We start from the raw sequence: 57,671 nt of genomic DNA, 5'->3' as shown, positions 1-57,671 counted from the left end.
TGAAACTCCAATTGAAATTAATAAAAACTCTATTTTTGAAATAGCCTCTATCACTAAAATTTTGACTTCAAATTTAATCGCACAAGCTGTAATTGAAAATAAAATAAAATTGGAAGATTGTATCGATAAGTATCTTCCAAAAGGATATATTTTACATAAAAATCTAAAGAATAAAATAAAAATTTCCGATTTATGCTCGCATCAATCTGGTTTACCAGATATTGATTTTGGTAAACTAATAGAATTAGACTCTCAACAACCGGTAAATAGTGTAACTGAAAACACCTTAACCAGTTTGGTTAATAATTGTACCGAACTAACGGATTATGGTAAATTTCGTTATTCTACTATAGGATATACCTTACTTGGACAAATTTTAGAAAAAGTATATGATAAAACTTACGACGAAATTATTAGAAATAAAATAATAGAACCCTTACAATTGACAAATACATTTACTAAAGATTTTAATGTAAAGAACATAACCACAGGTCATAATCCGAATGGTGGCATTCAGGAATTTTTCAAATGGAATTGTACTGCATCGGCTGGATTAATTAAATCTAGTGCTTCAGATATGATTACCTATTTAAAAGCTGTTTTGAATACAAAAACCCAAATAGCTAAAGCAGCTATACTTACCGAAAAAATATTTTATAAAGATGAAAAAAGAGAAATAGGATTGGGTTTTAATATCTCTACAGATGAAAAAAACACGATTTATTTAAAATCAGGTGATTCTATGGGACAATGTTCTATTTTATGTTATAACAGAGATAAAAATTGGGGAATCATTATACTTTTAACGGAAAGAAACTCAAAAATGAGACAAGATTTATTGAATAAAATTTATGATGAAATTTTGAAATAAATAAAATTGTTAGATTCTTTAAAAGCATTTCCTAAATATTAAAAAATTCATAAGACTATAAAATTCGGGCATACTTTTTGATAATTTGGGTTCAAATTATTCATTCTAAAATTATAAAACTATGAAAAATAAAATCTTAACGCTCGTTATGCTTTCAAGTTTGTTTTTAATCTCTTGTAAAGAAAGTCAAAAACAAGAAACAATTGGTGAAACCACTGAAAAAGCAGAAAAAACTGCAGATAATGTAGTTACAAATACCACAACAGACAAAGAAGGAAATAAATTAGAAATGTCATTTAACAATACTAAAGATATTGCAACTCTATATTTTAAAGGCGATACAATTGAATTAGCGGGACAAAAACCAGCTTCAGGAATATGGTACAAAAACGACAAATATGAATTACGAGGAAAAGGAGAAAATGTAGCACTTACAAAAAACGGAAAAACACTTTTCAAAAATTAATAAGCTCTATTAAAACACAAAACGATAAACACCTTCTCAATTTAAAATGAGAAGGTGTTTTTTTTGTAGCAACTCTTCCTTTTAAGAATTGAAATTATAAACCTGTAGCATTTTAAAAATAAAATAAAATTGCTACAGGTTTCAAGGAAAGAAATTAATATATTTGAAAAACGCTATATAATATAAACTTGGATGAATATGAGATATAAAGTAGCGTGTATATACGAGTTGGTGGCAATATTACCTGAAAATCGCAGAATCGAAGCAAAATAAAACTAAACTTAAAAAAATATTTATGGAGTTACCAAAATTTGAATTTAGTCCAAACGCATACGAACTTGATGTTTTTGAAAAAGAAGACGGAATTTGTTCTTGTTGTAACGAAAATAGAAACTTAAAATATACCGGCTCATTTTACAGCGAAGAAGAACCTGATTATATCTGTGCTTGGTGTATAGAAAACGGAAAAGCGGCAGAAATGTTTGAAGGAGAATTTAACGATTATGCAGGAATTGAAAATTCTGAAAATATTGCTGAGGAATTATTACTAAAAATTAGCGAAAGAACTCCAAGTTATATAAGTTGGCAACAAGAAGTTTGGCTTTCACATTGTAATCAACCTTGTAAATTATTAAGTTATGCAGACGCTAAAACAATTGAACCGTTGTTAGACGAATTAAATGACGATATTGAAAACAATGGATACGAACCAGAAATAATAAAAGAGCACTTATCAAAAGAAGGAAGTTTAGTTGGTTATTTATTTCAGTGTGTGAATTGCGGACAACACAGATTACACGTTGATTGCGACTAATAAATACTGCCACCAACAGGCATTTGGCAAGATTGCGAATTTTGAAGTAAATTCACGTTTATTTCTCGCAAGAAATTTTATCTTTAACAGAAAATAATCGGTTACGAAGTTCGCAACCTCGCCAAGCGCCGGAACGTAGTGGCTATTTTAAAAGAGACCGTGAAAAATACAATTTACATACTAACAATTACAATTGGACTTTTAAGTTGTAATAATCATCCGAAACAGGTTGAGGAGTCACCTATTGCTAAAACAGAAATCATAAACTCAAAAGTTGACAATTCAAAATATTACACAAAAAAAGATACTATTTTAATTATAACTGAAATTGGCGACACTCTAAAATTTGCAAAAGCTGAATTCAATAACATTGTTGATAAACACACCGAATTTTTCAAAGAATATCCAGTCAATCCAGACCAAGCATATTTCAATGACAATGACAAAGAAGAATTTGGGAGTGAAGTTGGACAAGACAATTATTATGTTTTGTATGCTTACTTTCTCAAACAAAAAAATGGAGTTAAAGAATTTGCTCCACAACGACAAAAACTTATAGATATTTACTCAAACATCAATTCATTATTTGAGCACTTTGAATATGGCGGAACATACTTTGGACATCAAAGCAGTCGAATTTTAGGTTATGCAGAATATTCAATTTACTTGTTACCGAAAACCACTAATGAAGTTTCCAAAACGTACGACATTACAAAGCAAAAAGAACTATACATAAAATCATTGCGACAACTAATTGAAGACGAAAGTAAAATTGACTTCAATACATTAGGACAAGAAAAGATTGAACGAACAAAAAAACTAATTCAAATAGTTGACGAACTTGGCAATCTAATTATAGACAATTTTTATTTAAGACGAGCACAAGAATTTCAATATAGACACTACGAATATTATTAACAGAAGGAAAACAGCCACCTCAAGCCGTTTCTCGCAATTGCAATTTTTGTGGTAAATTAACGTTTATTTCTAGCAAGAAATTTTATGTTTTTTAGAAAATAATCAGTTCCGAAGATCACCAAGTCACAAACGTTAGGCTTTTAATTTCACGAACCATGTATTAACAGACATTCGTATTATAAAAGTCAAATAAAGGTTCTAAAAACGTTCCGACAAACTCTAAAAACGTCTCGACAAAGTCTAAAAACACTCCGACAACTTATAAAAACGTTCCGACAAAGTCTAAAAACACTCCGACAACTTCTAAAAACGTTCCGACAACATCTAAAAACACTCCGACAACTTCTAAAAACGTTCCGACAACATCTAAAAACGCATCGGGAAGTTCTAAAAACGTATCGGGAAGTTCTAAAAACGCATCGGGAAGTTCTAAAAACGTATCGGGAAGTTCTAAAAACGTATCGGGAACTTCTAAAAACGCATCGGGAACTTGATAATACGAATTAGAAAATAATCGTTTACCAAGCCACTACTGCACCAAAGCAGAACATTAATACAATTCAAAAAATGAATTATGACAACTTATCTGTTCAAGAAAAAACAACATAAAACAAAAAACACCATCTCATTTTAAAACGAGATGGTGTTTTTATATAACTAACTTTAAAATTTATCCAACAAAAATTAAAACAAGTAACGGAATAATTATTCCTGCTAATGCTAATTTCCAACCTCTACGAGCGAAAGTATTTTTACCATGTGTTATCATGATAACGCCAGTAAATGCAATTGCAATTAATGAAATTCCGAAAATATCTGAATAATAAATCCACCAGTTAGAAGTGCTTTTGTGCAACTTCATAGTCTGACTAATAATTGGCGTTTTGTTAAAGGCAACAATTTCACCTTTTCCCGTTTCCATATCGATTTCTACATCGTGTTTTTCAAAAGAGATTTTAAACGTTCCTTTCTTCACATTATGACGACGTATTTTATCATCAATACCCAATTCTTTACCAAGATTTTCCGCATATTCTTCCGTAATTTGACTTTCTTCAGGAAGTTTAACAGTTATGCTTTTCGTCTCCGTTGTATATTTTTCTGGATGCCAATGTTCTCTATGATTCATTAAAATTCCTGAAAAAGCAAATGAAATAATTAAACCTACATAAAAATAACCTAAATCCCTGTGAATGTTTCTTTTATTAAATTGCATAGGTAAATAATTAATGTTTTTGATTAAATAAAAGGAACATATAAATTAATTATGTTCCTTTTATTACTGAACTAATTGTATTAAACTAACTTTATTAAAACTTGTATGAAACAGAAGTTGAAATCATTCTTGGTGCAATTGGAGTAACTGTATTGTCATCGTAAACATAATAACTAGTTACGTTTCCTAAATTAGATAATTTTGCTCTAATAGATAATGATTTTATAGTGTAACCAACAGATGCATCAAATTGTAAAAACCCGTTAACCGGTATTGGTTTTCTATCTTTTTCTGCTTGCGTTACAGCATTATTTGGTCTTAATCTTCCACCATAAATTTTACCAAAGTAAGAAGAGATAATTCCTAATTCTAATCCTTTTAATTTTGTGTTTGCAAAAGTATAAAACACACTTGTATTAGCTGTGTTTTTTGGAGTAAAACGCAGTTGTGTACCTTTATTATAAATATTACTTCTTGTGTATTTCGTTTCGTTAAAACTGTAACCAGCCAATACTTTAAAATTATTTAAATTTGCTGTAATATCTAATTCTACACCTTTACTTGTATAGGCACCAGCTAGTTCTTTAATATTTGTATTTGTATTAGCATTAGAAAAATCAGTTTGCGCTAAATTACTATAATCGATAACGTAACCTGTAACATTAGCCGATAAATGACCTTTAAGCAATTCGTTTTTCACCCCTACTTCATACTGATTAATCGTTGAAGTTGGTAAAGCGTTTAAATACTTATCAGTACCTGTATTTAATACAAATGAATCAGAATAACTTGCGAAAATTGAGTTTGTTTTTGTTGGCTGAAACACAATTCCTAATTTAGATGAAATTACATTATCATTTGTTAAAGTTGGAACAGGTGCAACGGTTGAATATGAAAATGTGTTTGTTTCATTTTCTAAATAACTATAACGTAAACCTGCTAAAACTTTTAATTTACTTGTTAATTCTACTAAATCTTGTACATAAAAACCGGCACGTTTAATTTGAGCATCGGCAGTTGTGTTTTTTTCCATTTCTGGCACAATTGTATTTACATAAGGTGCTAATTTAGTTACTACGCTTGGGTTAAAAATATTAATTTTATCGTATTTTGTTATGTTTTTATAATTTAAAGTATTAGTACTACTTCTATCCGCATCTACACCTAAAAGTAAAGTATGCTTAATATTTCCTGTATTAAAATTACCGGTTAAATCAATTTCTGCCAAAGCATAATCCTGACTTGTTTGTACTTGTTGCACACCACGTGTCCAATCCCCATTTGCAGCAACTAAATTTGTACTGTTTGGTCGTAAACTCGATAATAAATGAGTATCATAACCTTGGTAAGATAAAATTCCTTTTACTTGCCAAGCACTATTTATTTGATGTGTTAATGTTGAAGTTACACTTTCTTGTTTACTATTAAATTTTGCCCAATCGAAATTTAAAAACGTATTTCGTGGTAAATTAACTATATTATAATCTATTGTAGTAATACCAAAATCTGGAGTTCTAGAGTCTTTTAAGTAATCACCTTCGACTAATAAAGTAGTTTTGTTTGATAAATGGAAAAGAAAAGACGGGTTAATATAAAAACGTTCACTATTCACAACATCTCTAAAACTATTTCCTTTTTCGTAACTTGTAATAACTCGGTAAGCTGCTGTGTTACTTTCATTCACACTTCCGTAAACATCAATTGTAGGTTTAAAAAAATCATATTCTGATACTCTAAAACTTACTTCACCACCTTGTTGAAACTTAGGTTTTTTAGTTAATAAATTTAAAATTCCTCCTGGCGATACATTTCCGAACAATAAGGCAGAACTCCCTTTTAAAATTTCAATACTTTCTAATGAAGCCGATTCTGGAAGTAAAGAACCATTAAATCTAACGCCATTTTTAAATGTATTACCACCTCCAAATGTAAATCCTCGTGAACCGAATTCTTCTTGATTGTTTCCAGAGGCTGTACTATTTCCAGAAACATAAATTCCATTTGCGTTTTTTATAGCATCAGACAAACGTAATACTTGTTGTTGATCTATTGTTGCTCTGTCGATAACTGCAGTTGCTTGTGGTAAATCTAAAGCTTTGATTGATGATTTTCCTACTTTAACGGCTTGTTTTTGTAATTTAGAAATAACTACAACTTCTTCAATAACCTGCCCTCTCTTTTTAACAGTATCATTTTCAATCTCTAATGCGACATCATTTTTTGAACTTTCAGTTTGTCCAAAAGAAAAACTTGCATTTGCTAACACGGCTAGTAAAACTATATATTTTTTCATTTTTATTTAGAATAATTTAAAATAACAGTGCAAATGTAAAAAGCAAAAATGAAAAAAACAAGTTTATTTAGAATAAATAAAAACAATATTAGTAAGTATCAGAGTATCAAATAAAAAAAACCGATTTAAAGAAATAAATCGGTTTTCATCACATTATTTTGAAGTTTTATTTCTCCTTCCCCACCAAATTAAAAAACCTGTTACAGGTAAAGATGCACAAACCAAACTAAGTAACATGGCAATAATTTTAGACCAAATTCCGAAAATAGAACCCACATGAATATCGTAATTTGCAGCAATCGCTTTTTCTCCTAAATTTTTATCTTTATGAGAATGTTGATGTAATAAATCACCTGAATTCTCATCAAAAATTAGACTATGATTTACATGATATGAATAAGAAAGATGCTTTACAAATACCTCATAATTTGGATGTTCATGATCATCTAAATGGGGATAACCAAAATCTAAACTATATTGAAAAGAATTGGGATATAATTCTTCTACTTTTTGACCAATTTTGTCTAAAGTATGATTATTTCTAACTTCAATTGGTGCTTTGGTTGAAATATGTGAAAAATCTGGATAGGTGGTACTTCCCCCAGAAAACACAAAATACAAAATGGCTTGAACAAAGAAAAAAGCATAAAATAATCCTGTAAACGCCACAACAAAAGCTAAAGATGAAGCATAAAATCCAAAAATATTATGTACGTCATAGTTTTTTCGTCTCCAACCTTTAACTTTTTTCCAATCGAATGTAAAACGTTGTCTTATTGCTTTTTTATTTTTGGGCCACCATAAAATAATTCCGGAAATGAGCATAAAAACAAAAATTAAGGTTGGAATTCCGCACACATAAGTACCCCATTCTGTATTAAGCATAAAACTAAAATGAATGGATTTTATGATATTAAAAAAATCAGTTGTTTCATCATAAACACCTCTTATTTCACCTGTAAATGGATTGACATAAACCGACTTATAAATGATATATTCTTCATAAAAATTCCACCCTTTTGGATTTCTTTCATAGTAATAAAAAACATAACTTCTACTTTTATCAATAGGTACATTTACCCAATGAATAGGATATTTCTCATTAGTAAAGGCATCAACTTTTTTTTCTAATACTTTTAAAGAAAGTGGTTTTAGCTCTTTACTAATTGGAGTTGTATGATATATCGCATCTTTTCGCAAATAATTCGTAATTTCTTCCTGAAACACATAAATTGATCCTGTAATTGAAATTATAAAAACGATTAAACCCGTTGATAATCCTAACCAAAGATGTACTTTTTTTATAGCTTTTTTAAATTTCATTTTTTTAATTTAAAATGATAAAAACTCCTCAACCAATGGTTAAGGAGTGTTTTTAATTTTTTGTATGATGACTAAAATTTATAGGTCAAACCAGCTGTTAAACTGCGTAATTTTTGTGGTGTTACAGTCGACCAACCTGAGTAATATTTCTCATTTAATACGTTGTTTACTTTTAAAGAGATATTAAATTTATCTGAATTATAAGATAAAGCAGAATTTAAAATAGTATAATCTGGCAGTGTGAAAGAACCTGTGGTTTTTCTGTGTAAAACATTAAATTCACTTGCATAATTTCCTCCAAATCCTAAACCAAATCCTTTTAAATCACCTTCAGAAAAACTGTAATTTGCCCAAAAATTAACTAAAGTATTTGGTCCTGCTTCCTCTGGTCTGTAACCTAAATAAGAATCATCTATAATATCCTTAGTTACTTCACTATCATTATAGCTATAACCAGCAATTATATTTAAACCTTTTATTGGGTTCGCTGTAAAGCTAATTTCAACCCCATTACTATTAACCTCACCACCTTGTATAGAACTAATATATGTAGTTGGATCCGTCATTACTTTATCTGTAACATCTATATTATAATAACTAATTGTTGTAGAAATAATGTCTTTATATAAATTTGTTTTTAAACCAAACTCATATTGATTGGCCTGTTCCGGTTTAAAACTTTTATAAGTAACATTATCACTTTGAATAGAAGGTGCCATGTTTGTAAAACCATTCATATAATTACCAAAAACAGATACTTTATTTGGTATGATTTGATAAACAGTACCAAATTTTGGAGATACTGCTATTTGATTAAAACTTTGAGTTTCGGTTTTGCTTATAAAATTATCTACTCTTACACTCGCCATTACAGATAATTTTTCAGTTACATTTAATACATCAGAAACATAAGCACTAATTACTTCATTTTCTGCCATTGTTTTTCCTGAATAGGATCCTGTTAAAATAGCATCTACAGCATTTTGGGTTAACTCAGTTGGATTTGAACCAATATTATCTGTTTGATCAACCATAGAAATAGTTCCGAAAGACCTCCAACCTGCATTTGCGTTTCTTTGGTTCATGCTTAAATAGTCAATACCAACAACCATTCTGTTTCTTAAATTTCCAATTTTAAAATCGCCTATAAAGTTTTGTTGGATATCAGTTCCTTCTGTTTGCGAATTGGCCTTTGAAATAAATCTAGCAAATTCATCACCATTAGAAGAATCAAATAAATAGTGATAATAACCATTTGTTTTAGCAGTACTTCTGGATAAAACAGTTTGTGAAGTCCAACTATCAGATAATTTATAAAACATTTGTGCTTGTAAATTAAAAGTTGGATTGTTCATCGTTAACTCGTTAGAAGTATACGATTTCTTATAATTTTGTTCGAAAAGATCCATAGAAAAGAAAGAAATTGGCAAACCTCTATTTAAAAAAACCATTGGAGCATTTGCCGATTCTCTTTCTGAAAATTCAGTATTAATTAAAAAGGAAAGTTTATCGCTTACTTTATAACTTAATGAAGGTGCGAAAAAAAATGATTTATTAAATCCTGCATCTTGAAAAGAATTTTCTTTTTGGTAGGCCGAATTCATTCTCAAAGAAACATCTTTATTTAAAGGAATGTTTACATCAGCCGTTAATCGATCCATTCCGTAAGTTCCAGAATTATAACCAATTTCGCCACCAAATTTAGAATAAGGCTTTTTAGTTACGATATTAATTAAACCACCATAAGAAATCAAACTACTTCCAAATAAAGTTCCAGAAGGTCCTTTTATCACTTCAATATTATCCACATTTATGGGATCAATACTTCCATTATTAATGCCTGGTAAACCGTTAATCATAGTCGGTTGGACAGAAAAACCACGCATCGAATAAAATTCAGCTCCATCACCTCCTCTTCCGGTTGATTCCCATAATCTAGTTACACCGGTTGCATTTTTTAAGGCATCATTAAAATTTGTAACAACTTGTTCTTTTAATAAATCATTAGTTATCGTGTTATATACTTGCGGATTTTCGATATCCTTCAGTGGCATTTTAGAGACAGTAGTGCTTTTTTCTCTTTTATATTTTTGCAAATTCGAGTTGATTTTTACTTCTTCAATAGCTTTAACAGAATCTTTTTTTAGTTCTTGTGCATAAAATAAGGTGGGTAAACTCAATAGTAACAAATAAGTTAATGGTTTTTTCATATTATTTTTATTTAGAATAAATTAATTTAAAGCGCAAATATAAAATTGAAATTTTAAATTCGCAAATTTTATTTAGAATAAATAAAAATAATATTTTAAGATATTTATGTTGAAAAAATAAGATTTTTAAACTATAAATTTTTAAACTATAAACTAAAATTGTAACTTTGCATCGAAATTTATAGATTATGATGTTAGACAGATTACAATATGTAAAACAACGTTTTGACGAAATATCAGATTTGATTATTCAACCTGATGTAATTGCCGATCAAAAGCGTTATGTACAATTAAATCAAGAATATAAAAGTTTAAACGCGTTAGTTCAAAAACGTGAAGAATATATAAACCTTGACTCCAATATTAAGGAAGCACAAGAAATTATTGCGGATGGTTCTGATGCCGAAATGGTAGAAATGGCAAAAATGCAATTAGATGAAGCTAAAGATCGTTTGCCAGAATTGGAAGAAGAAATCAAATTTATGTTGATTCCTAAAGATCCAGAAGATGCGAAAAACGTTATGGTGGAAATTCGTGCTGGAACTGGTGGAGATGAAGCTTCAATTTTTGCAGGTGATTTATACAGAATGTATACAAAATACTGTGAAGGTCGTGGTTGGAAATGTTCTGTTGTAGATATGAGTGATGGAACTTCTGGTGGATTCAAAGAGGTGATTTTTGAAGTTACTGGTGAAGATGTTTATGGTGCTTTAAAGTATGAAGCTGGAGTGCACCGTGTTCAACGTGTTCCTCAAACAGAAACGCAAGGTCGTGTGCACACATCTGCTGCAACGGTAATGGTTTTACCAGAAGCGGAAGAATTTGATGTACAAATTGATATGAACGATGTTCGTGTAGATTTCTTCTGTTCTTCAGGACCTGGTGGACAATCGGTAAATACTACAAAATCGGCAGTTCGTTTAACGCACATTCCTTCTGGATTAGTAGCACAATGTCAGGATCAAAAATCGCAACATAAAAATAAAGATAAAGCTTTAATTGTTTTACGTTCTCGTTTATACGAACAAGAATTAGCTAAAAAACAAGCTGAAGATGCTATAACACGTACTTCTCAAGTAAGCTCAGGTGACCGTTCTGCAAAAATTAGAACCTACAATTATCCTCAAGGTCGTGTAACGGATCACAGAATTGGAGTAGATGTTTTTGATATGGATGGTGTTATGTCAGGAAAAATTCATAAATTTATTGATGAACTACAGTTAGTTGCCAATACTGAAAAATTAAAAGAATCTGAAGTGTATTAAAATACACTTTCAGATTCTTTCCAATATATTTTAGAAACCCCAAAATCTAAAATTAATTAAATAAGCATAATTAGAATTTGATTGCATTTTAAAATGTTTATCAAATTCTATCAATTTTCCGAAATCTCGGAATCATTTCAATTTATTACATTATTTCGTCAAAAAACGAGATAAATCAATACATTAATATTTAAAGATTCACACAAAATTTAATATTAACACTATTTATACCGTTATTTTTTTACTAATTTAAATTCCTTCTATGAAAAACAAAATTCTAATCGCTATTACTTTCTTTAGCTTTTATTATGCTAATGCACAAAGTTACTTTGGTTACTTAAATGACAACTATGCTGGAGTTCATTCAGTAATTAATAATCCAGCTAACATTGCAAAACCGATATAAATTTAGCTTCATTTAGCGGATTACTTACAAACGATTATTACGGTGCAAAATTTGGCGACCTTTTAAAAAGTGATTATGATTTTGAAAGAGACGGAAAACAATATCCAACGGAAGCAAATAATTTTTTAATTAACGTTGACGTTCTTGGACCCTCTTTTATGTTCAATTTAAACAAATCAAGTTCATTAGCTTTATTTACAAGAGCAAGAAGTATTACACATTTAAGTAATATTAGCGGTAAAGCGTTAAATGATATTCAAGAAGATATTAATGAAAATTATGAAGTAAGAAATCAAAATTTTAGTATTGCAGCTAATGCTTGGGCAGAATTTGGTGTTTCTTATGCTAGAATTTTAATGGACAAAGGTCAACATTTCTTAAAAGGAGGTTTATCTGCAAAATATTTATATGGTGGGTTTACAGGTTATGCAAAAGGAAATAATTTCAATTTAAAATATGATTATTTCGGAAATGATGCTACCAACACAACTACAACTTCAGGAAATATAGAAACCGGAAACATTACTTCTCTTGATGATTTTGATGATCCAACAGAAAATACAGGAAGTGGTTTTGGTGCCGATTTAGGTTTTACATTCGAATATCGACCTGATCATCAAAAATACAAATACACCAATAAAGAAGGTGGAACAAGCTACCATAAAGAACAAAACAAATACAAATTTAAAATTGGTGTATCCATTACTGATATAGGTGCTATAAATTATAAAGATGCAGTTGTGAGCGTTTATAATGCTAATACAAGTTATACAGACGCAGAATACGATGCTGATCCAAGTTTTGACAATTTATATACTAAGATTTCAGAATCAAAATCTGTGAGATTTAAATTACCAACTGCTATTCATTTAAATGCAGATTGGAGAATGAATAAACGCTTTTATTTAAACTTAAATACTGATTTTAGCGCAGTTTCTGCCGAAGACAAAAACTCATCTTACATTAACAATAACGTGAGTTTAACACCTCGATATGAAGTAAAATGGTTAGGTTTATATGTTCCAATTAGTTATTTAGAATATTCAGGTTTACAAGCTGGTTTTGGATTTAGAGTTGGTCCATTATTTGTAGGTTCAGGTTCTATTGTAAGTGCCATGCTTTCAGAAACACAAGCTTTAGACGCTCATTTAGGATTAAAAATTCCAATTTACCAAAGCAGAATTAAAGATATTGATTTTGATGGAATCAATGATAAAGACGATAATTGTCCAGATGTAGCCGGACCAGTTGAAAACAAAGGTTGTCCTTGTGGAGATGCAGATAATGACGGATTAACTGATAACCTAGACAAATGTATTAATGAATTCGGACCATCAGAAAACAACGGTTGTCCTTGGACTGATAAAGATGGTGACAAAGTTTTAGATAAAGATGATACTTGTCCGGATGTTGTTGGACCTGTTGAAAATAAAGGTTGTCCTTGGGGAGATGAAGACAAAGATGGTGTAACAGATAATTTAGATAAATGCCCAACTGTAATTGGTGAAAAAGACAATGAGGGTTGTCCTTACACAGATAAAGATGGCGACAAAGTTTTAGATAAAGACGACAAATGTCCAGATGTGGTTGGAACTATTGAAAACTACGGTTGTCCAGTTATTGACACGAAAGTGATTAAAAAACTAAACGACTATTCAAAATCTGTATTATTCGATTCTGGAAAAGCAACTGTTAAAGCCGATTCTTATGTAACTTTAGATGCTATGGCTGAAATTATGAAAGAATACGAAGCGAATAACTTTAGCATTGAAGGTTATACAGATAATGTAGGAAAACCAGAAAGTAACATAGAGCTTTCAGCGGAAAGAGCTTTAGCAATTAAAACCTATTTAATTTCTAAAGGAATTAACGAAAACAGATTGAATTCACAAGGATTTGGAGCAGCAAAACCAATTGCATCAAACAAAACTAAAGCTGGAAAATCGGCTAACAGAAGAGTAGAAATCAAAGTTGTTCAATAAGCTTATAATCAATATTTTAATTAAAACTCTTTCTTAACGGAAAGAGTTTTTTTTTATAAACTTTTCTTAAACAATAGTTTTTTACAATCAAAATATTTACTTTTATCACAAATATTGATATAATGACAATTACCCAATTATACTACGTTTTAGCTGTTGCCGAAAACAAAAATTTTACTCTTGCTGCCGAAAAATGCTTCGTGACACAACCCACTTTAAGTATGCAAATTCAGAAATTGGAAGAGGAATTAGGTATTCAAATTTTTGACAGAACTAAAAAACCAATCGGATTAACTGATGTTGGAAGTAAAATTGTAACGCAAGCGAAAAACATCGTTAACGAAGCCAACAGAATCAAAGATATAGTTGACCAACAAAAAGGGTTTATTGGTGGCGATTTCCGTATTGGAATTATCCCTACAATTATGCCAACATTATTACCGATGTTTTTGAATACTTTCATTAAAAAGTATCCGAAAGTCAACTTAATTGTAGAAGAATTAAATACTGTAGATATTATTGCAAAACTAAAAAATGGTCACTTAGATTGTGCCATTGCAGCTACACCATTAGATGAAGAAAAACTGAAAGAAATCGTATTGTACTATGAACCTTTCGTCGCTTACATTCCTGATAACAGTCAAAATAACAGTAAAAAAGAAATTGAAGTTTCTGATTTAGATGTCGAAAAAATATTGCTTTTACAAGACGGACATTGTTTTAGAAATAGCGTTTTGAATCTTTGTAAGACGAATAATTTCATTGGTGAAAACCATTTCCAATTAGAAAGTGGAAGTTTCGAAACCTTAATTAAATTATCTGATGAAGGTTTAGGAACGACGCTTCTTCCCTATTTACATACTTTAGATTTAAACGATAAAAACAAAGCAAAACTAAAACAATTTGCCAATCCAAAACCATCTAGAGAAGTGAGTTTAATTTTCTCTAAAAACGAATTAAAAATCCATATTATTGATGCGTTAAAAACGACTATACAAGGTGTAGTTCGTGGTGCGATTGCTTTTAGTGATGTGGAAATTGTAAGTCCAAGATAATTTACGATTTGGGATTTGGGATTTGGAATTTATTTAGATTTTTAAATCACATTCACATCACCTTTACCTTCTCTCACAATAATTGGTTCGTGACCGGTTAAGTCGATAATGGTTGACGCTATGTTTTCTCCATAACCGCCATCAATAACTAGATCAACTTGGTTTTGCCATTTTTCGAAAATTAATTCTGGATCGGTAGAATATTCAATTACCTCATCTTCATCATGAATAGATGTGGAAACAATTGGATTACCTAACATTTCCACAATTTGAATCGCAATCCTATTATCAGGAACTCTAATTCCGACTGTTTTTTTCTTACGGAAGTCTTTTGGCAAATCGTTATTTCCTGGTAAAATAAACGTATAAGCACCTGGTAAAGCGCGTTTTAAAATCTTAAATGTTGCGGTGTCAATTTGTTTTACGTAATCGGAAATATTACTTAAACTGCTACAAACAAAAGAAAAATTGGCTTTTTCCAACTTCACGCCTTTAATTTTCGCTAACTTTTCTAAGGCACGAGAATTGGTAATATCACAACCTAAACCATAAACCGTATCGGTTGGATAAATGACTAAACCGCCATTTTTAAGTACCTCAACCACTTTTTTAATGGCAGCTTCGCTAGGTTTGTCTTCGTAAATTTTTAGAAATTCAGCCATGATATTTTAGTGTTTAGATTATAGAGTAAAGATAAATGAAAATTATAGGAAAAAACATGATTTTCTCATTATAAAATTTCAAAAGATTCGTAAACATAATAGCTCCAAATCCCTTTTCTAACTTCAAGTTTTAATCTATAATTTTTTGGATTTTTTTCTGAGTATGACTTTATAAATTCATTACTAACGGGTATACTTTCGGGTTGATTTTTAAAGCGAAAACAAATTTTATCTCTATCTCTTCTTCCATATCCTTCATGGAATTCATCAACAGGTAGATTATAAACTTCTATTTTATTAGTTATGGATTCAATTTTATTAACACCATCCCAAATTATATTGGAAGGCATCCAAAACATAATAACAGAATACATAAAAGTCATAGCAACTAAAAATAACGGATAAAATATTTTCATTACAAAATACTTTTCTTTTTTAAGATCAATTAAGAGACTTCTCCAATACTCTGCTATAAAAGAGTACTTCACGGAAAAAATAAAACCTAAAATTGTTGGCAACCAAAAAACGTATAAAGTATATCTGTAATCTTCACCAAAACTTAAACTTTCAAAAAAAAGATAATAAATCACTCCGAGAACTAAAATTCCAATAAAAATCTTCTCTTCAATTTTAGCTCTCTTCTTTACTCTTGTTTTAAAAGCTGTTTTTGTTTCGAACTTTTTTCTTTTTTGAATCATAAATTTTTATACTCTTAAAACTTCTGAACTTTTAACTTCTGTCTTTTGCCTTTTTACTTATCCCTTTTTACTTTTTACTTGGCTCTTCCCTACCCAATCACATTTAACTTCGCGAACCTCAACAATAACTTCTTCAATCCACCAACATCGAAACGAATTTCTGCTTTTTTGTCGGCGCCAACGCCTTCTAGTCCTACAATTTCACCTTTTCCAAAGCGTTCGTGCATGACGATGTTTCCTACAGTTAAATTAGAGTCAAATAAATTCGCTTTATCCGAAGAACTTGCACCACTACTTACCGGTTTTAATCTTCTAATATTTACAGACGAAATTGGTTCGTTTTTAGAAATATATTCTGGAGGTGTTCCTGCTGTTGGTTTCGCTAAACGTAATTTCGATTTATCCACATCACCAAAAATATCAATATCCATAGTAGGTTTATATCGGTAACCTGAATCTATTGGATTCATATATTCTAAATACTCGCCATTAATTTCTTCAATAAAACGAGAAGGTTCACTATCTACTAATTTCCCCCAACGGTAACGCGATTGCGCATACGTCAAATACGCTTGATGTTCGGCACGAGTTAAAGCTACATAAAACAAACGGCGTTCTTCTTCCAACTCGCTTCGTGTGTTCATACTCATCGCACTTGGGAATAAATCTTCTTCCATTCCCACCACAAAAACGTGTGGAAATTCTAATCCTTTCGCCAAGTGAATCGTCATTAACGCAACTCTGTCATCATCACCTGTATCTTTATCTAAATCTGTCGCCAAAGCCACATCTTCCATAAATTCTGCCAAAGCACCACGAGCGCCATCAATTTCTTTTTGCCCTTCAGTAAAATCTTTAATACCGTTAAGTAATTCTTCTATGTTTTCAATACGAGCAATTCCTTCAGGCGTTCCGTCTTTTTTCAATTCTTGAACTAAACCTGTTTTCTTTGTTACGTGATCCGTTAACGTAAACGCATCTTGTTGTTCATTGATCACTTGGAAACTTTTAATCATCGTTACAAAATCTTGCAACTTAGTTTTCGTTCCTGAGTTTAATTTTAAATCGATTTTATCAATGTGCTCCATTACTTCAAAAATGGAACGTTTATAATGATTGGCTGCAACAGTCAACTTTTCTACAGTTGTATCACCAATTCCTCTTGCAGGATAATTTATTACTCGAATTAAAGCTTCTTCATCTTTTGGATTGATTACCAATCGTAAATAAGATAAGACATCTTTAATTTCTTTACGTTGATAAAACGATAAACCACCATAAATTCTATACGGAATATCTCTTTTTCGCAACGCATCTTCCATAGCACGAGATTGCGCATTGGTACGATACAAAATAGCAAAATGCGAATTAGGTAATTGGTTTTGCATTTTTTGTTCGAAGATAGTTCCGGCTACAAAACGCCCTTCTTCTCCATCCGTAACACTTCTATGTACTTTGATTTTCGGACCATCGCTATTGGCTGTCCAAACAATTTTATCTAATTTGGTTTTATTCTTATCGATAACATTATTCGCCGCTTCTACAATATTTTTCGAAGAACGATAATTTTGTTCTAATCGGTACATTTTAACGCCTTCGTAATCTTTTTGAAAGTTTAAAATATTATTGATATTCGCACCACGGAACGCATAAATACTTTGGGCATCATCACCAACGACACAAATGTTCTGAAATCTGTCTGAAAGTGCTTTAACAATCAAATATTGTGAGTGATTTGTATCTTGGTACTCATCTACTAAAATGTATCTGAAACGATCTTGGTATTTCGCTAAAACATCAGGGAAACGGTTTAATAATTCGTTGGTTTTCAACAACAAATCGTCAAAATCCATCGCACCCGATTTGAAACAACGCTCTACGTAATTATTGTAAATTTCACCCATTCGAGGCTTTTTGCTCATCGCATCTGCTTCTTGTAATTCGGGATTATTAAAATACGCTCGAACTGTAATTAAGGAGTTTTTATATTGGGAAATTCTTCCTAAAATTTGCTTCGGTTTATAAACATCTTTATCCAATTGCATTTCTTTGATGATACTTCCTAAACAACGTAAAGAATCTTGAGAATCGTAAATCGTAAAGTTGGAAGGATAACCTAATTTATCGGCTTCACTTCGTAAAATTTTAGCAAAAACCGAGTGAAACGTTCCCATCCAAAGATTTTTAGCTTCACTTGCCCCAACAATTTCACCAATACGCTTTTTCATTTCACGTGCTGCTTTATTGGTAAAGGTTAAGGATAAAATATTAAAAGCATCAACGCCTTGATACATCAAATTGGCAATTCGAACCGTAAGTACACGTGTTTTACCTGAACCTGCACCTGCAATAACAATCATGGCACCATCTTTTTGTAGAACTGGCGCACGTTGAGCTTCATTTAATTGATCTATGTATTGTTGCATTTTAAAAAGGATATTTATCAAAGCAAAAATACAGATTATGAAGCGATTTCAACTATTATTCGTCGTCATTTAGTTGTAAATTATCAACAATTTTTTTCTCTTCTGAAGTCAATAATAAACCAGAATTGGATTCCCAATAATCCGTAATTATTGAGTTTTTCTTGTTGATTAGGGATTTTTCTTTAAAAACATCTTCTTTATCATAAGGCACTAATTTTCTGCTATGACGTGTAGTCATTAAATAATTGGCAATTTCAATTTTATTTTCTTCGTTTTTTTTATCTTTTACCATCACACCAATTTCTTCTTTGGTGCTCGCTAAAAAATAATCTTCACCATCTAAAATATACAAGGCTCGGAAAGTAGAATTGAAAACTTTTCCTTTAATCACTTTTAAATTAGAAACGTCTGAAAACTCAAAACGACTAGGTTCTACGAAGTATTCTAATTCTAAAATGACATTTTTCTTAAAATTATAAATGATAGTAACTGTTGGTAAAAATTCTTCAATTTCAGGTTTTGGAGCAATTACCATTTGATAAAAATCTTCTTTTCCTTTAACTGTTTTGATTTCAAAATCGAACTTCTTTTTGGCTTTCGATTCTGCTAATTTTGTGATGTATTTAAAATCGTAATAATTCTGAATAATATCGTACATATTATAACTTAATGTTTTCTTTTCAATCTTTTCGTTATTGATTAAATTGTACGTTCGGTTTTGTTCGACTAAAATGTCTGCAGCGAATTTATCTGGCTTTTCTTTCAAACAAAAATTGACTAAACCATCCGAATACGAAGTATATTCATTGTTATATTTAAAAAATTCTCGAGTATATATTTTTAAATTAATTGGAGCCGTTAATTGCTTCATCGACTTGTCAATCAACGATTTCAATATACTGAACGATTGTTTATTTGTGATTACGACATCTTCAATCTCTTGAGAAATACTTTCTAAATTTAAGGTAATTACAGCTTCTTTTAAAGTCGCAGAATTGATATTAATCTGTTTGTATTCGAAGTGTGAAATCAGAATTCGAGAAGGCTTTGGAAGTTTGAATTTGATACTTCCTTCTTTATTACTTTGGAAGTTTTCATCGGTTCGAAGAATAGTCACCAAAACATTTTCAATAACATTCCCCGTTGCTTTATCTTTAAAGATTAAAACAATCTCCTTCGTCTGTGAAAAAGACAAAATGGGGAGGAAAATAAAATAGAAAAAAAGTAATTTTTTCATCATATCGCATTGAAAAACATACAAATATAAGAAATTTAACATTAAGTACATTTTTAAAAAAAATATTTTAGATTTGTAAAAAAAACTAAATATGACAATCGAAGATAAATTACTTGAAATTGCGACATACACTTTACCAGCGATTATAACTGGTGGTGTGGCTTTTATAATGCTACATAAATTCTTTAGAAATGAAGAAAACAAACGCAAATTTGAATTATTACGCGAAAACCAACAACAAGCTTTGCCAATAAGATTACAAGCTTATGAACGTGTAGTTTTGTATTTAGAGCGTATTAATCCAATCAATTTAATGATGCGTGTGGAACCAAGCAATTTAGATGCTCCAAATTATGCTACGTTTTTAATACACAATATTCAAACAGAATACGAACACAATATTTCACAACAAATTTACATAACACAAGATTGTTGGGAAATTGTAATGAAAGCTAAAAACAGTATTATTACTCAAATTCGTCAAACTTCTATTGGTGGAGAAGTAAAAACTGGCGACGAATTAAGAACTTTTTTACTAACAGAACTAACACAAACAGAAAGCGCAAGTGCTGTGGCTATAAGTTTTATTAAAGAAGAATTGAAAAGAGTTTTTTAATTCTTCCTTTTTGTCATGCTGAACTCGTTTCAGCATCTGAACTTGTTTTAGATAGATTCTGAAACAAGTTCAGAATGACAAAAGTATAGTTACTCCTTCAAAAATTTATTATACAAAGCAGCCGTTGTTTCATCAGCGGTTTTAGCTAACTCTTCTACTCGACTTCTAAACTCTGGTTTTTTTAATTTTTCACGAATAGTATCTCTAGAAAATTTCGTAAACTGCCATTTATGATGTGATGTGGCATGAAATAAAGCTGCGATTACATTTGGATCATTTGGATAGATTTTTAGTAAAACTTCCAAAGCATTTTGTCGTACTGAACTTTCATAATTCGTAGAAGAATAATCCAATAATTCTTTATACATCAAGTTTTTAGTAGCTTCCTCTTTTTCAGAAACTATCGCTAAACTCAACCACGAAATTCGGAAACTTTTATCATTATTTCCAATTATGTTTTTGGTTTGTGATAAGTAATTTTCTTTTTCTTCAGGGAAATTTTTGCATAAATTCAACAAGGCAATTTCCTTTGTTTGATACGAATCGTCATTCAAAAAGGTTTCATATTGTGCTTTAAATTCAACTGGCATTTTGGTTACGGTTTCTGCAATAGCTTGACGAACATACAAGTTTTGCTTCATTCCGATTTCAATCAACTCTTTTTTATCATTAAAGGAAGTATTTCCTAACTTGTAGAAAATATATTGCTTAATTGGAAAATACGTTTCCGATTGCAAAATAGCTTTGTAATTTTCTAAATCCTTTTTCTCTTTTGTGAGCTGAATATAAGCTGCAACCGATTTATTTTTTACTAAATAACTTTCTGCTAAAACCATATCGAAACCTGGAGTTTCTAACCAAGTTTTCTTGAAATTTTCTGTATCGAAAGTCTTTACAACCTTTTTGACTTCAGCTAGAAATTCATCTGTAATTACGTTTTTGTATTGGTATTTCTTTAAATATGTTTTTACAATTTTTTGGAAGTTTTTTGTGCCAATATCTTCACGTAACGTATGCAAAGCCCAAGCGCCTTTTTTATAAAACGATAAGGAACTCGCTTTTTCATTCATTACTGGAATTGTATCGGTTTTTGCAGCGCTTCTCAATTGCAAAGCATAATCGTACAATTCGTTATAAAAATAATCGTCACCGAAAACTTCTTTCTCTGCTAACAAAGCATAATATGTAGCGAAACCTTCTTGCAACCAATGATGTTTGCCAGATTGTGCTGTAATTAAATCGCCAAACCATTGATGCGCCAATTCATGTGCGTTGACATTGATGTAATTCTTATCATTAAAGCCAATCGAATCCACTACGAAATCTTGAGCGAAAATTGTGGAAGTCGTATTCTCCATTCCAGCATATAAAAAATCTCGAACCGGAACTTGACGATATATATTCCAAGGATATTTCACTCCAATTTCTTGTTCTAAATAATCGAAAATTTGTTTGGAATATCTGTATGTTGGTTCAAATTTAGCTACATCATTTTTATCAATATAAAATTCTAAAGGTGTTCCTGATTTACTTTTCGTTTCTTGCTTTTCAAAATTCCCAATCGCCAACATCACTAAATAAGACGACATGGGTTTTTGCATTTTGTATTCCCAAATTTTTTTAAAATTAAGATTAGTTAATCGATTTTCGTATAGATTTCCATTTGACAATGCCACAAATTCTTTTTGAATACTTATTTCAATATTAAAAATCACTTTCTCATTTACATCATCAAAACTTGGTAACCAATGACTGGTATATCTTCCCTGTCCTTGTGTCCATATTTGTAAATTATTCTTAGGATAACCGAAGTTATAATAACCATTAAAATACAAAGTTTGTTTAGGTTCACAATTATAATTAAGATAAAGCTTATTTCTACCTTTTTTAAATCCTTCAAACAATAATAATTCTTTGGTATTATTTATATGATTAACTTTTTTTCCATTGATTAAAACTTCGTTAAATTCCATGTTTTTTGCATCAATTCTAATGGTATCAATGGCAGATTTCACTTTAAATTCATAGTTAATTTCTCCAGAAATAGATTTTTGGGTAATATTTGGCATTATAAAAGCATTACACTTCAAAAAATCAACAGATTTTGTTTGTTGTGAGAAAGTAAAAATCGAAAAAAGTAAAATTATGTAGCGCATAAAATGAAATTGATTGGTGCTAAATTAAAAAAAGCATAATGAAAATACATTATGCTTTTAGTGAAACTTTATATTTATTAATTATTCTGTAACTGTTGGTTTAACAATTGGTGTATTACTTTTTACAACAACAAAACTAGAAATAGCATAATAAGCATGTATGTTTGCGTTTGTAGATGCTAAATCATTAACCCAAGGTTGAAAAGCATATTCATAATTTAAACTTTGCCCAGCTAAAGAACTTGAAAAATTATCTGTACGAATTGGCACTGCCATTCCAGGACACCAACCTGCTCTATCTGGAGACCAATTTCCACTTTGAGGTTGCACTAAATTTGAAGCACATCCAATTGGTCCTAAATAATGAGAAAACGTATTTGAACCATTTATTTTTACATTATGAGTTCGGAAACACCATTCTGCACAAGGTCTTCCGTCTGGATCATTTGGAGTGGCATGTCCCCAACCTGTAATAATTGTTCTTAAGTTTGTAGCTAAAGCATTAGCTGGAATTTGAACTGATTTTGTTAAATCAAAAGCAGAAGCATTTTCGCCATAAATAACACCTTCTAACGAATTGTCATTATATTGTATAAGTCTTGAAATGGCATAATATGGATAATCTGGTGTACCTTCTATAAAATCAAAATCAACAGAAACAACCCAACCATCTGAACCCCAAACCTCTACAAAAGAACGCAACTCAACCGTACCTGATAATAAAGATTTAAAATCTGTAACATCTACTTTAAATCCTCTATCTACTTGAGCATTATTTTTTCCGTAAGGAGTTATATATCTTGCAATTTCATACCACTCATTAGAGCTTGGATCTTTTACTTTAACATTTGCAAAAACATCCCAAGCATTACAACCTGCTGATGGACATCTTAACTTAATATAGGCATAAATTTTTTGAATATTTGAATTATCGTTATGCAATGTAAACGTTTGAGTGTTAGATTGGCTTAATCCAGTACCAAAGGCAGCAGCGACATTCGTAAATGTAGGATAATTATAAACTCTTGGGATACCAGTTCCAGCAACTGCAACCGTTTTTTCACTTAAAGTTCCTGAAGAAATTGTAATGTTTCCGTTTTTAAAACCTAACTCGGTTGGTGCAAATTTTACATAAATTACTAAACTCCCTGAAGCAAAATTAGCAACAGGAATATTTTGAGAACTAGCAAATGTTACATTATCTGTAGAAACCTTAAAATATGTAGGTGCAGTAACAGAAATGTCAGTAGAAACATTTGTTACAGAAACTGTGAATGATTTCGAAACCGATTCTGTATTTACCATAACATTATCTAAATTTAATGTTGATGGACTTGGAGATAATGGACCAACAGTTGTATCTGCTGGAGGTGGAGCAACATCTGCGGAGCTACAAGAAATGTTTAATGTAATTAATACAAGTAAACCAAGTAAAAATTTAAAATTTGAGTGTTTCATTGTGTGTGTTTGATTGGTTATGTTTAAAATTTTTAAAAATTGATAAAAACAAACATACAAATAATTTTAAGTATTTTGTAAGTTTACACCTAAATGATAAAATTGAAAAAGAAAGCCATATTTAACTGGAGCAGCGGAAAAGATTCTGCCTTTGCTTTATACAAAATCTTACAAAACGACGAATTCGAAATTAGCACATTACTCACCAGTGTAAACTCAGCATTTCAAAGAGTTTCTATGCATGGTATTCGTGTGGAATTGCTTCAAAAACAAGCCGAAAACTTAAATTTACCTTTGCATATTGTTGAGTTTTCAGAATCGCCAACCATGGAAGAATATGAAGCTACAATGCAAAAAACCTTAGAAAAACTAAGAGCAAACGGGGACACAATCTCTATTTTCGGGGATATATTTTTAGAAGACCTTAGAAAATACCGTGAAGAAAAACTTAAAACCATGCAATTTGAAGGCGTTTTCCCGTTGTGGAAAATTCCAACTGATGTATTAATTTCCGATTTTTTAGCTTTAGGTTTTAAAACTATTGTAGTTTGTGTCAACGAAAAATATTTAGACAAAAGTTTTGTGGGACGAATTATCGATGAAGATTTTATCAAAGATTTACCAGATAACGTAGATGTTTGCGGGGAAAACGGCGAATTTCATACCTTCTGTTTTGATGGTCCGATATTTAAAAACCCAGTGGAATTTGAAATCGGAGAAATCGTTCATAAAAAATACGAAAAACCTAAGAACACTACAGCTTCAAATACGGCTTGTGATGTGGATTCTGATGAACCTGTTTATGGCTTTTGGTTTGTCGATTTAATTCCGAAATAGGAACACAGATTTTACAGATTAAAATGATTAGCATAATTTTTTTAAACACAGATTGGAGAAAATTCCAAAATTTATATAATTTCTTAAATATATGTTCGAAATTTGAAATTGAACATTCATAAATATTGCGATTTCATTCTGAATTAAAATTTAAAAAATATAACTTATCTTCGCTTTTCAAGTTTTTTTAAACACAGATTGGAGAAATTTTTAAAATTTTATTAATTTCTTTAATCTGTGTTCCAAACTTACAATTACAATTGACACATTAACAAATTGAACCTACTCGAAACTCCCATAGAATATTTGAAAGGCGTTGGTCCGCAACGTGGCGATTTGCTGCGCAAGGAAATGAACATTCATAAGTATGGCGATTTAATCAATTTATATCCAAATCGATACATCGACAGAACGCGCTATTTTAAAATCAATCAGTTGGTGAATAGCAATTCGGAAGTGCAGATTGTTGGGAAAGTCGTTCATATCAAAACTATCGATCAAGGAAAAGGAAAATCGAGATTAGTCGCAACATTTTTAGATGATACTGGTCAAATGGAATTGGTTTGGTTCCAAGGTCAGAAATGGGTGAAAGAAAGTTTGAAACTCAATACTGTTTATGTCATTTTTGGAAAAGTGACGCAATTTGGTTCGGTTTTCAATATGGCGCATCCAGAAATGGAATTGTTGGAAGAGCACAAAACTGCTTTACGAAGCGCGATGCAACCCGTTTATCCAAGTACCGAAAAACTTAATAACAAAGGCGTTACGAATAAAGTCATTAATAAAATGATGATGCAATTGTTTTCGGAAACGCATCAATTATTTTCGGAAACGTTGCCTGTTTCAATTATTGAAGAATTAAAACTGATTCCAAAAAAAGACGCTTTAGTCAACATCCATTTTCCGAAAAACCAAGATCTTTTAGCCAAAGCGCAATTTCGATTAAAGTTTGAAGAATTGTTTTTCATACAACTGCAATTAATCACGAAGAACTTAATTCGAAAACATAAAATTAAAGGTTTTCCATTCGAAATTATTGGCGAAAACTTTAATAATTTCTACAACAATCATTTGCCTTTTGAATTGACGAATGCGCAAAAAAGAGTATTGAAAGAAATTCGAAACGATTTAGGAAGTCACGCACAAATGAATCGTTTGCTACAAGGCGATGTAGGTTCTGGAAAAACCATCGTGGCGTTAATGTGTATGCTTATCGCGAAAGATAACGGCTTTCAAAGTTGTTTGATGGCGCCAACGGAAATTCTAGCCAATCAGCATTTTAATGGCATTACAGAATTAGCCAAAGATTTAAACATCAACATCAGAATTCTGACAGGTTCTACGAAAATTGCTCAACGAAGAATCATTCATGAAGAATTAGAAAACGGAACTTTAGATATTATCATCGGAACACACGCTTTATTGGAAGATAAAGTCCAATTTAAAAATTTAGGTTTAGCGGTTATAGATGAGCAACATAGGTTTGGTGTAGAACAAAGAAGTAAGCTTTGGGGAAAAGCCTCCCCTAGCCCCTCCAAAGGAGGGGAAATCGAACGTGTTAAACAAAAATACGAAACAGCTCGACCTTCAACATATAAACTTTTAAAAGAACTTAAAAATCAGAATAAGCAAAATAGCACACAAGCTGAAGGTATATTATGGGAATATTTAAGAAATAAAAATCTTAAGTATGAATTTAGAAGACAACATATAATTGATATTTTCATTGCTGACTTTGTTTGCTTAGAAAAAAAACTAATAATTGAAGTTGATGGTGGTTATCATAACACATTAGAACAAAAAGAAGCTGACGAATTACGCACGCAAATCTTAAATGAAATTGGTTTTAAAGTAATTCGATTTACAAACGAACAAGTTATTGGTGACATTGATAACGTCATTAATAGGATCAACACAATCTTGGCAAGCCTCCCTTCTGGGGAGGTTGGAGGGGCTACTCCCCCACACGTTTTAGTGATGACTGCTACTCCAATTCCTCGTACTTTAGCGATGAGTTTGTATGGCGATTTAGATATTTCTGTGATTGATGAATTGCCTCCAGGTAGAAAACCGATTCGAACGGAACATCGATTTGATAGTAAGCGTTTGGTGGTTTGGAAATTCTTGAAAGATGAAATTGCCAAAGGCCGACAAATTTATATTGTGTATCCGTTAATTCAGGAATCGGAAAAAATGGATTATAAGGATTTGATGGATGGTTACGAAAGTATTTCTCGCGATTTTCCTTTGCCTCACTATTCCATTTCTATTTTACATGGAAAAATGAAACCCGCCGACAAAGATGAAGAAATGAAACGCTTTGCCGAAGGTAAAACCAATATTATGGTAGCGACAACCGTTATTGAGGTTGGTGTAAATGTACCCAATGCTTCCGTAATGGTAATTGAAAGTGCTGAACGTTTTGGTTTGTCGCAATTGCATCAGTTGCGTGGCCGAGTTGGGCGTGGTGCCGAACAAAGTTATTGTATTTTAATGACCGATTACAAACTTTCTGAAGACAGTAAAACCCGAATGGAAACCATGGTGCGAACTAATGACGGATTTGAAATTGCAGAAGTCGATTTAAAATTACGTGGCCCAGGCGATATTATGGGAAAACAACAAAGCGGTGTGTTAAACCTACAAATTGCCGATTTAGTAAAAGACCGAGATATTTTACAAGTAGCACGACATTTAGCCGTAAAACTACTAAAAGAAGACCCAAGCATGAACTTACCCGAACACGCCAAACTCAAAGAAGTGTTCCTAGAAATTAGTAAGAAGAAAAGTATTTGGAATTATATTAGTTAATGTGCCGATTTTCAATTTGACGATGTGTCAATGTGCCAATAAATTAAACAAAACGTTTGTCATTCTGAACTTGTTTCAGAATCTCTGAATAATAATCCTGAATTTTTGTAAGAATTTTATATATTTACAAATACAATAAGCAAATTATAAATATTAGTATACAAAAGTCCAAAACATTAATGGTTATTATAACATGAATCAGCAATAATTAGATGACATACATATTTCGAAATACAGAAATGAACAATGAAAAGGCTTCAAATTTTGAAACTAAGTCATTATTATATTTAATTGGACAACGTAGTGACAGTAAAGATGTAGTTTATGTAACATTTGACTGTTTTAATGATGTGAGTGGTATAAACAAAAAAACCGATAAAATTTGGGATATTCAATCTAAAAATGAAAGGACTCTAAATCCAAAAAAGATTGGAAAATACTTTTACACTCTTTTCGATAATTTCACATCAATTTTTGATTTTGAAGATTTTATTTTCTTTTGTCCTGAATTAAAATTAGAATATAAAATTGATCCTTTAAAAACGACCTATAACTTGGATAACATAGTTGATAAAACATCCAAAAGAATAAAAAAAGGGTTAACAGAAGAAATAGAAAGAGTCAAAGGAAATTCAACTAGTTATGCATTAGATATTGATAGCTTTTTGAAGAAAGTTTTGATTGTAGAAGATAAATCTACAAATAACGAATATATAAAAGCTGTTACAAAATTTAAAAATACTAACCTTAAGAATGATGATTTTTATAGTAGTCTTTTTAATGACTTGCGAGATATTCAAACCGCAAAAAAAAATAGTTATATCGAAAATAGTTCAATCTCAGAAATTAGAGAAGTTCTTAATTTTAGAAGATATCTTACAACTAAGGATATTGAAACTTTAATTATTAGCCGAATTATTGGATGTGAGATTTTTAAATATAAATCTATTCCAATTTATTTTTCTCAAGTATTAGACGGGATGGATATAGAAGATAAAAAGGATTTATTACAAGAATGCAATTCGAATCTTTCAAGAGCTTTCTTTAATAAAAATAGTAATAAAACTTTTTGGGATGTTTGCGAAAAAATTGTAGAATATAGAACATCTATAACTGATAATGATGTAGAAAATATTTATTTATTATTATTTGTAGACTATAAATTCAGAATTTCATACATAACCAAGGAAACAATAATATATCTTATATCAATAATTATAGAAGGACTAGATGATAATTAAAAAAGCAGCTTTTGGAAATAAAAATGAAGCATTTATAGAGAATCGCTTTACCAATAAAACGAATATAATTTTCAGTAATGAGAATAATCGTGGGAAGACTTTATTAATGCAATGTATTGTGTATTCTCTAGGATATGATTCAATTTTTCCTAGTGGATTTGATACTAAAAAATATTTCTTTTATTCAGAAATCGAAATCGAAAATCGAAAATTTGAATTTTTAAGAAAAGGAAATTCTATTTTAGTTTTAAATCAAGAACAGCTTTATATTTTTAACAGCATCACAGAGTTTAAATATTATTTTGATCAAGAAATTTATAATCTCCCAAAAATTGATAAAGACGGACAACAAAGAACTATCGATTTAAGTCTACTTTATGAGCTTTTCTTTTTAGGCCAAGACAAAAGAAATACATCAAATCTTATTTTTAAGGGACAAAACAATAAAGTGGATTTTCTAAATATGATTTATTCGATGGAAGGAATAACTATTGAAACATTCAATAAATATGATGTTGAAAATCTAAAAAAAGAGAAAAAAATAATCGATTCAAAAATAAAAGCTGAAATAAGAAAAATTAGCATAATTAAAAAAAATCCTGAAATTTCCACATTTATTAGTGCGGCTGCAAATAATATAGAGTACAGGAATTTTGGAAATCAAATTCAAGAAATACATCAAAGCATTGCAGATCTCAAGAAAAAAAGAAATAGAGAAGAAAACAGGAAAGCAAAACTTCAAGCATTAGTTATTGAATTGAACTCTTTGAATAGAAATCTTAATGAAGGTAAAGTTAAATGTGGAGATTGTGGTAGTTCAAAAATAATATTTACTAATGATGATTTTGAATTCGAAGTTAGTAATAACCATGTAAGACAAAATATCCTAATCTCAATAAAATCAAGTATTGAAATTAAAGATGAAATCATTTCTGAGTTTAATCTTGAAATCAATAATGAACAAGAACAAATAAACAAGCTTCTAGAAAATTCAACCCCCGAAATTAAAAATTATATTTTGTTTCAAGATGAAATTTATGATTCGAAAGATGTTGACAAAATCGTTTTAGAATTACAAAATCGTTTAAATGAAATTGAAAATCAATTAAAAAATAATGAAAGTAAAATTACTTCTGATAAAGAGCAACAAAAGTATATATTAGAAAGTATTCTTAAAGAGATGAAACGCTTTTATGATATTATTGATCCGCAAGGTTTACTTAAATTTGATGAATTATTTACTAAGGCAACCGAAACCTATTCTGGTAGTGAAGGACAAGAATATTATTTTTGTAAAATTATGGCTTTAAACAGTGTTTTGGCTCATAAGTTTCCAATCATTATTGATTCATTTCGAGAAGGTGAATTATCTACTTCAAAGGAAATGACAATGATTGATGAATTCTTAAAATTAAACAAACAAGTAATTTTAACTTCAACTCTTAAAAATGAAGAATATTCAGCAGACAAATATTTAAACATTAATGAATTAAATGTAATTGATTATTCCAATTTCGAGGATAGTAAAATTTTACAAGAAAGTTATTTAAATAGTTTTCAAGAATTACTTTCAAAGTTTAATATTAAAGATTATTAACACTTCGCTCCTGCTCGAATATTTCGCTTAGTAAATAAAAAAACTCCTAACCCACTTAGGAGTTTTTTTATTGCCAACTCTCAAAACAAACTTGTGACAAAAATTTTAAACCAAAAAAAATTGCCACGAAATTGTGACAAAATTTTTTCAACAATTAAAAATGTCACAAAACTGTGACAAAAAAAATTAAAATAAATATTTTGCCACGAATTCACGAATTAAAATAAAGCACAAAAAATTCAAAAAAAATTAGTGCATTCGTGATAAAAAAATCATTTTATAACAAACTCCCTTTTAATCCAAATATTTCAAACACTTGTACCTACAAGTATGTTAAATAAATTGTAACGTTTTGGAAGTATAATTTAGTAGAGTTAGATTTGTGTCAAATCTAAGCTTATTTACCATGAAGATTAAAACTATCAGTATCACGTTAATTTCCCTAGCACTTTTAGGACTAATTGGTTACCGAATTACAAAAAATTCTGCCGAATCTGAAAAAAACGATAAAAAAGGGGACAAAAAACCGCCTTTAACAGTTACAGCTATTGTAGTTTCTTCAAAAGATTTTTCTAATGCGATTTCACTTTCTGGTTCAATTGAAGCCAATGAAAACGTGGAAATTAGAAGTGAAGTTTCTGGAATTGTTGAAAAAATTTCTTTTTCGGAAGGTACAAATGTGAGTAAAGGGCAGGTTTTATTAAAAGTCAACGATATTGAATTGAGAGCTCAATTATCTCAAGCTATAACACGACAAAAATTAGCTTCAGAAAACGAAAGAAGAGCGAAATTATTACTACAAAAAGAAGCCATCAGTCAAGAAGAATATGAGATTGCTAGCGCGGAATTCAGAAGTTTAAAAGCACAAACCCAATTGATTCAAGCTCAAATTGCTAAAACAACCATCAGAGCACCCTTTTCTGGAAAAATTGGTTTACGAAATATTTCTCCTGGAACATACGTTACTCCAACAACACTTATCACCAAATTAGTAAGTTCAGGTCAAGTGAAAATTAGTTTTTCTATTCCTGAAAAATATGCTTCGGAAATTGAAAATAACGCTGCTATCCTATTCACCATTCCAAATAATCCACAAAAATTCTCAGCTAAAATTTACGCTATCCAACCAGAAATTGAAACGGCAACTAGAACTTTAAAAATTCGTGCCATCGCTGACAATTCAAATGGGAAATTATTACCCGGAACGTTCGCCACTATCGAACTTTCTCTAAAAAATATTAAAGATGCGATTGTAATTCCTACTGAAGCGGTTGTGCCCATTCAGAATGGAAAAGTCGTATATATTGCCAATAACGGAAAAGCAAAAGAAGTAAAAATTGAAACGTTAGCCAGAACTTCAAAAGATGTTGTCGTAACAAGCGGCATAAAATCTGGCGATACGTTATTGACTTCCGGCGTAATGGCATTAAAAGACGAAGCGGAAATTAAAGTGAAGCTGAAGTAAAATGTACGAAGTACGATTTACGAAGTACGAATTTTACATCGTAAATCTTAATTCGTAAATCCAAAATCGTAAGTCGTAAATCATAATTCCAAAATCGTAAATCGTAAATAAGAAATCGTAAATCCAAATGACTTTATCAACTTTAAGTATAAAAAGACCCGTTTTTACCATCGTAATTAATCTTTTAATTATTCTATTTGGTATTTTGGGCTATACCTATTTGGGTGTTCGAGAATTTCCTTCGATTGATCCTGCGCAGATTTCTGTTCGTACCAATTATACGGGTGCGAATTCGGATATTATCGAGTCGCAAATTACAGAACCACTTGAAAAAGCGATTAATTCAATTGACGGAATTCGAAATATTACGTCTTCGAGTAATCAAGGTTCGAGTAATATTACCATCGAATTTAAACTAGAAAAAAACTTAGAAGAAGCGGCTAATGATGTGCGTGATAAAGTATCGCAAGCGGTTAGAAGTTTACCACAAGATATTGATGCACCGCCAGTAGTTTCTAAAGCGGATGCCGATTCGGATGCAATTATTTCGATGACGGTTCAAAGTAAATCGAGAAACGCATTAGAATTAAGCGATTATGCCGAAAACGTAATTGCGGAGAGAATTCAAACGATTCCTGGTGTGAGTGGCGTGCAAATTTGGGGACAAAAAAGATATTCGATGCGAATTTGGATTGATCCTATCAAACTGAATTCCTACGGAGTAACCGTTTCTGATGTTAGAGCGGCATTAGACAAACAAAATGTAGAATTACCTTCAGGAAAATTAACCGGTGCGAATACCGAATTAATGGTAAAAACACTTGGAAATTTATCGACTGAAAAGGAATTTAACGATATCATTATTATTTCAAACGAAAACAAAACCGTTCGTTTAAGCGATATTGGAAATGCTTCTTTAGAATCAGAAAATTTAGAAACGAAGTTTACCGAATCAGGAAATCCGATGGTTGCTGTGGCGATTATACCGCAACCTGGAAGTAATTATTTAGAAATTGCCGATGCGTTTTATGCGCAATTCGATAAACTAAAAAAAGAATTACCAAAAGATATTAAGATTGATATTGCTTTAGACAACACGCTTTTCATTAAAAAATCGGTGGTTGAGGTTGCGGAAACTTTATTGATTTCCATCCTTTTAGTAGTCTTGATTATCTTCTTATTTTTTAGAGATTGGTCTATCGCCTTCCGACCGTTAATTGACATTCCGGTTTCCTTAATTGCTACGTTTTTTATCATGTATTTGTGTGGCTTTTCTATCAACGTATTAACGCTTTTAGCTATCGTTTTAGCTACAGGATTAGTAGTTGATGATGGAATTGTTGTGACCGAAAATATCTTCAAAAAAGTCGAAGAAGGTATGTCGCCCATTGAAGCGGCGATTAAAGGTTCCAACGAAATTTTCTTTGCTGTAATTTCTATTTCTATTACGCTTGCTGCTGTTTTCTTACCCATCGTCTTCTTAGAAGGATTCGTAGGTCGATTGTTCCGAGAGTTTGGTGTCGTAATTGGTGCGGCGGTTTTAATTTCTGCCTTCGTATCATTGACTTTAACACCAATGTTAAACGCCTATTTAATGAAAGGTGGCGAACAAAAGAAAACGAAATTTTATCATTTTACAGAACCCTATTTTGTAGGTTTAAATCAAGGTTACGCGAACGCTTTAACGAATTTCATGAAAAGAAAATGGTTGAGTTTTCCAATTGTCATTGTTTGTATTGGATTGATAGTGTTGTTTTTCAAAATCTTACCAAAAGAAACCGCACCTTATGACGACAGAAGTCTAGGGATTGTAAGTGTGACCACACCAGAAGGCGCGACATATGAATACACGGACAAATTTATGACCGAATTATCAGATTTGATAAACGATTCTATTCCTGAGAAAAAAGTGGCGTTGGTAATTACTTCACCTGGATTTATGTCTTCGTCTGTGAATACAGGTCGTGTGCGTTTGGCTTTGGTGGAACCAGAAAACAGAGAAAAATCGCAAAAAGAAATCGTAGATAATTTAAATAAATGGACGAAGAAATATCCACAAGCGAAAGTCAATGTTTCGGAACAACCAACCATTGCGGTAAATCGTAGAGGTGGCTTACCAATTCAATATATCATTCAAGCGCCGAATTTTGAGAAATTACGAGAAAAAATTCCTCAATTTATGGAAGAAGCGAGTAAGAATGAAACCTTCTCTAATGTAGATGTAAATTTGAAATTCAACAAACCTGAAATTAACGTGACTATCAATCGTGAAAAAGCGGAAAGTTTAGGGATTTCGGTTTTAGATGTAGCGCAAACACTTCAACTTTCCTTGAGCGGACAACGTTTTGGGTATTTTATGCAAAACGGAAAACAATATCAAGTTATCGGACAATTCGATCAAAAAGACCGTGATGCGCCTTTAGATTTAACTTCGATGTTTGTAAAAAATAAAGCGGGAGAATTAATTCAATTAGACAATGTGGTTGAAGTAGAAGAACAAAGTAATCCACCACAATTGTTTCATAACAATAGATATATGTCGGCCACAGTTTCTGCAGGTTTAGCACCAGGAAAAAGTATGGGCGACGGAATTGATGCGATGGATGAAATCAAAGCTAAAGTTTTAGATGAAACCTTTACTACAGATTTAGGTGGAGAATCGAGAGATTTTGTGGAAAGTAGTTCGAATACATCTTTCGCATTCGGTTTAGCTTTATTGTTAATTTATTTGATTTTAGCAGCACAATTTGAAAGTTTTATTGATCCGTTTATTATTATTTTAACTGTACCGATGGCAGTTGCTGGAGCGTTATTCTCGCTTTGGTTATTCGGACAAACTTGGAATATTTTCAGTCAAATTGGAACCGTCATGTTAATCGGATTGGTAACCAAGAACGGAATTCTGATTGTAGAATTCGCAAATCAATTACGAGAACAAGGCAAACCCAAATACGAAGCGATTATAGAAGCTTCAGAAGCCCGTTTACGTCCAATTTTAATGACAAGTTTAGCGATTGCTTTAGGAGCATTACCAATTGCGATGTCGCTTGGAGCAGCCTCTACAAGTAGAATTGGAATGGGAGTTGTAATTGTTGGAGGTACGATGTTTTCATTAGTCTTGACTTTATTTGTAATTCCAGCCTTCTATTTAATGTGGTCGAAAGCCAAAAAACACCGACCTGAATTTGATAATTTAGATGCACTGGAAAAATAGGTTGGGAGTTGGAAGATGGAAGTTGGAAGTTGGAAGTTGGAAGTTGGAAGATTAAAAAAAATCGTGAATTCATTGTAAACATATTTTTTTTGCCACGAATTCACGAATTAATAATTTTGGATTAACACAATTCGAATCGACTAAGTCGATAATTAATTCGAATTAAAATTACTAAGTAATACAGTAAAAAAATTCGTGAATTCGTGGCAAAGAAAAAGAATATAATTAAGCCACGAATTCACGAATTAAAAATTTTGAGTAAATACTTTCGAATCGACTAAGTCGATAATTAATTCGAATTAAATTTAAAATGATTCGAAAAATTCGATAATTCGTGGCAAAGAACAAAACTATACGTGGCAAAAAATAAAAACATTATGCAAAATTTATATAAAATAGCTTTTCTATTATTCGTTGGATTTTCAGCGCAAGCTCAAGAAATATTGACGCTTGAAGACGCTGTGAAAATATCCTTAGAAAATAATTACGATATCAAAATTGCGAAAAACAATTTGAAAATCGATGAAACCAATAACAATCTAGGAACTGCTGGAATGTTACCTTCGGTTACCGCAAATTTCACGAATAACAATAGTCTAATTGACACCAAGCAAACCCAAGCTGGCGGAACGGTTAGAGAATTAGACGGCGCTAAAAACATGAATTTGAGTTATGGTGTAGGTTTAGATTGGACTATTTTTGATGGCATGAGCATGTTTTCGAGAAGAGAACAATTGAAAGTGTTGGAAGAACAAGGAAAATCAGAATTGCAATCGGCTATTTTGACTAAAATTAGCGATGTGTATTTAACGTATTTCGACTTGGCACAGCAACAACAAATGATGGCTTCAATTGACACAGCAATTGTGATTTCTAACCAAAGAGTGGAAACGGCTAAAAACAGATTTACTATCGGAAAAGCTTCCAAATTAGAAGTTTTAAACGCTCAAGTAGATTTGAATACTGATTTAAGTTTATTGCTAAAACAGAAAGAATTATACAGAATTACAAAAATTAGAATGAACGAATTATTAGTAAGAGATGTTCAAACTGATTTTAAAGTCAACCAAGAAATTACGCTGGAACAAAATTTAGATTTCAACGAATTAAAAACTACGGCTGAAAAACAAAACCCGCAATTGCAAGCGCAAATCTTAACTAAAAAAGTCGCCGATTTAAATTTGAAACAAGTCAAAGGCAATCGTTACCCAACGGTGCGATTGACTTCTGGTTATAACTTTACACGTTCGGAAGCTTCATTAGGATTCGTAACGCAATCATCAGGACAAGGTTTTGTGTATGGAGTTTCAGCTTCGATGCCAATTTTTAACGGTTTTACTCAAAACAGAAATGAAAAAGTTGCGAAATATCAAGTCGAAAACGCGAGTTTCCTTTTAGAACAACAAAAACTATCTTTAACAACACAATTAGCCACATTATTTGCGAGTTATCAAACGAATTTAGAATTGGTTAAAGTCGAAGAAAAGAATTTAGAAATCGCCAAACAAAACTTAGATATCACGTTAGCGAAATTCAAAATCGGAACCATCACAACGATTGAATTCAGAACGGCACAACAAAATTTTGTAGAAGCTTCTGTAAGATATTCTAACGCACAATATGTTACCAAACTTTCAGAAATTAACTTAAAAGAATTAGCGGGAACTTTAAAATTAAATTAGTAAAAACAGTTGTTTCTTTTTACTTTTACCTTTTTACTTTTACCTTTTTACTTTTACCTTTTTACTTGGCTCTTTTTACTTTTTACTTTTATCTTAAACCATGGTACAATACAACCCAAAAGATTGGATTACATACATTTTCAAATTTCATAAATCGGATACATTTCGTCAATTAATTCCAATGATGTTATTAATTGGAGCGTATTCTGCAACTGTTTGTTATTTAGAAATTCATTTTTTTAAATTAAAAGATGATAGTCATGTGAAAAACATTTCTATCATGCACACTACGGTAGGATTTGTGTTGTCTTTACTTTTAGCTTACCGAACCAATACCGCTTATGACCGTTGGTGGGAAGGAAGAAAATTATGGGGAAGTTTGGTGAATAATTCTAGAAACTTAGCCATTAAATTATCAGCAATTTTAGAAAATGAATCGGATAAAAACTATTTCAGAAAAATAATCCCAGGTTACGCTTCCATTTTAGCAAAACATTTAACCAACGAAGAAGTGGGTAAAGTGCTGTTTGAAGGTTTAGATTTAGAAATTGACCATAACAAACACAAACCGAATCAGGTGGCAAAAATGATTTTCAATAAGATAAATGATTTATATAAATCGAATAAAATTTCTGGCGACCAATTGATCATTTTGAATGCAGAACTTCAATCGTTTACAGATGTATGTGGTGCTTGTGAAAGAATTAAAAACACGCCTATTCCCTATTCTTACAGTGCATTTATCAAGAAATTTATTTTCTTTTACGTGATGACATTGCCGTTCGGATATGTATTTAGTTTAGGGTATTATGTAGTTCCAGTCGTAGTGTTTATCTTTTATGTTTTAGCCAGTTTAGAATTGATTGCAGAAGAAATTGAAGACCCATTTGGAACAGATGAAAACGATTTACCAATTGCAAAAATTGCGAGTAATATTAAAAAACATGTTGAGGAAATTCTATGATTTTGTCAATCTAAACTTATTTCAGATTCTAATAATATTTAGTTGAGATTCTGAAATAAATTCAGAATGACAAGTTTTCAAAAAAAATCCCGTTCCGAAGTTAATCGAAACGGGATTTTTTTATAAACTGCATAGATTATTTTCTTGCGATAACTTTTAATGATTTCTCAATAATAGCAGCACTATTTAATCCGTATTTTTCCATTAATTGTTCTGGAGTTCCGCTTTCTCCGAATGTATCGTTTGTCGCAACAAATTCTTGTGGCGTTGGATTGTTTAAAGATAACGTTCTTGCAACGCTTTCTCCTAAACCTCCTAAGAAATTATGTTCTTCAGCAGTTACTACACAACCTGTTTTTGCAACCGATTTTAAGATAGCTTCTTCATCTAAAGGTTTGATTGTATGAATATTAATAACCTCAGCAGAAACGCCTTGTTTTTCTAATTCTTCAGCAGCAATTAAGGCTTCCCAAACTAAATGTCCAGTTGCGATAATCGTTACATCTGTTCCTTCGCTTAATAAAATAGCTTTTCCAATTACGAATGGTTCATCAGCAGGAGTGAAATTTGGCACTACCGGACGACCGAAACGTAAATAAGCTGGACCATGATGATCTGCTAAAGCTAAAGTTGCTGCTTTAGTTTGGTTGTAATCACATGTGTTGATTACCGTCATACCTGGCAACATTTTCATTAAACCAATGTCTTCTAAAATCTGGTGAGTGGCACCGTCTTCTCCTAAAGTTAAACCGGCGTGAGACGCACAAATTTTTACATTTTTATCAGAATAAGCTACAGATTGACGAATTTGATCGTAAACTCTTCCAGTAGAAAAGTTAGCGAAAGTTCCTGTGAAAGGAATTTTTCCACCAATAGTTAAACCTGCTGCAATTCCAATCATGTTTGCTTCTGCAATTCCGATTTGGAAAAAACGCTCTGGATGATTTTTCTTGAAATCGTCAAACTTTAACGACCCAATTAAATCCGCACAAAGTGCTACCACATTTTCGTTTTTTTGTCCTAATTCGGTCATTCCTGCTCCAAATCCTGAACGTGTATCTTTACTTCCTGTATTTTCGTATTTTTTCATTTTTTTTTTAGCTATAAGCTATAGGCAATAGGCAATAAGCATAACGCTTAAGGCATAAAGCATAAAGCATTTTTAATAATCTCCTAAAGTTGCTGGATTTTGGTTTAAGGCATTTTCTAATTGCTCATTACTTGGTGCTTTACCATGCCAAGCGTGTGTATGCATCATGAAATCTACTCCGTTACCCATTTCTGTATGTAACAACACACAAACTGGTTTTCCTTTCCCTGAACGAGATTTTGCATCAGCCATTCCGTTAATAATAGCTTCGATATTATTTCCTTCTGTAATTTCTAAAACATCCCAATCAAACGCTTCAAATTTGGCTTTAATATTACCCATATTTAAAACATCTTTTGTAGAACCATCAATTTGTTGACCGTTTAAATCGACAGTTGCAATTAAGTTGTCTACATTCTTAGCAGATGCATACATAATCGCTTCCCAATTTTGTCCTTCTTGTAATTCACCATCACCAGTTAAAACGTACACTAAATTCGTATCTTTATTTAACTTTTTAGCTTGCGCTGCACCAATAGCAACAGACAAACCTTGACCTAATGATCCAGAAGCCATTCTAATACCTTCTAAACCTTCATGAGTGGTTGGGTGACCTTGTAAACGTGTATTTAATTTACGGAAAGTAGCTAATTCCGAAACAGAGAAATAACCGCTTCTTGCTAAAACGCTGTAAAATACTGGAGAAATGTGTCCGTTTGATAAAAAGAATAAATCTTCATTGATTCCATTCATATCAAAACCTTCGTTTCTTTTCATTACATGTTGATACAGAGTTACTAAGAATTCTGCGCAACCTAAAGAACCACCTGGGTGACCTGAATTAACTGCGTGAACCATTCTTAAGATGTCTCTTCGAACTTGTTGTGTAAATTGTTCTAAATTAGAAATTTGTTGTGTCATTGTAAAAAGTTTTTTGCAAAAATAAATTTAATAATCTGTTTATACTAATGTGCCTTTATTTTTTTATCAATAAGAATTCAACAATTTTGGTAATAACTGTTGTATCGCCAAGAATTTTTCTGTGACCTAAATTATTTGTGATTAAAATTTCTTTATTGGATAATTTTTCAGCTAAATGATGTGCTTCTGAAACAGGAATATCATCATCATCGTTATCATGAATGACCAAAACTGGAATTTTGACTTCTTTTGCGGCTATATAAGCAGAAAAACTTTCCATTTCAAATTGATATTTCTTCTCAAAATTATTTCTCATTAAAACAGCAACTTTATTTGGCAAACCTATTTTCTCCACAAAAGTGTTTACAATATTTATGACGCTATTTCCACTTCCAATAACCACCGCTTTTTTAACTTGTAATCCTTTTTTAATCGCATTTAAAATTGACATCCCACCAAGTGAATGACCAACAGCAAATTCAAAAGGTCCATATGATTTTTCAACTGCTAAAATAGATTCAATAAATTCTAACATTAAAGTCGTTTTAGTTCCAGATTTTCCATGAGCAGGTGCGTCAAAACTGATAGTTGAATAACCATTTTCTAAAAAGGCATCGGCAATTTTAACTAATTGTGTGCCTCTACCCGACCATCCGTGAACTAAAAGTATTTTCTTATTAGAATTACCATAGCTATACACCACAATTTCTTTATTTATTGCAGGAACAAATAATTTCGTTTGAACAGCTTCAGCCTCCATGTGAAATTCGCGTTTAGGAATTTTATGTTTAATTGGAGTGATAAACAATTTTCGAGCATATTTTTCTGCTAAAACTGGGGAGATTTTATATAGAAATTGGCCTATTAAGATTACCAATTTAGGAACTCTATCATCGACTTTAGATGCTTTTTTTGGCATAATAAAAATTTTAAACAAAAGTAGGTAATAAATTTTGGAATGATTTTTGAATTTAACAAAAAAAATACAATAACTTTGTTTTATAAAATCTAAAAAAAAATGAAAACAGCAATAAAATCAGTATTAATCGTTGGGATATTAGTTGCTTCATGTGCTAAAAATCCTTTTACAGGTAAAAGTACGATGGCATTTGTACCAAATAGTCAAATATTTCCATCAGCATTTCAACAATATGGTCAGTTCTTATCTGAGAACAAAGTAGTAAAAGGTACTGCTGATGCAAAGCGAATTACTACTATTGGAATGAAAATTAAAGTCGCATCAGAAAGATATTTAAATGCCATTGGAAAATCAGATTATTTGAAAGATTATGCCTGGGAATATAATTTAGTGGATAGTAAAGAAGTAAATGCTTGGTGTATGCCAGGAGGAAAAATAGTTTTCTACACAGGTATTTTACCTATTTGTAAAGACGACGCTGGAATTGCTGCTGTTATGGGACATGAAGTTGCTCATGCATTAGCAAATCACGGGCAACAACGTATGAGCGCTGGATTATTACAACAAGTTGGAGCGGTTGGAGCACAACTAGCAGTTGGAAATAAAAGTGAAGAAACTCAAGCTTTAGCCATGCAAGCTTATGGTGCAGCTTCACAAGTTGGCGGAATGTTACCATTTAGTAGAGCTCATGAAAGTGAAGCAGATATGATTGGTTTAACTTTAATGGCGATTGCAGGTTATGATCCAATTAATGCGGTTAAAGTTTGGGAAAGAATGTCAGCGCATTCAGGCGGACAAGCGCCACCTGAAATTTTGAGTACGCACCCTAGCAACCAAACTAGAATAAACGAATTAACAGCTCTTTTACCTCAAGCTAGAGCGGAAGCTGCTAAATTTGGAGTAACATTTAAATAGTAAAAATATTATCTTATATTAGTCCCGATATTTATCGGGACTTTTTTTTTTTATAAAAATATACTTCATGAAACACTTAGAAAAAGGAAATAGTAAGTTATTAAACGCATGGGCTTTTTATGATTGGGCTAATTCGGTTTATTCATTAGTGATAACTTCTTCAATATTTCCATTATATTTTGGATATTTATTTACTAAAGAAAATCCAAACATTGTCCTTTTTGGTTCTCCTATAAAAGCAACTGCGTTAATAAGTTTCGTAACCGCTTTTGCTTTTTTATCTGTTGCCATTTTATCTCCAATTTTATCTGGAATAGCTGATTATTTAGGCAATAAAAAACGTTTCATGCAATTTTTTTGCTACTTAGGAGCATTTTCTTGTATTGGTTTATATTGGTTTACCAAAGAAAATGTGGTTTTTGGTATTTGTTGTTTCTATTTAGGATTATTAGGTTTTTGGGGAAGTCTAGTATACTATAATTCCTATTTATCAGACATTGCTTTCACAGAACAACATGATAAATTAAGTGCCAAAGGTTATTCATTAGGTTATGTTGGAAGCGTAGTTTTATTACTTATTTGCTTGTTTTTTATTTTAAGTCAAAAGGGTGAAGAAGCCCTAGAAGCTATGCGTCTTTCTTTTGTTTTTACAGGAATTTGGTGGTTAGTTTTTAGTCAGTATACTTTTTATTATTTACCAAAAGGGAACAAAAACAACAATCCAATTAATTTATCCATCTTTTTTAATGGTTTTAAAGAGTTGAAAAAAGTACAAGTTTTGTTTTTTAAAGATGAAGTCTTAAAGAAATTCTTATTTGCATTTTTTGTTTATAGTATGGCGGTTCAAACCGTAATGCTAGTAGCAACCTATTTTGGAGAACAAGAAATAAATTGGAAAAGCCCTGAACAAAAAACATCTGGGTTAATTATTAGCATTTTAGTGATTCAATTAGTTGCGATTTTAGGTGCGATTATGACTTCAAAATTAGCTTCAAAATTTGGTAACATTAAAACCCTAATTGTTATAAATAGTATTTGGATATTCATTTGTATTGGAGCATTTTTTGTGACAGAACCCATTCAATTTTACGCAACAGCTGCTATTGTAGGTTTAGTTATGGGTGGCATTCAATCTCTTTCTCGTTCAACTTTTTCAAAACTTATTCCAGAAACAAAAGACACCACTTCTTTTTTTAGTTTTTACGATGTTGCCGAAAAAATTGGAATTGTAATTGGAATGCTAATTTATGGCTTCATTGATCAGATTACTGGAAGCATGAGAAATGCCATTTTATTTTTAGTGCTATTTTTTGCAACAGGTGTATTTTTATTATTCAGGACCCTAAAAGTTCAAAAATAATTTTATATTTGACTTTTAAAACAAAACAACCATAAATAAAATATGAAAACAATTAAAAACCTACTTTCAATTTTTGTATTTATTACATCATTGACATTTGTTTCTTGTACAGATGAACCTATAGAACCATCTCTTTTAAATGAAAATCCTGATTTATCAGAATTACTTCCCATAATTACAACTACAACTGTTACAAATACAGTTTCAACATCTGCGGTTTCTGGTGGAACAATAACAACTGATGGAGGTTATGCTATAACAGCAAAAGGTGTGGTTTATGGTATTGCTCATAATCCAACATTAAGTGATTCTAAAACAAATGATGGTATCGGAAGTACAAATTTCGTATCAGTCATGAATAATTTAACACCTGCAACAGTATATTATATTCGTGCTTATGCAACTAATACTCATGGTACTTCTTATGGAAATGAAGTAGTAATTACAACTGAAGCTGCTTCACATTTACCAGTACTAACAAGTGCTGCTATTACTAATAATATATATCCAAGAGCAACTACTGGAGGTGACGTAACTGCTAACGGTGGTTCGGCTGTAATCTCAAGAGGAGTTGTCTGGGGCACAACTGCAAATCCAACAGTACCAAGTACTAACAAAACTATTGATGGTTTAGGAATCGGAGCATTTGTATCTACAATAGCTAATTTAAATGTAGCTCCAGGTTCAACTGTATATCTTAGAGCTTATGCAACTAATGCGTATGGTACTGCTTATGGTAATGAAATAACTTTTACAGCTGCACTTGATTTAGCAGATTATTCTCCAGCTATAATGTCAGCAAATATTAATGGAGTACAATTTGACAACATGAAACCATATTTATATGATCAAACTGGAATAGATGTACAAGTATTAAACAATAGTGCTACAATTGGTGCTCCAAGGTATTTAAAAATACAAGGTGTAACTAATGATAATTTAAATTCTCTTACTGAAATTAGCTTATACATTCCAAATAACCATTGGGCTGTTGGGACTTATCCATTAACAGAAAAAACTAATTTAACTACTAGTTTACTTTCTCAAGCTCAAGTTGATTTACCAAATGTTGCAGGTTCTCCTGTTGCTACAATAACAGCTGGATCGTTTACGATAACAGAATTCAATATTACAACAAGAAGAATTAAAGGAACATTTACTTTATCTTATACAACAAACCTAAATCCAGGTGTAACGTATCAAATTACAACAGGTACAATTAATTATGGTTTAGACGCAAGTTATATACAATAAAAAACAATTCATATAAACATCAAAATCCTGAATACACTTCGGGATTTTTTTTATAAATTTCACTTAATACTTGAATAAAAATTCACACATGAAAACAATTAAAAACCTACTTTCAATTTTTGTAATTATTACATCATTAACATTTAATTCTTGCGAAAATGAACCCGTAGATTCTTCTTTACTAAATCAAGACAATCAAGAAGAACCAATTAATTCTGATATATTACCAGTTTTAACAACTACATCAGTAACAAATATTACAGCAACAACATCAACTTCTGGTGGAGCAATAACTTCAGACGGAGGTTCAGCTATAACATCAAGAGGAGTAGTTTGGGGCACAAGTCCAAATCCAACATTAACAAATTCAAAAACAATTAATGGAATTGGAATTGGAAATTTCACTTCAACTCTTTCTAATTTAACTATGGGTAGTACGTATTATATACGTGCTTATGCAACTAATAGTAATGGTACTGCTTATGGTAATCAGCTATCATTTACAACTACTGGTTCTTCATTAAATCTTCCAATTCTTACAACTTCACCAGTGACAAATAATGTATTTCCCGGAGCAGTAAGTGGTGGAAATATTACTTCAGATGGTGGCTCAAATGTTATTACAAGAGGAGTAGTTTGGAGTACATCATCTAATCCTTCTTTGCCAAGTAATAATAAAACAGTAAATGGTTCAGGAATTGGTTCATTTATATCAACAATAGCACAATTACAAATTGTTCCTGGTACATTAGTTTATCTTCGTGCTTATGCGACTAATGCAAATGGAACTTCATATGGTAATCAAGTTACTTTTACTGCAGCTGTAAGTCAAGTAGATAATACTCCTGCATTAATGACAGCAAACATAAATGGAGTTCAGTTCAATAACATGAAACCATATTTATACTCATTTACTGGAAGTGATGTTGTAGTACAAAACAATGGAGCACCAGTTGGAGATCCAAGATATTTAAAGATTCAAGGTGATACTAGTGATAATTTAGGTTTTTTAACTGAAATTAATCTTCATATCCCAAATGCCAAATGGGTTCCAGGGACATATCCTTTAACTGAAACATTTGATCTTGGTGCCGGTGGCGGAAGTTTACTTTGTCAAGCAAATCTTGTTTTACCTTATGTTGGAGGTTTCCCAAATAATAGTATTGTTACAGGAGGTTCATTAACTATAACTGAATTTAATTTAACAACTAAAAGAATTAAAGGTACTTTTAATATATCGTATCAAACTATAACAACACCTGGAGTTACCTATCAAATTACAAATGGTACTTTTAACTACGGTTTAGATGCTAGTTATTTTAACTAAAAAAATCTAATCATTTATAATCTTAATCCCGAACTAACCTTCGGGATTTTTTTATGGCATAAATCTTGACTATTACTAGTGTAAATTATACTTCAATCCTTGTATTTATTGATAATTGCATCAATTCACAATAATTATTCGTAAATTTACTATCCCTTTTTAATGACAAAATGACTTATAAATAGATATGCCAAACCATAAAATATTAGCGATTGACAATTTGTCGCTTCAAGAAATAGATACAGAAGCAGAATTAATTCCATTAATGACTCCCGAAGATGAGGAGGAAATGAATAATGAAGAATTACCTGCAGATTTACCCATATTACCATTAAGAAACACCGTGTTGTTTCCTGGCGTAGTAATTCCTATTACTGCTGGTAGAGATAAATCAATAAAATTAATTAACGATGCTAATGCTGCCGGTAAAATTATTGGTGTCGTAGCTCAGAAAAATGAAGAGGATGAAGATCCAACTTCAGATCAAATTCATCATGTAGGAACAGTTGCTCGAATTATGCGCGTACTGAAAATGCCTGATGGAAATACAACCATAATTCTTCAAGGTAAAAAACGTTTTGAAATTGAGGAATTTACACAATCAGAACCTTACTTTAAAGCGAAAATTAAAGAAGTAACCGAAATTCGCCCAAAGAAAAACGACGAAGAATTTGCAACGATAATTGAATCGATTAAAGAAATGTCGATTGAAATTATAAAGGAAAGTCCGAATATTCCTTCGGAAGCTACTTTTGCAATAAAAAACATTGAGAGCAATCCGTTTTTAATCAATTTTGTGTCGTCTAACATGAATTTAAACGTGGAAGACAAACAAAACTTACTTTCTATTGTCGATTTAAAACAACGCGCTTTAGAAACGTTACGTTACATGAATTTAGAACTTCAGAAATTGGAGTTGAAAAATGATATTCAATCTAAAGTTCGATTCGATTTAGACCAACAACAGCGTGAATATTTCTTGCAACAACAAATGAAAACTATCCAAGAAGAATTGGGTGGCGTTTCACACGATGCAGAAATTGAAGAAATGCGTAACAAAGGAAAAGCTAAAAAATGGGATGCAAAAACAGCGGAACATTTCGAAAAAGAAATTTATAAATTACAACGTACGAATCCAAATTCACCAGATTTTGGAATCCAACGTAACTATTTAGATTTATTTTTAGAATTGCCTTGGAATGAGTTTTCTAAAGATAAATTCGACCTTAAAAAAGCGCAACAAATTTTAGATCGTGATCATTTTGGTTTAGAAGATGTCAAAAAACGTATCATAGAACATTTGGCTGTTTTAAAATTACGAAACGATATGAAATCGCCAATTTTATGTTTATACGGACCTCCAGGTGTGGGTAAAACTTCAATTGGAAAATCGGTTGCAGAAGCTTTAGGAAGAGAATATGTTCGTATTTCATTAGGTGGATTACGTGATGAAGCAGAAATTCGTGGACACAGAAAAACCTATATTGGTGCGATGCCAGGAAGAATTATTCAATCTATCAAAAAAGCAAAAACTTCGAATCCTGTTTTCGTATTAGATGAAATTGATAAATTATCTACGAGTCATAATGGCGACCCATCTTCTGCCCTATTAGAAGTTTTGGATCCAGAACAAAATAGTGATTTCCATGACAATTTCTTAGAATTAGGTTACGACCTTTCAAAAGTAATGTTCATTGCTACAGCAAACAGTTTATCAACTATTCAGCCTGCTTTAAGAGACAGAATGGAAATTATAAATATGTCTGGCTATACGATTGAAGAAAAAATTGAAATTGCGAAAAACTTCTTGTTACCAAAACAATTAAAAGAGCATGGATTAACTTCAAAAGATTTACAAATTGGCAAAAAACAATTAGAAAAAATCGTAACGGGTTATACTCGTGAATCTGGAGTTCGTAGTTTAGACAAAACCATTGCACAAATGGTTCGTTATGCTGCAAAATCTGTAGCAATGGAAGAAGAATACAACAAAAAAGTAACGGATGAAGACATTCTTGAAGTGTTAAAATCGCCAAGAATGGAACGCGATAAATATGAAAATAACGATACAGCTGGTGTGGTGACAGGTTTAGCTTGGACATCAGTTGGTGGTGATATTTTGTTTATTGAATCTTTAGTTTCTAAAGGAAAAGGTGCGATGACCATGACAGGAAATTTAGGAACTGTGATGAAAGAATCAGTTACGATTGCTTTGGAATATATACGTGCGAATTCAAAACAATTGAATATTGATCCAGATATTTTAAACCAATACAACATTCACATTCACGTGCCAGAAGGTGCTACTCCAAAAGACGGACCAAGTGCTGGAATAGCTATGTTAACGTCAATGGTTTCTAGTTTTACGCAAAATAGAATTAAGAAAAATATTGCCATGACAGGCGAAATTACTTTACGTGGAAAAGTGTTACCTGTTGGTGGAATAAAAGAAAAAATATTAGCAGCAAAACGCGCAAATATTAAAGAAATTATTTTGTGTAAAGAAAACAAACGTGATATTGAAGAAATTAAAGCTGATTATTTAACAGGTTTAACGTTCCATTATGTGGATACAATGAAAGAAGTAATTGATATTGCAATTTTGAAAGACAAAGTGAAAAATGCAATTACTTTTGATATCAAGAAATAATTAAAAACGTCAGTTCATGTGTTCCGATTTTTCATCGGAATGTATTGAGAACAGATAACAACTCAAAAACCTATAAGTAGTTTAACTTATAGGTTTTTTTCTTTATATTTGAACGAAGAAAGATTTATTCATTTGTTATGAGATTCTTCCTTCGTCAGAATGACAAGATTGCGTGTAGTTTGTCCTTCAAAATAAAATCAGTTTAAATTAGCGTTGCGAAGCATACGTAAAATCCGCGTCCCAAAAAAATGAAAATACTACTTGTAGGAGAATTTAGTCGGTTACATAATTCATTAAAAGAAGGACTTTTGGCTTTAGGCCACGAAGTAATTTTAGTAAATAATGGCGATGGATTTAAAAACTTTCCTGCTGATATTAGTATTCGAGCTAACTTTTTCAAATCAAAATTAGGAAACATTCCAAGACAAATTTGGTTCAGAATTTTCAAATATGATTTGGTTCTATTGGAACACGGAATTCGTTTTTGGTGGATTTCTAAAAAGCTTAAAGACTTTGATATTGTTCAGTTAATTAACGAAAGTCCGATACAAACAACATCCAAATTAGAATTATTTTTACTAAAACGAATCTTCAAACAAAACCAAAAAATCTTTTTATTATGTTGCGGAATTGACTATTCAACCGTAAGTCATATGCTTCAGAAAAAAGACCGTTATTCGGTTATGAATGCCTATTTTGAAGATATTCCAGAAGCAAAAAAACAATACGATTACTTTTTCGACTTTGTAGATAAACCACATAAAAAAATTCATACTTTTTTGTATAAAAACATTCGTGGTGTAATTGCATCAGATTTAGATTATGTGCGACCATTATTGGGAAATAAAAAATATTTAACTATAATAGCCAACCCAATAAACACAGATAAAATTACGGTTATTGAAAATAAAATTTATGATAAAATAAATATATTTCTTGGCATCAATACCGGAAATTCTTATAAAAAAGGAATTTCATTTTTCGAAAAAGCAATTGCAATCATTCAAGAAAAATATCCAAATACTATAAAAGTAAAAATCACAAAAAACATACCGTATTCCGACTATCAAAAACACTTCGAAAAAGCACATATTTTATTAGATCAAGTTTATGGTTTCGATCAAGGTTTTAATGCTTTAGAAGCAATGGCTAAAGGAAAAGTGGTATTTACTGGAGCGGAAACTGAATTCTTAAATCAATATCATTTACAAGAAGATGAAGTAGCAATAAATGCTTTGCCAGATGTTGATTATTTAGTTACAAAACTATCCTTTTTAATTGAAAATCCGTCCGAAATAGAACGAATCGGTAAAAATGCCATTCAGTTCATTCAAAAGGAACATCATTATATTACTCAGGCTGAGAAATATGTTGAACTTTGGAAAACCAATTAAATTTTTCTTTCAAAAATAACAACACTACAATTAGCATAAAAAACTCATACGGAAATGCATACTTAGCATTTGTTCCATAAACAACTAAAGCTTGCAAAATTGCAGCAGCGTGAATAAAAGCCAAAAGAATCATTACAGCATTAATTTTTCTATTCTTTATTAAATCATATAAATAGTAAAAACTCAATAATAGAAAGACAAATTTTAGAATTAATACTATAAAAATTTGAATAGAATTAATCACTGAAATTACAGAATTAAACATATTATCTTGAAATTTCATATGAGGTTTCATATCAAATACTTTCCAGAAATCAAACCACGAATTGGTAATCGAATAATAAAAATAATCTCCTAAATTAGTAGCAATTGTTGCTTTTGCATACTTTCCAAATTGATTGGTAACATCAGCAAATTTTGTGTATTTTGGTGCTAAATGTTGGCCGCCCCAAACTTTCCAAACCGCCATAGATGCATCTTCACCATTTTGCAACATTTCCTCTCTGTATTTTACATAGGGCTTCATTATATAATCATATTCTTTTGGACCTTTTTCAGCAAAATAAAGACAGTTTTGAGCTAAATTTAATCCAAAATACGCTGTTGGTTCAAAATATCCGATTTTCTCTTCAACAAAACTACACCAACTAAAATAGGCATACATTGGTAAAATAAAAAGGATTAATTTAACTGAAACCAACTTCTTGAAAGAAAAATTTTTAATAAGGTATAAAGCGAAAATTAAAAACGGATAAAATATAAAAAAAGGTTTTACCAAAATTAAAATCGTGATAAGAATACTCAAAATGATTTCAACAATAATTTCCTTTTTCTCGAAATAATTATTCAATAAAAAATAGAATAAAATAGAGTTTAATAATAGCATGAACGTTTCTGCTAAAATAAACGTTTCATAAAAGAAATTTTGCAAATACAAAGACGAAAACAACGTTACATAAAACGCAATTTTTTGCGAAAAATTCAAGTTTAACAGCGTTTTAAACCAAAAAACAGCCGTAACAATTCCCATTAACATTTGAACCAATACAACTAAAATTTTATCGTGATTAAGTAAGTAAATAACATACGGATAACCGGGAGTTCTTTCACCCAAATAATCATCAAAATTGTCGTTAATTAATTCTTTAACAAAATGATTAAAAGCCCAACTATCAGGTGCTTCAGAAAAATTATCATACCCAATAAAAAAGAATAATTTAGCTACAAAAAGCAATAAAATTAACCCGTAAATGTGTTTGTTATTTTGTATATGTTGCTTCATTTTTTTTGGAGAAAAAGTTGTTTTTAATAAATAGTAAAACGATTGTAATCATAATAAATTCGAAAGGAAAACTGTATCGTGCATTGGAACCATAAACGACTAAAGCTTGCAAAATTGCAGTTGAAAGCACAATTAAAACCAATAATAATTCAATATTGAAAAGTCTGTTTTTTAAAAATCGGAAAATATAAACTGGTATTAAAAACAAAAATAAAATTTTAATTAATCGTAAAAAAATACGTTCCAAATTCCAGATATGAATTAAACCTTTACTGTTTTCAAATGTATTTGCACTTACCATTTCGACATTCCAAAACTCTTTAAAAGAAAGGAAAATTACTTGTTTTATATATAAACCAAAATTGTTTTTGATTGTTATATCTGCACATTTCCCAAACTCGTTTGACAATTGTGGAAAGCTCAAATTTTTATAATTAAAATCACCCTTATCTACAGCATACCAAATACACATTGGACTTCCTAATCCCTTTTCAGAATGTAAATCCCTCTGTTTCAAATACGGTTCTTTGATCCATTTGAATTCTTCTGGTGCTTTTTCAATAAAATTAACACAGTTTTGAATTTTATTAAGTCCGAAATAAGTCGAAGAAACAAAATAATCCGTGTTCACAAAATTCACATAAGACCAAGAAACAAACACCACTAATGGTAAAATTAACAGTAGTAATTTCTGCTTAATAATATTTTTCAAATTGAAATTATTATAAACAAAGTAAGTAAAAATTACAAATGGCAAATAAATATAAAAAGGCTTTAAAAGTACTAAAATTGCCAAACAAAATGCAATCTTTAAAATGTGATTTTTAAGAATATAATAAATCAATAATGTAATTAAAAACAGATTAATTGTTTCAATTAATATTGCGTTTTCGTAAGACAAAACATGAAGAAACGAACTGAAAAAAAAGGAAATAGTCAATGAAACAAAAGAATCACATTTAAAGTGATTTAAAATCTTATACCACAAAACTGAAGAAAATATTCCAATTACAATTTGAAAAAAAACAACAAATTGGAGAGAATTTCCTAAAAAAGAAATTAACAATGAATAACCAGGAGAACGACCGCCAAAATAACCTTTTATTGAACCTGAAGAAATAAGTTTAGCCAAATCAATATAAGTTTGACTATCATTAGGTAATAGAATTTTTTGATTCAAATAATAGAATAAAACTCTAAAAACCAAACTAAAGATAACTAATATTGAAATCGGATATTTTTTAAAATGCCTAATCATATTTTCTATAAATTTGAAATAATTGAAAAGGAATTCGTAAAAAATCACGAACTTTAATTTTCGAATTTCCAATTTCTTCCCATTTTTCTAATGGAATTTCTTTTACTACTTTTCTTAAATCATGAATCTTTTGTAAACGTTTTAATAATTCTACATCAAACAACCATTTAGAAATAAAAGGCTTCTCAAAAATTTGTTTAGCCGTATGAAAAACAATTACTTTCGCGCCACATTGCGTATCATAAACTGGCACTTTCAGTACAAATTGACTCACAATTGTAGCGAAAATTCGACCAAAATAATGTCTTTTAAGAGAACGTTGCACACCGTTTCCAATCAATTTAATTCGGGCGCCCATTACCATTTTATAGTTTGGATTTTGAACTGAAAACTGAATTAATTTATCTAATTCTGAAAAAGGTGTGGCTAAATCTGCATCATAATAAGAAATGAAATCTGCTTCTGAAATGGATAAAACCGCCGATCGGATGGCTTCTGCTTTACCAACATTTTTATCTAATTTTAAAACTTCAACATTTAAAAATTCAGATTGAAATTGTTCTAAAATGGCAATAGTATTATCTAAACTTCCATCATCAACTAATAAAAAATTATAATGTGGAAATTCATTAAAAATTACATGAAAATTCTCCAAATTAATTCTTTCGACTTCGTTATAAAACGGAATTACAATTACTATTTTCATTTGAAAATTTTTCTAAAATAAATTACTAAAACTAACAAATACATAAAATAAGTAAACGTATGAGCCATAACAATCCCGTTAATTCCATTCGCATGCAACATCCAATTCGACGAATAATACATGATAAATAAAGAAACGATTTCAGTAATTATAAATACTTTTGTTAGCTTTTTTGCGATTAAAATTGTTCCAAAAATTAAGGAAGTTGCTTTTAATAAATCGCCCACCAATTGCCATAAAAACAAAGATTCCATCGTTTCGAATTCAGCAGAAAACAAAACCTGAATAATAAATTGTCGTAACAAATAAATTATAGCTAAACCAATTGCAAATAGAGGGATTATCGTTTTTAAATAATTGAAAACAATTTCTTTTGTATTCGAATTTGATTCCGCTAATTTCGGATAAAAATAAATTGCCATTATGGAAGAAATAAACAACAAATAATAAGAGGAAATTCGTTGTAAACCTTCATAAATTCCAGCGTTTTTCAAACCCGTAATTTCAATTACATCTGTACGAATTTCTAATAAAACAAATGAACCTATCACGCCCGAAACTAAAGCCATTAATACATATTCAGACAAGTTTTTAACCACCGAAAAATCAAAAGATTTTATCGAAAAAACATCAGAAAACGAAATCATGTTTCTCAGGTGAAAAAGACTCACAAAAAAAACGAAAACAGGTGCTAAAACCAATGAAATTAAAGCGCCGAAAGTATCGTAATAATAGATTAAGAAAACAGAAAAAACCAAAGCAATACTGCTTGAAATTATCTGAATGTAAATTACTTTTTTATACTGCTGAAAACCATTAACAACTGATATACAATACGTTGAAAAAACATATAAGGGAAATAAAATCGCTAAAACATAAAATACAAAACTATATATTTCGGAATGATGAAAGATTTGCTTCGATAAATAATTCGCACCGAAAATTAAAACCAAACTAATTACAATCGAAGAAGTCAAAAGCAACAATCCGAAAGTAGCTAAAACCGATTTTAATTTAAGCTTATCATTCTGATATTCAGAAACATATTTTACAATTGCATTCTGAATCCCGAGTAAAGAAAAGTTTTCAACTACATTTAAAAAAGCTCTGAAATTCCCGATATATGCCATTCCGTTTGCGCCAACAAAAATAGCTAACGCCTTGGAAGTGATAAAACCAAAAACCAATTTCAACAAAATATGCACGCTATTCAAAGAAGTAATTTTGAATAACGGCTGTTGAATTATTTTCTTGATTTTAGACAATTAATAGGTATTTAAAGTGGAAATAATATGTGAAATTTCATCATCTGACAAAACAGAACTCATTGGTAAACTCAATACTTCTTGATGAATTTTCTCCGTAATTGGCAAACTAAGCTGATTGAAATTTTGTAAAGCTTTTTGTTTGTGAGGTGGAATTGGATAATGAATTACTGTTTCAATTCCGTTATTCCATAAATATTCTTGTAAATTGTCTCTTTTTTCGGTACGAATTACAAATAAATGAAACACGTGTTTATCGAAATTTTCACAAGTTGGTAAAACAATTTTAGTATTCGTAATTTCTGCTAAATAACGTTTTGCAACATTTTTTCGTGCTTCGTTTTCAGCATTTAAATGTGGTAATTTAATACTTAAAAAAGCGGCTTGCAATTCGTCTAAACGAGAATTTACACCAATATAATCGTTATGATATTTTTTGTCTGATCCATAATTTCTTAAAGAAAACAATACTTCAGCTAGTTTATCATCGTTAGTTGTAATGGCACCACCATCTCCTAAAGCACCTAAATTTTTACCCGGATAAAAACTAAAACCTCTCGTGTGACTTCCTTCAAATGGTAATCCGTGAGCTTGAGCCGCATCTTCAATAATCAGCAAATTATGTTTATAACCTAACTCCATAATTTTGTCCATTTCCACCAATTGACCGTATAAATGAACCAATAAAATGGCTTTAGTTTTTGGTGCTATTTTTTCCGAAATTAAATCGGGATTGATATTGTAGCTTTCGATATTTGGCTCAACAAAAACGGGAACTAAATCGGCTTGTAAAATCGCTAAAATACTTGCGATATAAGTATTTGCTGGTACAATTATTTCATCACCTTTTTGTAAATTACCAAGTTGAATGTAGGCTTTTAAAATTAGCACCAACGCATCTAACCCATTTCCTACTCCAATGCAATGTTTTGCGTTAGAATATTGGGCAAAGTTTTTTTCAAATTGTTTGACTTCGTTACCTAAAATATACCAACCTTTATCTAAAAATTCTTTTGTTTTTGATAAAAATTGCGTTTCAAAAGGTTGATTCAGTTTTTGTAAATCGAGGAATTTTATCATAGTAACACTTGATTTAATTTAACAAAATTCTTGGTTTCTATTTCATAAAAATTCTGAGCAATAGTTCTAGCTCCAAAAGATTCTTTCCAATAATGCAGACTTTCATTTAAATTTCGTCCACTATTTTCATTAGAAATTCCGAAATCAAAATACTTCTCATTCTTAAAAACACTTGTAATCAAATGATTATACAAATAATCTAAACCACCATATAAATTATTAAACGCTGTGTTTCCTGAAATATATTGAGGATGAATTACATTTTTTGTGATGAAAACAGTCACTCCGCCAACCAATTTATCTTCAAAATAGACGTTAAATTGTCTTATCAATTTAGGGAATTTCGATTTTAAATACGTTATCTCTTCTAAAGAATGTACTGGATTGGTGTTGTATTTAGAATTTAAATTAGGAATTAATAACTCTTTCCAAAAGGAATCAAAAGTATCTTCTTCAATAATTTGTAATTGATGTTTTTTTCCAGTTTCAATTCCACGTTTTCTAACACGAGAAATTTCAATTTTATTAGATAAATCAAGTATTGCAATCGCATCTCTTCTGACTAAATTGGCATTTAAAAGGAAAGCCAAATATTCCATTTCATCAGAAGGAAAATTATTGTAAATATTTGGAATTATTTTAAGTTGCAACTTTTCAATTCCAGCTTCGGATAAAAATTTTAAAAGTTGATAATTCAACTGAATTACTTCCGAAAGTTTACTATTTTCATCTAAAACCAAACCACCATAAGTTAATCCTTGATGAGAATAAACTACATTATCCAAAATATTTCCAGGAAGAATAGCCTTCAAAATGTCTTTTTTATCAAAAATAAGTAAGGAAAAATCTTGAAATTTATCGGAATGATATTCCATAAAATCTCTATGAAATAAGAAAGTAGCATTTTTAGCATTGGCTACAAAATTATTCCACATTTGATAATGTTCAGAAGTATATTTTACTATTTTATATGTATTCATAAGAGAAATCTTTGGGGAAATTAGTGAATTTTATTACTTTGGTAAAATTATTGACCATAAATATTAAAATTACTTCCACTTGATGAAAAAATTACTTGTATTTATTTTATTTGTATTTCAGCATACTTTTTCTCAAAACATTGGTTTATATAGCCAGTTTAATGGAAGATATGATTTTACATTTGTTGGAAACACTTTAAATCCAGTTGAAAATTCATTTCAAACTTTTCCTGCATCTGTACTTACCACTTCAAATGCCACTTTAACTTTAAATTCAGGAGATGTAATTGAAAGTGCTTATTTATATTGGGCAGGTTGTGGGACTGGTGATTTTGGTGTAAAATTAAACGGAACTGATATAACAGCAACACGAACTTTTTCAAATACTTTAGTTCAAGGGCAAACTTTTAATTATTTTAGTGCTTTTGCTGATGTAACTCCTCAAATTCAAGCGACAGGAAATGGTGTTTATACATTTTCAGATTTAGACGTTAGTAGTTTTTTACCCTTACACTCGCAAAACAGTACAAATTTTGCAGGATGGGCTTTAATTATAGTTTTTAAAAACCCAGTATTACCATTAAACCAATTAAATATTTATGATGGTATGCAAGTCGTTTCAGCTTTACAGAATAATTTAAATGTGACTTTAAACGCCTTAAATGTTATTGACAATTTAGATGCTAAAATTGGTTTTTTAGCTTGGGAAGGTGATAGCGGTTTAGCCGTTAATGAAACTTTAAGAATTAACGGGAATATTATTAGTAATCCGCCATTAAACCCCGCAAACAATGCCTTTAATGGAACTAATTCTGTAACCAATTCCAACACACTTTATAATATGGATTTGGATATTTATAACATTCAAAACAATATAAATGTTGGTGACACTTCAGCTTTAATTCAATTAACTTCCGGACAAGATTATGTTATGGTTAATGCGATTGTTACTAAATTAAACAGTCAGTTACCAGATGCCAGAATTACTTTTACAGCACCAGATTTAAGCTGTAATGTTAGAGAATTGACTTTAAATTACACCGTTACCAATTTTAATTCCACAGCTGATTTACCAGCAAATACACCAATTACCTTTTATGCTGATGGCGTAGTAATTGGTTCTACTTTTACTCAAAATAGTATTCCGATAGGTGGTTTTGAAAATGGAACAATAATCGTAACTATACCAGCATCTATTCCGCTTCAATTTAATTTAATGGCACAAGTTGACGATATCGGAAATGGAACTGGAATTATAAATGAAATTTCGGAAAGTAATAATTCTTTCACATTGCCAATTCTTCTTTTGGCATCACCAAATTTTAATCAACCTGAAGATTTAGTTAGCTGTAATTTAGGATTAACCCGTGCTAAATTTGATTTTTCT

At 30.8% G+C, this 57,671-nt stretch carries 42 protein-coding genes (2 of these 42 only partly in view); 23 read left to right on the top strand and 19 right to left on the bottom strand.

The features are described 5' to 3' along the window. From G6N05_RS01885 to G6N05_RS01870, 4 genes are all read left to right on the top strand, one after another. Positions 1 to 871: the 3' portion of a serine hydrolase domain-containing protein gene (locus tag G6N05_RS01885; RefSeq protein WP_166124867.1), read on the top strand. The gene continues 188 nt to the left of window position 1, outside the view; only the last 871 of its 1,059 coding nucleotides appear in the window; its start codon lies beyond the left edge, outside the window; it ends in the stop codon at positions 869 to 871. A 121-nt stretch (positions 872 to 992) separates the two neighbouring features. Next, positions 993 to 1,337, top strand: coding sequence for an MliC family protein (locus G6N05_RS01880; protein WP_166124866.1), 345 nt, complete (start codon positions 993 to 995; stop codon positions 1,335 to 1,337). A gap of 295 nt (positions 1,338 to 1,632) precedes the next feature. Next, the gene (locus G6N05_RS01875; RefSeq protein WP_166124865.1) at positions 1,633 to 2,151 is read left to right on the top strand and encodes a CbrC family protein; all 519 of its coding nucleotides are present in this window, start codon (positions 1,633 to 1,635) and stop codon (positions 2,149 to 2,151) included. A gap of 159 nt (positions 2,152 to 2,310) precedes the next feature. Further along, positions 2,311 to 3,069, top strand: a complete 759-nt coding sequence (locus G6N05_RS01870) for a hypothetical protein (protein WP_166124864.1) — start codon at positions 2,311 to 2,313, stop codon at positions 3,067 to 3,069. 670 nt (positions 3,070 to 3,739) lie between these two features. Here the strand turns inward: G6N05_RS01870 and G6N05_RS01865 are convergent. From G6N05_RS01865 to G6N05_RS01850, 4 genes are all read right to left on the bottom strand, one after another. Beyond that, complete coding sequence (locus tag G6N05_RS01865) at positions 3,740 to 4,285, bottom strand: PepSY-associated TM helix domain-containing protein (RefSeq protein WP_166124863.1); 546 nt, start codon at positions 4,283 to 4,285, stop codon at positions 3,740 to 3,742. Positions 4,286 to 4,379: 94 nt separating this feature from the next. Further along, the gene (locus G6N05_RS01860) at positions 4,380 to 6,578 is read right to left on the bottom strand and encodes a TonB-dependent siderophore receptor (protein WP_166124862.1); all 2,199 of its coding nucleotides are present in this window, start codon (positions 6,576 to 6,578) and stop codon (positions 4,380 to 4,382) included. A 153-nt stretch (positions 6,579 to 6,731) separates the two neighbouring features. After that, positions 6,732 to 7,901, bottom strand: a complete 1,170-nt coding sequence (locus G6N05_RS01855) for a PepSY-associated TM helix domain-containing protein (protein WP_166124861.1) — start codon at positions 7,899 to 7,901, stop codon at positions 6,732 to 6,734. 71 nt (positions 7,902 to 7,972) lie between these two features. Beyond that, positions 7,973 to 10,111, bottom strand: a complete 2,139-nt coding sequence (locus G6N05_RS01850) for a TonB-dependent siderophore receptor (RefSeq protein WP_166124860.1) — start codon at positions 10,109 to 10,111, stop codon at positions 7,973 to 7,975. Positions 10,112 to 10,302: 191 nt separating this feature from the next. On the opposite strand from G6N05_RS01850, the gene prfA reads away from it, so the two are divergent. The 3 genes from prfA to G6N05_RS01835 all read left to right on the top strand — a co-directional run bounded on the left by prfA (position 10,303) and on the right by G6N05_RS01835 (position 14,819). Beyond that, positions 10,303 to 11,376 (top strand): peptide chain release factor 1, encoded by a 1,074-nt coding sequence (prfA, locus tag G6N05_RS01845; RefSeq protein WP_166125422.1) that lies wholly within the window; start codon positions 10,303 to 10,305, stop codon positions 11,374 to 11,376. A gap of 564 nt (positions 11,377 to 11,940) precedes the next feature. Next, on the top strand, positions 11,941 to 13,764 hold the full coding sequence (locus G6N05_RS15750) for a DUF5723 family protein (protein ID WP_166124859.1): 1,824 nt from the start codon (positions 11,941 to 11,943) through the stop codon (positions 13,762 to 13,764). Positions 13,765 to 13,886: 122 nt separating this feature from the next. After that, complete coding sequence (locus G6N05_RS01835) at positions 13,887 to 14,819, top strand: LysR substrate-binding domain-containing protein (RefSeq protein WP_166124858.1); 933 nt, start codon at positions 13,887 to 13,889, stop codon at positions 14,817 to 14,819. A 41-nt stretch (positions 14,820 to 14,860) separates the two neighbouring features. On the opposite strand, the gene G6N05_RS01830 is transcribed toward G6N05_RS01835, so the two are convergent. The 4 genes from G6N05_RS01830 to G6N05_RS01815 all read right to left on the bottom strand — a co-directional run bounded on the left by G6N05_RS01830 (position 14,861) and on the right by G6N05_RS01815 (position 19,842). After that, positions 14,861 to 15,481: an L-threonylcarbamoyladenylate synthase gene (locus tag G6N05_RS01830; protein ID WP_166124857.1), complete on the bottom strand. Its 621-nt coding sequence runs from the start codon at positions 15,479 to 15,481 to the stop codon at positions 14,861 to 14,863. Positions 15,482 to 15,549: 68 nt separating this feature from the next. Continuing rightward, positions 15,550 to 16,179, bottom strand: a complete 630-nt coding sequence (locus G6N05_RS01825; RefSeq protein WP_166124856.1) for a hypothetical protein — start codon at positions 16,177 to 16,179, stop codon at positions 15,550 to 15,552. Positions 16,180 to 16,268: 89 nt separating this feature from the next. Continuing rightward, positions 16,269 to 18,605 (bottom strand): ATP-dependent helicase, encoded by a 2,337-nt coding sequence (locus tag G6N05_RS01820; RefSeq protein WP_166124855.1) that lies wholly within the window; start codon positions 18,603 to 18,605, stop codon positions 16,269 to 16,271. A gap of 55 nt (positions 18,606 to 18,660) precedes the next feature. Further along, complete coding sequence (locus G6N05_RS01815) at positions 18,661 to 19,842, bottom strand: carboxypeptidase-like regulatory domain-containing protein (RefSeq protein ID WP_166124854.1); 1,182 nt, start codon at positions 19,840 to 19,842, stop codon at positions 18,661 to 18,663. 91 nt (positions 19,843 to 19,933) lie between these two features. On the opposite strand from G6N05_RS01815, the gene G6N05_RS01810 reads away from it, so the two are divergent. Next, entirely contained in the window at positions 19,934 to 20,458 is a 525-nt protein-coding gene (locus G6N05_RS01810; protein WP_166124853.1) for a DUF7935 family protein, read from the top strand. A gap of 89 nt (positions 20,459 to 20,547) precedes the next feature. On the opposite strand, the gene G6N05_RS01805 is transcribed toward G6N05_RS01810, so the two are convergent. Next, on the bottom strand, positions 20,548 to 22,527 hold the full coding sequence (locus G6N05_RS01805; RefSeq protein ID WP_225875111.1) for a M1 family metallopeptidase: 1,980 nt from the start codon (positions 22,525 to 22,527) through the stop codon (positions 20,548 to 20,550). Between the two features lie 168 nt (positions 22,528 to 22,695). Next, positions 22,696 to 24,072, bottom strand: a complete 1,377-nt coding sequence (locus G6N05_RS01800; RefSeq protein WP_205729724.1) for a peptide-N-glycosidase F-related protein — start codon at positions 24,070 to 24,072, stop codon at positions 22,696 to 22,698. A gap of 102 nt (positions 24,073 to 24,174) precedes the next feature. Here G6N05_RS01800 and G6N05_RS01795 point away from each other — a divergent pair, with 102 nt between their 5' ends. From G6N05_RS01795 to G6N05_RS01760, 8 genes are all read left to right on the top strand, one after another. Continuing rightward, entirely contained in the window at positions 24,175 to 24,909 is a 735-nt protein-coding gene (locus G6N05_RS01795; protein WP_166124851.1) for a Dph6-related ATP pyrophosphatase, read from the top strand. A 276-nt stretch (positions 24,910 to 25,185) separates the two neighbouring features. After that, on the top strand, positions 25,186 to 27,720 hold the full coding sequence (locus G6N05_RS01790) for a DUF559 domain-containing protein (RefSeq protein ID WP_166124850.1): 2,535 nt from the start codon (positions 25,186 to 25,188) through the stop codon (positions 27,718 to 27,720). 239 nt (positions 27,721 to 27,959) lie between these two features. Then, the gene (locus G6N05_RS01785) at positions 27,960 to 28,961 is read left to right on the top strand and encodes a hypothetical protein (protein WP_166124849.1); all 1,002 of its coding nucleotides are present in this window, start codon (positions 27,960 to 27,962) and stop codon (positions 28,959 to 28,961) included. After that, the gene (locus tag G6N05_RS01780) at positions 28,951 to 30,558 is read left to right on the top strand and encodes a hypothetical protein (protein ID WP_166124848.1); all 1,608 of its coding nucleotides are present in this window, start codon (positions 28,951 to 28,953) and stop codon (positions 30,556 to 30,558) included. Before G6N05_RS01785 ends, G6N05_RS01780 begins: the two co-directional genes overlap by 11 nt. Positions 30,559 to 30,964: 406 nt before the next feature. Then, positions 30,965 to 32,023, top strand: a complete 1,059-nt coding sequence (locus G6N05_RS01775; protein ID WP_166124847.1) for an efflux RND transporter periplasmic adaptor subunit — start codon at positions 30,965 to 30,967, stop codon at positions 32,021 to 32,023. Positions 32,024 to 32,150: 127 nt separating this feature from the next. Beyond that, positions 32,151 to 35,237, top strand: coding sequence for an efflux RND transporter permease subunit (locus G6N05_RS01770; RefSeq protein ID WP_166124846.1), 3,087 nt, complete (start codon positions 32,151 to 32,153; stop codon positions 35,235 to 35,237). 377 nt (positions 35,238 to 35,614) lie between these two features. Next, entirely contained in the window at positions 35,615 to 36,919 is a 1,305-nt protein-coding gene (locus G6N05_RS01765) for a TolC family protein (protein WP_166124845.1), read from the top strand. Positions 36,920 to 37,019: 100 nt separating this feature from the next. After that, positions 37,020 to 37,883, top strand: a complete 864-nt coding sequence (locus G6N05_RS01760; protein WP_166124844.1) for a bestrophin family protein — start codon at positions 37,020 to 37,022, stop codon at positions 37,881 to 37,883. A 136-nt stretch (positions 37,884 to 38,019) separates the two neighbouring features. On the opposite strand, the gene G6N05_RS01755 is transcribed toward G6N05_RS01760, so the two are convergent. The 3 genes from G6N05_RS01755 to G6N05_RS01745 all read right to left on the bottom strand — a co-directional run bounded on the left by G6N05_RS01755 (position 38,020) and on the right by G6N05_RS01745 (position 40,813). Beyond that, entirely contained in the window at positions 38,020 to 38,973 is a 954-nt protein-coding gene (locus tag G6N05_RS01755) for a transketolase family protein (protein ID WP_166124843.1), read from the bottom strand. 72 nt (positions 38,974 to 39,045) lie between these two features. Next, positions 39,046 to 39,894: a transketolase gene (locus G6N05_RS01750; RefSeq protein WP_166124842.1), complete on the bottom strand. Its 849-nt coding sequence runs from the start codon at positions 39,892 to 39,894 to the stop codon at positions 39,046 to 39,048. Positions 39,895 to 39,949: 55 nt separating this feature from the next. Further along, positions 39,950 to 40,813: an alpha/beta fold hydrolase gene (locus G6N05_RS01745; RefSeq protein ID WP_166124841.1), complete on the bottom strand. Its 864-nt coding sequence runs from the start codon at positions 40,811 to 40,813 to the stop codon at positions 39,950 to 39,952. Between the two features lie 99 nt (positions 40,814 to 40,912). Between G6N05_RS01745 and G6N05_RS01740 the strand changes: the two genes are divergently transcribed. From G6N05_RS01740 to G6N05_RS01715, 6 genes are all read left to right on the top strand, one after another. Then, positions 40,913 to 41,728, top strand: coding sequence for a M48 family metallopeptidase (locus G6N05_RS01740; RefSeq protein ID WP_166124840.1), 816 nt, complete (start codon positions 40,913 to 40,915; stop codon positions 41,726 to 41,728). A gap of 67 nt (positions 41,729 to 41,795) precedes the next feature. After that, the gene (locus G6N05_RS01735; RefSeq protein WP_166124839.1) at positions 41,796 to 43,088 is read left to right on the top strand and encodes an MFS transporter; all 1,293 of its coding nucleotides are present in this window, start codon (positions 41,796 to 41,798) and stop codon (positions 43,086 to 43,088) included. A 42-nt stretch (positions 43,089 to 43,130) separates the two neighbouring features. Beyond that, a complete protein-coding gene (locus tag G6N05_RS01730; RefSeq protein ID WP_166124838.1) occupies positions 43,131 to 44,342 on the top strand; it encodes a hypothetical protein in 1,212 nt (403 codons plus the stop codon). 88 nt (positions 44,343 to 44,430) lie between these two features. After that, positions 44,431 to 45,669, top strand: coding sequence for a hypothetical protein (locus G6N05_RS01725; protein WP_166124837.1), 1,239 nt, complete (start codon positions 44,431 to 44,433; stop codon positions 45,667 to 45,669). Between the two features lie 187 nt (positions 45,670 to 45,856). Beyond that, complete coding sequence (gene lon, locus G6N05_RS01720; protein ID WP_166124836.1) at positions 45,857 to 48,319, top strand: endopeptidase La; 2,463 nt, start codon at positions 45,857 to 45,859, stop codon at positions 48,317 to 48,319. A 248-nt stretch (positions 48,320 to 48,567) separates the two neighbouring features. Beyond that, entirely contained in the window at positions 48,568 to 49,713 is a 1,146-nt protein-coding gene (locus G6N05_RS01715) for a glycosyltransferase (protein ID WP_166124835.1), read from the top strand. Here the strand turns inward: G6N05_RS01715 and G6N05_RS01710 are convergent. From G6N05_RS01710 to G6N05_RS01685, 6 genes are all read right to left on the bottom strand, one after another. Next, positions 49,670 to 50,995 carry a hypothetical protein gene (locus G6N05_RS01710; protein ID WP_166124834.1) on the bottom strand — a complete coding sequence of 442 codons (1,326 nt, stop codon included), beginning with the start codon at positions 50,993 to 50,995 and terminating at the stop codon, positions 49,670 to 49,672. The genes G6N05_RS01715 and G6N05_RS01710 overlap by 44 nt on opposite strands. Next, positions 50,973 to 51,707 carry a hypothetical protein gene (locus G6N05_RS01705; RefSeq protein ID WP_166124833.1) on the bottom strand — a complete coding sequence of 245 codons (735 nt, stop codon included), beginning with the start codon at positions 51,705 to 51,707 and terminating at the stop codon, positions 50,973 to 50,975. Before G6N05_RS01705 ends, G6N05_RS01710 begins: the two co-directional genes overlap by 23 nt. A gap of 538 nt (positions 51,708 to 52,245) precedes the next feature. After that, entirely contained in the window at positions 52,246 to 52,959 is a 714-nt protein-coding gene (locus G6N05_RS01700; RefSeq protein WP_166124832.1) for a glycosyltransferase, read from the bottom strand. Next, positions 52,956 to 54,224 (bottom strand): O-antigen translocase, encoded by a 1,269-nt coding sequence (locus G6N05_RS01695; RefSeq protein ID WP_166124831.1) that lies wholly within the window; start codon positions 54,222 to 54,224, stop codon positions 52,956 to 52,958. Before G6N05_RS01695 ends, G6N05_RS01700 begins: the two co-directional genes overlap by 4 nt. Continuing rightward, entirely contained in the window at positions 54,225 to 55,304 is a 1,080-nt protein-coding gene (locus tag G6N05_RS01690) for a DegT/DnrJ/EryC1/StrS family aminotransferase (RefSeq protein ID WP_166124830.1), read from the bottom strand. Then, positions 55,301 to 56,284, bottom strand: a complete 984-nt coding sequence (locus G6N05_RS01685; RefSeq protein WP_166124829.1) for a GNAT family N-acetyltransferase — start codon at positions 56,282 to 56,284, stop codon at positions 55,301 to 55,303. Before G6N05_RS01685 ends, G6N05_RS01690 begins: the two co-directional genes overlap by 4 nt. 82 nt (positions 56,285 to 56,366) lie before the next feature. Here G6N05_RS01685 and G6N05_RS01680 point away from each other — a divergent pair, with 82 nt between their 5' ends. Beyond that, a protein-coding gene (locus tag G6N05_RS01680; RefSeq protein WP_166124828.1) for a gliding motility-associated C-terminal domain-containing protein crosses the window boundary here: on the top strand, positions 56,367 to 57,671 show its 5' portion. It continues 489 nt past the right edge of the window; only the first 1,305 of its 1,794 coding nucleotides appear in the window; the start codon lies at positions 56,367 to 56,369; its stop codon lies off the right edge, out of view.

The organism is Flavobacterium bernardetii (genome assembly GCF_011305415.1).
GTDB lineage: Bacteria > Bacteroidota > Bacteroidia > Flavobacteriales > Flavobacteriaceae > Flavobacterium > Flavobacterium bernardetii.
Note: the sequence above shows the minus strand (reverse complement) of the source record. Positions and strands in the feature narration are given on the sequence as shown.

Coding starts and splice junctions, on each gene's coding strand:
- G6N05_RS01880 (WP_166124866.1), top strand. CDS start 993: ATGAAAAATAAAATCTTAACGCTCGTTATGCTTTCAAGTTTGTTTTTA.
- G6N05_RS01875 (WP_166124865.1), top strand. CDS start 1,633: ATGGAGTTACCAAAATTTGAATTTAGTCCAAACGCATACGAACTTGAT.
- G6N05_RS01865 (WP_166124863.1), bottom strand. CDS start 4,285: ATGCAATTTAATAAAAGAAACATTCACAGGGATTTAGGTTATTTTTAT.
- G6N05_RS01860 (WP_166124862.1), bottom strand. CDS start 6,578: ATGAAAAAATATATAGTTTTACTAGCCGTGTTAGCAAATGCAAGTTTT.
- G6N05_RS01855 (WP_166124861.1), bottom strand. CDS start 7,901: ATGAAATTTAAAAAAGCTATAAAAAAAGTACATCTTTGGTTAGGATTA.
- G6N05_RS01850 (WP_166124860.1), bottom strand. CDS start 10,111: ATGAAAAAACCATTAACTTATTTGTTACTATTGAGTTTACCCACCTTA.
- prfA (WP_166125422.1), top strand. CDS start 10,303: ATGTTAGACAGATTACAATATGTAAAACAACGTTTTGACGAAATATCA.
- G6N05_RS15750 (WP_166124859.1), top strand. CDS start 11,941: ATGTTCAATTTAAACAAATCAAGTTCATTAGCTTTATTTACAAGAGCA.
- G6N05_RS01835 (WP_166124858.1), top strand. CDS start 13,887: ATGACAATTACCCAATTATACTACGTTTTAGCTGTTGCCGAAAACAAA.
- G6N05_RS01830 (WP_166124857.1), bottom strand. CDS start 15,481: ATGGCTGAATTTCTAAAAATTTACGAAGACAAACCTAGCGAAGCTGCC.
- G6N05_RS01825 (WP_166124856.1), bottom strand. CDS start 16,179: ATGATTCAAAAAAGAAAAAAGTTCGAAACAAAAACAGCTTTTAAAACA.
- G6N05_RS01820 (WP_166124855.1), bottom strand. CDS start 18,605: ATGCAACAATACATAGATCAATTAAATGAAGCTCAACGTGCGCCAGTT.
- G6N05_RS01815 (WP_166124854.1), bottom strand. CDS start 19,842: ATGAAAAAATTACTTTTTTTCTATTTTATTTTCCTCCCCATTTTGTCT.
- G6N05_RS01810 (WP_166124853.1), top strand. CDS start 19,934: ATGACAATCGAAGATAAATTACTTGAAATTGCGACATACACTTTACCA.
- G6N05_RS01805 (WP_225875111.1), bottom strand. CDS start 22,527: ATGCCAAATATTACCCAAAAATCTATTTCTGGAGAAATTAACTATGAA.
- G6N05_RS01800 (WP_205729724.1), bottom strand. CDS start 24,072: ATGAAACACTCAAATTTTAAATTTTTACTTGGTTTACTTGTATTAATT.
- G6N05_RS01785 (WP_166124849.1), top strand. CDS start 27,960: ATGAACAATGAAAAGGCTTCAAATTTTGAAACTAAGTCATTATTATAT.
- G6N05_RS01780 (WP_166124848.1), top strand. CDS start 28,951: ATGATAATTAAAAAAGCAGCTTTTGGAAATAAAAATGAAGCATTTATA.
- G6N05_RS01775 (WP_166124847.1), top strand. CDS start 30,965: ATGAAGATTAAAACTATCAGTATCACGTTAATTTCCCTAGCACTTTTA.
- G6N05_RS01770 (WP_166124846.1), top strand. CDS start 32,151: ATGACTTTATCAACTTTAAGTATAAAAAGACCCGTTTTTACCATCGTA.
- G6N05_RS01765 (WP_166124845.1), top strand. CDS start 35,615: ATGCAAAATTTATATAAAATAGCTTTTCTATTATTCGTTGGATTTTCA.
- G6N05_RS01760 (WP_166124844.1), top strand. CDS start 37,020: ATGGTACAATACAACCCAAAAGATTGGATTACATACATTTTCAAATTT.
- G6N05_RS01755 (WP_166124843.1), bottom strand. CDS start 38,973: ATGAAAAAATACGAAAATACAGGAAGTAAAGATACACGTTCAGGATTT.
- G6N05_RS01750 (WP_166124842.1), bottom strand. CDS start 39,894: ATGACACAACAAATTTCTAATTTAGAACAATTTACACAACAAGTTCGA.
- G6N05_RS01745 (WP_166124841.1), bottom strand. CDS start 40,813: ATGCCAAAAAAAGCATCTAAAGTCGATGATAGAGTTCCTAAATTGGTA.
- G6N05_RS01740 (WP_166124840.1), top strand. CDS start 40,913: ATGAAAACAGCAATAAAATCAGTATTAATCGTTGGGATATTAGTTGCT.
- G6N05_RS01735 (WP_166124839.1), top strand. CDS start 41,796: ATGAAACACTTAGAAAAAGGAAATAGTAAGTTATTAAACGCATGGGCT.
- G6N05_RS01730 (WP_166124838.1), top strand. CDS start 43,131: ATGAAAACAATTAAAAACCTACTTTCAATTTTTGTATTTATTACATCA.
- G6N05_RS01725 (WP_166124837.1), top strand. CDS start 44,431: ATGAAAACAATTAAAAACCTACTTTCAATTTTTGTAATTATTACATCA.
- lon (WP_166124836.1), top strand. CDS start 45,857: ATGCCAAACCATAAAATATTAGCGATTGACAATTTGTCGCTTCAAGAA.
- G6N05_RS01715 (WP_166124835.1), top strand. CDS start 48,568: ATGAAAATACTACTTGTAGGAGAATTTAGTCGGTTACATAATTCATTA.
- G6N05_RS01710 (WP_166124834.1), bottom strand. CDS start 50,995: ATGAAGCAACATATACAAAATAACAAACACATTTACGGGTTAATTTTA.
- G6N05_RS01700 (WP_166124832.1), bottom strand. CDS start 52,959: ATGAAAATAGTAATTGTAATTCCGTTTTATAACGAAGTCGAAAGAATT.
- G6N05_RS01690 (WP_166124830.1), bottom strand. CDS start 55,304: ATGATAAAATTCCTCGATTTACAAAAACTGAATCAACCTTTTGAAACG.
- G6N05_RS01685 (WP_166124829.1), bottom strand. CDS start 56,284: ATGAATACATATAAAATAGTAAAATATACTTCTGAACATTATCAAATG.